Below are 56,194 nucleotides of genomic sequence, written 5' to 3' on the forward strand. Positions count from 1 at the left end.
AATGAAGCCTTGCATTGTACACAGAATTTTCGACCTGGCGCAACTCACATCCGGTTTTTTTGAGGGCAGTCCAATCCAACCGCCAAAAGACAAGAGGGAGCAGGCAAGCCTGCTCCCTCTTGTCTTCATCTTGCGATAGCGAAGGCTTCAGGCCCGGGCCGCCAGTTCCAGCGCATCGACAAACAGGGCAGCCACGTCACAGCCGGTCTGGTCGTGGATTTCCTGGAAGCAAGTCGGACTGGTCACGTTGATCTCAGTGACGTTGTGTCCGATCACATCCAGGCCGATCAGCAGCAGGCCGCGCTGCACCAGCTTGGCACCGATGGTTTCCGCAATCGCCTTGTCCTCGTTGCTCAGGGGCTGGGCCACGCCCTTGCCGCCGGCGGCCAGATTGCCGCGCACTTCATTGCCTTGCGGAATGCGGGCCAGGCAATAAGGCACCGGCTTGCCGCCGATGATGAGCACACGCTTGTCGCCCTGGACGATGTCGGGCAGGAACTTCTGCACCATGACGCTGGTGGCTCCGCCCCGGTTCAGGGTCTCGATGATGCTGCCGAGGTTGCGCCCGTCGGGACCCACGCGGAAGATGCCCATGCCGCCCATGCCATCCAGGGGTTTGAGAATGATGTCCTGGTGCTGGGCATGGAAGGCCCGGATATCCTGGGCCGTGCGCGTCACCAGCGTTGGCGAGATGAAGTGCGCGAACTCCATGATGGCGAGCTTTTCAGGGTGTTCGCGCAGTGCCTGGGGCTTGTTGAAAACCTTGGCGCCCTCACGCTCGGCCTGGCTCAGCAGGTGGGTGGCGTAGAAATACTCGGAATCGAAGGGCGGATCCTTGCGCATCACGACGGCATCGAATTCCGCCAGCGCCATGCTGCGGGCTTCGGTTTCGTCAAACCATTGCTTTTTGTCGCCCGTCAGCGTGATGAAGCGCACCCGGGCCGTGACCTTGCCTCCGCTTTCCCATGACATGCTGCCAGGCTCGCAAGCCACGATCTGGTGGCCTCGGCGCTGTGCCTCGCGCATCATGGCAAAGGTGGAGTCCTTGTAGATCACGAAGGACTCCAGTGGATCGGCAACAAACAGTATTTGCATGGTGGTGGTTCAGATAGGACAGATCTCGCCGGACATCATGCACGGCCTGAGAAGACATCACAGATTTTCCGTGAAGTTTCCGCCTTCCCCCTTCTAGCGGCGGCGAAAGTGCTGGATGCACAGCGCCACGCTGCCCGCCACCACGCCCCAGAAAGCCGATCCTATGCCGGCAATCACCACGCCGCTCAGAGTCACGAGAAATGTGATGAGCGCAGCCTCGCGGTGTTGCTCCTCCCTGAGCGCTGCAGCCAGGCCGCCGCCGATGGAGCCGAGCAGGGCCAGCCCCGCGATGCAAGCCACCAGCTCCTTGGGAAAGGCAGTCAGCAGCCCCGTGACCACGGCGCCGAAGATGCCCAGCACGATGTAGAACAGGCCGCAGACGGCCGCCGCCGTATAGCGCCTGGATTTGTCTTCATGCGCTTCGGGACCCATGCAGATGGCCGCGGTGATGGCGCTCAGATTCAAGGCATAGCCGCCGAACGGTGCCAGCACCAGGGTGGCCGCGCCCGTCATGCTGATGATGCGGGAGACGGGAATGTCATAGCCCGTGGCGCGGATCACGGCCACGCCCGGCAGGTTTTGCGAGGCCATGGTGACGACGAACAGCGGCAGGGCCAGGCTCACCAGGGCCTGAACAGAGAACTGCGGCATGGTGAACACCGGCATGGCCAAGCCCGCATGCACGGCGGACCACTGCATCTGCCCGCGCAGCGCCGCCCAGGCAATGCCGGCCATCAGGGTCACGATCACAGCGTAACGCGGAGCCAGACGCCGGGACAGCAGATAGGCAACCAGCATGACCAGCACCAGAGGCAGATTGCTCTCGGCCGCCGAGAAGGCCTGCATGCCGAACTTGGCCAGCACGCCGGCCAGCAGGGCCGAGGCGATCTCCATGGGGATGCGGTTCATGATGCGCTCGAACCAGCCCGTGGCGCCCGCCACAATGATGAGCACCGCGCTGGCGATGAAAGCACCCACGGCTTCCCCCATGGAAAATCCGCCGGCCAGCCCGGCCGTGGCCAGCACCGCGGCACCCGGCGTGGACCAGGCCACCATGACAGGCATGCGCAACAGCAACGAGGGTACAAGGGAGCACAGCCCCATGCCCAGGCCCAGGGCCCAGATCCAGGAGGTGATCTGGGCCGGCGTGGCCTGGAAGGCCTGGGCTGCCTGGAACACCAGGGCCACGGAGCTGGTGAAGCCCACCAGCACGGCCACGAAACCGGCCGCAAAGGCGGCGGGACTCAAGTCTCTGAAAAAGCGCATCTGCGCATTCTGGCATCAGGCCTGCGAAAAACACCGCATGGACGGTGCATGCGAATCGCGAAGGCGACCATCACTTCCACATTGATAGCTATCAGCGCTTTCTGGATAAGCGATACAGGCCTTTTTGACCCAAGCTACAGCTCGATCTTGGAGCCCAGTTCGACCACGGAGTTGCTGGGCAGGTGCAAGAAATCGGACACCCGGCTGGCGTTGCGGTGCATCTGGGCGAACAGCTTCTCGCGCCAGGGCGCCATGCGATGGCTCATGCGCGGAATGATGACATCGCGCGAGAGGAAGTAGCTGGTTTCCATGGATTCGAACATGCAGCCCTGTGTGCGCAGCTGGGCCAGCGCGGCCGGCACGTCGGGCTCGTTCTTGAAGCCGTAATGGATCAGCACCTCCCAGCAGTCGCCGCCCAGCGATTCGGCCTGCACGCGCTTGTCCAGCCCCACCCAGGGGACTTCGTGGTTGCGCACCGTCACGAAGATGTTGCGCTCGTGCAGCACCTTGTTGTGCTTGAGGTTGTGCAGCAGCGCATGGGGCACGGTACCGGGCTCGCCCGACAGGAACACGGCCGTGCCCGGCACTCGCGTGGGCGGATGGCGCCAGGCCGATTCGAGGAATTCACGCAGATTGAGCGCATCGGCATGCAGTCTTTCCTGCAGCAGGTCGCGCCCCTTGCGCCAGGTCATCATCAGCGTGAAGACCGTGCCGCCGATCAGCAGCGGGAACCAGCCACCCTCGAACAGCTTGAGCAGATTCGACGAGAAGAAGGCCAGATCCACGATGAAGAAAAAGCCCGTGGCCAGGATGCAGACCGCCAGAGGATAGTTCCAGCGGTAACGGACCACGAAGAAGGTCAGCGTGGTGGTGATCAGCATGTCCAGCGTCACGGCGATGCCGTAGGCCGCCGCCAGATTGCCGCTGTTTCGGAACAGCAGCACCGCCAGCGCGATCGCCACGAACAGCCCCCAGTTCACCAGCGGCATATAGATCTGGCCGGTTTCCTTCACGCTGGTGTGGCGCACCTCGAAGCGCGGCAGGTAGCCGAGCTGGATCACTTGGCGCGTCACGCTGAAGGCGCCGGTGATCAGCGCCTGCGAGGCGATCACCGTGGCCATGGTGGCCATGATCACCATGGGCAGCAAGGCCCAGCTCGGCGCCATCATGTAAAACGGGTTCTTGACCGCCTCCGGATTGGCCAGCAACAGCGCTCCCTGACCGAAGTAGTTGAGCGTCAGCGCCGGCATGGCAATGCTGAACCAGGCCAGGCGGATGGGCTTCTTGCCGAAATGGCCCAGGTCGGCATACAGGGCCTCGGCGCCCGTCACGCACAGCACGACCGAGCCCAGGATGATGAACGAGGTGCCGGGATTGTTCCAGATGAAGCCGACCGCATGGTGCGGGCTGAGGGCGGCCAGGATTTCCGGATGGCCGAGGATCTGGTGAATGCCCAGCAGGGCGATGCAGAAGAACCAGGTCAGCGTGATCGGGCCGAAGAACTTGCCGATGCCGGCGGTGCCTCTTTTCTGCACGAAGAACAGCAGAAACAGGATCACCAGGGTCAGCGGAATCACGGCGCGCGTGAAATGCGGGGAGATCACCTCCAGGCCTTCCACGGCCGACAGCACGGAGATGGCCGGCGTGATCACGCCGTCGCCGTAGAACAGCGAAGTGCCGAACATGCCGACCAGGAACAGCGTGCTGGACAGGCGTGGCTTGTCCTTCACGGTCTGCGAGGCCAGGGCCAGCATGGCCACCAGGCCGCCCTCGCCATTGTTGTCCGCGCGCAGCACCAGGACCACGTACTTGAGCGAGACGATGACCGTGAGCGTCCAGAACAGCACGGACAGCACGCCGTAGACGTTGGCCGGCGTGAAAGGCACATAGCCCGATCCGAAGACCTCCTTGACCGAGTACAGAACACTGGTGCCAATGTCTCCATAGACGACACCGATAGCGCCCAGCGTGAGGGCGGACAAAGAGGATTTGGAAGTTTGCACGGCTCAGGAAGCGACTCGTAAGGCAGTCACCGGGTCTCAAGGTTTCGGCATTGTGCTCGGTCCGGGCGGCCCGCTGCTTCAGTCGTAGATTTCCGCGTCAGGATTCGTCGCTTCCAGCTCGTAGCTGGCGGCCAGCATGGCCAGGCGCGCAATCACGCCATACATGTAGAAGCGGTTGGGAGCGCTGGCGCCCGGGCGTGCGCCCACCTGCGGCAGCTGGTTGCTGTTCGGGAAAGCCAGCGGCACATAGCCGGCGCCGGGCGTGTTGAGGTTCTCGTCCACGTCGCGCTCGGGGTGCATGCGGTAAAAGCCCCCGACCACATAGCGGTCCATCATGTAGACCACGGGCTCGGCCACCGCATTGTTCATGCGCTCATAGGTCAGCACGCCCTCCTGCACGATGACGTCGTGCACGGTCTGGCCATCCTTGATCACGCCCATCTTGTTGCGGCTCTTGCGGGGCAGGTCTGCCAGTTCCTTGGCATCGCGCACCATCATCACGCCCATGCCATAGGTGCCGTTGTCGGCCTTGACCACGGCGAACGGCTTTTCCTTGATGCCGTATTCCTTGTACTTGCGGCGCACCTTGGACAGGATGGTGTCCACCTGCTCGGCCAGCCGGTCCATGCCCACACCGTCGGCGAAGTCGATGTTTTCCACATGGCCGAACAGCGGATTGATCAGCCAGGGATCGATACCCAGCAGCTTGCCGAAGCGCTTGCCCACTTCCTCATAGCTCTGGAAGTGGCGGCTCTTGCGGCGCACGTTCCAGCCTGCATGCAGCGGCGGCAGCAGGTATTGCTCGTACAGCTCCTCGATGATGCCGGGCGTGCCGGTGGACAGGTCGTTGTTGAGCAGGATGGTGCAGGGGTCGAAGTCCTTGAGCCCCAGACGGCGCTTGGTGCGGATCACGGGCTCCAGCTTGATCTCGTCGCCATGGGGCAGCGTGATCGACAGCGTCTTCTTGATCTCCGGGCTGATGGAGCCGATGCGCACATTGAGCCCGGCCATGTTGAAGATGCGCTTGAGCTGCAGCACGCTGGCCAGGTAGTGGGTGTTGCGCGTGTGGTTCTCGGGGATGATGAGCAGATTGCGCGCTTCCGGACATATCTTTTCGATAGCAGCCATCGCAGCCTGCACGGCCAGCGGCAGCATTTCATCGGTCAGGTTGTTCCAACCGCCCGGAAAAAGGTTGGTATCCACCGGTGCCAGCTTGAAGCCCGCATTGCGAATGTCCACCGAGCAGTAGAAAGGCGGCGTGTGCTCCATCCACTCCAGGCGGAACCAACGCTCGATCGCAGGCATGGAGTCCAGGATGCGCTGCTCGAGTTCGTTGATGGGGCCGGTCAAAGCCGTGACGAGATGTGGAACCATAAAGACCCTTATGAACCGATGGTGGGTTGCAATTGTAGAGACCGCCGCACAAATTAAGCGTTTTCCCTAGATGCAAGGACTAGCGACGCCAGAAAGCGGGTGACAGCAAGGCCATGAAGCTCAGGATTTCAAGACGGCCCAGCAGCATGCCCAAAGTACACACCCAAGTCTGAAAATCGGTCAACACCGTGTAATTCGATGCAGGCCCGATGGCCCCGAGCCCCGGGCCCAGGCAGTGCACGCTGGCCAGCACGGCGGAAAAAGCCGTCACGGGATCCAGGTCGGTCAGCAGCATGACCATGCTCAGCACAATCACCGTGGCGCCGTAGACCAGCATATAGGCCAGCACCGAAAAGATCATGCGGTTCTCGACCACGGCGTTGCCCAGGCGCACGGGCTGCATGGCGCGCGGGTGGACCAGGCGCGTCATCTCGCGCCGCGCTTGTTTGACCAGAATCAGCATGCGCACCATTTTGATGCCGCCGCCCGTGGAGCCGGCACTGGTGGCAACCCCCGACAGCAACAGCAGCAGCACCGGGATGAAGACCGGCCACGCCAGATAGTCGGTGGTCGAAAAGCCCGTCGTCGTGGCGACCGAGACCGTGTGGAACATGCCGTAGCGCAAGGCGTCCAGCGGACCATAGACACCCTTGCCCCACAGCAACAGCGCGGCCAGCAGGCCGGCGCCCACGAGCACCGAAATCGTGGCCCGCATTTCCGGGTCCTGCAGAAAACTGTCCAGATGCCCCTTGCGCAGGGCCACGAAGTACAGCGCGAAATTGCAGCTCGCCAGCAGCATGAAGATCAGCGCAATGGACTCCAGCAGCGGCGAATTGAAATAGGCAAAGCTCGCATCGTGGGAGGACAGTCCGCCCAGGCTCACCGTGGCGAACATGTGCATGAGTGCATCCAGCGGCGTCATGCCGCCCGCCCAGAAGGCCAGCGCGCAGGCGATGGAAAACAGCGCATACACGCCCCACAGCCCCTTGGCCGTCTCGGTGATGCGCGGCGTGAGCTTGGTATCCTTCACGGGTCCCGCCGCCTCCGCACGGAACAGCTGCGCGCCACCCACGCCCAGCAGCGGCAGCACGGCCACGGCCAGGATCAGAATGCCCATGCCGCCCATCCACTGCAAAAAGGTGCGCCAGACATTGATGGACACCGGCAGCTTGTCCACGCCGCTGAGCACCGTGGCACCCGCCGTGGTCAGGCCCGACACCGCCTCGAAATAGGCATGCGTGAAGCTGATGTGCAGGCCCACGCGCTTCAGGCCCAGCATCAGCGGCAGCACGGCGCACAGCGGCAGCACCACCCACACCAGGGTCACGAGGATCACGCCATGGCGGGCCTGCAGGTCGCGCTTGTGGCGGTACAGCGCGCCCCACAGCAGCAGGCCCGCGCAGGCCGTGATGCCGATGGACCACGGATAGATGCGCCAGACACCGTCCTGCGTGAACCAGGACACGCCGAACGGCAGCAGCATGGCGCCGGCAAACATGACCATCAGCATGCCGAGCACGCGCAGTACGGGAAGCAGGTCTCGCATGGCCTGTGGCTTCAGAAAAAAGTGGCGCTGACGCGGAACAGGTTTTCCACGTTGCGCACCAGGCGCTTGTTGGGCAGGAAGAAGACCACATGGTCCCCGCTCTCGATCACCGTGTTGCTGCGCGGGATGATGACCTCGGTTTCCACTTCGCCACCCGTGTCGTCGGCGGACTGGCCCTCGGGAATGCCGCGCACGATGAGGCCGATATGCACTTCCTCGGGCAGGCGCAGCTCCTCGACCCTGCGGCCGACCACGCGCGAACTCTTCTTGTCCCCGCGCGCCACGATCTCCAGCGCCTCGGCCACGCCACGGCGCAGGCTGTGCACGGCCTGCACGTCGCCGCGGCGCACATAGGCCAGGAATTCGCCCAGCATGGCCTGGGCCGGCGACAGCGCGATGTCGATCTGCGTGCCGTGCATCAGGTCGGCATAGGCGCGGCGGTTGATCAGCGCCAGCACGCGGCGCGCCCCCATGCGCTTGGCCAGCAGGCTGGACATGATGTTGTCCTCGTCGTCATCGGTGAGCGCCAGGAACAGGTCGACTTCCTCGATGCCCTCCTCCGCCAGCACATCCTCGTCGGTGACATCGCCTTCCAGCACCAGCACCTCGGCCGGCAGCGCCGCCGACAGGTTCAGGCATTGCTGCTCGCTGTGCTCGATGATCTTGATGTGAAAGCGCCCCGGCGTCTGGGCCAGCTTCCTGGCCAGGCGCAGGCTGACCTGGCCCCCGCCCGCGATCATGATGCGGAACACCGGACGCGAGGGCCGGCCCTCGGGGCGGTTGATGGCGCGCAGGGCCTCGGACACATGCTCGGTCGCCGCCAGGATGAAGACCTCGTCGCCCGGCTCGATGCGCGTGGCCCCGTCGCAGCGCACAAAGCGGTCGGGTTCATCGAGAAAGCGGCGGTAGATGGCCACGATGCGCATCACCAGCTCGGGCATGCGCTCGCGGATCTCGGCGATCTGCAGGCCCACGGCCGGCGCCCCGGCACGCGCGCGCACCGAGGCCAGCGCCGCGCGCGCGCCCGCGAACGAGCGCACCTGCATGGCCTCGGGATATTCGATCAGCTTGCGGATGTAGTTGGTGATGGACTCTTCGGGGCAGATGATGCGGTCCACGCCGAAACCATCCTTGCCCAGCACCGATTCGTTGGCGGCAAAGCCCGAGGAGCGCACGCGCGCAATCCGCGTGGGGATGTCGAACATGGCCTGGGCCAGCTTGCAGCAGACCAGATTGGTCTCGTCCATGGAGGCGCAGGCGATCAGCAGGTCCGTGTCCCGGGCACCGGCCTCGGCCAGCACCTGCGGATCGATGCCGTTGCCGACCACGCCGCGCAGATCGAAGCGGGATTCCAGCTCGCGCAGCGCGCGCGCGTCGGTGTCGATGACGGTGATGCTGTTCTGCTCGGACACCAGGCTCTCGGCCACGCTGTGGCCTACACGCCCGGCACCCAGAATGATGATTTTCATGGTGTTGTATGCGGAACCGAAGCGGCTGGAGGATTCTAAAAGCCGCCGGCCCCTGAAACGTGCTCTCCAGGGGCCGGCGGCATGGCGTCAGGCGCGGACTTCGCCGTCGCCCAGGACCACGTACTTGAGCGAGGTCAGCCCCTCGATGCCCACGGGGCCGCGCGCATGGAACTTGTCGGTGCTGATGCCGATCTCGGCGCCCAGCCCGTATTCGAAGCCGTCGGCAAAGCGCGTGCTGGCATTGACCATGACGCTGGCCGAATCCACTTCGCGCAGGAATTTCTGGGCGTGCATGTGGTTCGTCGTCAGAATGGCGTCGGTATGGTGGCTCGAATACTTGTTGATGTGGGCAATGGCCTCCTCCACGCCCTCCACCAGCTTGATGCTGATGATGGGCGCAAGGTATTCCTCGCTCCAGTCCTGCTCGGTCGCGGCCACCAGCTTGGCGCCCTGCACGCCCTGCAGCATGGCCAGGGCTTCCGGGTCGCAGCGCATCTCCACGCCCTTGGCCGCATAGACGGCACCGATCAGCGGCAGGAACCCGGCCGCCACGCCGCGCGCCACCAGCAGGCCCTCGCTGGCATTGCAGGGGCTGTACTTCTGCGTCTTGGCGTTGTCGGCCACCTTCACGGCCATGGCGATGTCGCAGGGGTCGTCCACATAGGTGTGGCAGTTGCCATCCAGGTGCTTGATCACCGGCACCTTGGCCTCGCGGCTGATGCGCTCGATCAGACCCTTGCCGCCGCGCGGAATGATCACGTCCACATAGTCGGGCATGGCGATCAGCTGGCCCACGGCCTCGCGGTCGGTGGTCTGCACCAGCTGCACGCCGTGCTCGGGCAGGCCGGCCTCGGCCAGCGCCCGGGCCACCAGGCGTGCCAGCGCCTTGTTGGAGTCGATGGCCTCGGAGCCGCCGCGCAGGATGCAGGCATTGCCGCTCTTGATCGACAGGCTGGCCGCCTCGATGGTCACATTGGGACGGCTTTCGTAGATCATGCCGAACACGCCGATGGGCACGCGCATCTGGCCCACGCGGATACCGCTGGGCATCTGCTTCATGCCGATGATCTCGCCGATCACGTCGGCCATCGCCGCCAGCTGCTCGCAGCCCTGGGCACAGGTCTCCAGCACCTTGGGCGTCAGGCGCAGGCGGTCCACCATGGGCGCCGACAGGCCGTTGGCTACGGCACGCTCCAGATCCCTGGCGTTGTCGGCCTGCAGCGGTTCCACGTTTTCGCGCAGCAGGCGGGCCAGCGCCTTCAGTGCTTTGTTTTTGGTAGCTGCAGACGCACTGGCCATCAGCGCAGAGGCCATTTTTGCCTGCAAGCCGAGGTTGTGCATGTATTCGACGGTATTGAGCGCGTTCATACGCCGATTTTCCCCTATCTGGCCTGCCCGTGGGCCAACAAGCCCTCTACACTGCGGGCGATACGGAGAAAGAACCGCGATGACCCTCACCGCCTCCCCCTCGCTGGCCGCCCGGCAGCTGCAGCAGCTGCGCTCGGGCTTCGAACAGCTGGCCCGCCAGCAACTGGCGCCGGCCGCCCTGGGCCAGCAGGCCCGCGCCGCCACTGCGCTGCTGCAGGCCTTGCCTGCGCGCTATGGCGAAGTGCTGCTCAACCTGCTGGATCGGCTGGAATCCAGCGCGCTGTTCACCGAGGAAAGCTGCTCCTTCAGCCAGAAGGACCTGACGGACAACCTGCTGCTGTGGGCCGACAAGGCGCAGGCCCAGCTTGATAAAAGCTGAAAATCGCGGCCGCAGCAGGGTCTTGGGCCGCGTCAGGATTGCAAACAAATGCCACGGGCATGAAGCAATTTGTCCGCGTGTAAAAAGCCGCAACACTGCTGGCAGCGCCCCGCGCGCACCGCTACCTTGGAAGCCTCTTTATTTGCTTGGAGATTGCCATGGGACTGCTCAATCAGATCATCGGTGCTGTGGTTGCCGAAGAGGCCCTGGACAAGGTCGACCCCGAGGCGGGCCTGCTCAAGAAAGGCATGGCGGCCCTTGCCGGCTTTGAAGGCGAGAAAGTCATCGAGGAAAAGATCGACGAACACCTGCAGCAGGAGCAGCAGCCACCGGCCGACGGCGCGCCGCAGTGAGCTCCCTTCTCTTTTCCACGAAAAAGGATGCGCGCCGCATCCTTTTTCGCTTTTGCGCCGCGCTCAGGCCCTGCCCGCCTGGGCCAGCAGCATGGCCAGCTGGCGCAAGGCCTGCCAGCCGTCGCGGGGCCAGCCATCGGCGGGCAGGCCCTTGACGATGCCGTCCACCGTGTGGGCCGCCTGCAGCAGCTGCGCGGCCGTGGCGTCGCTCACGCGCGGCAGCAGGCGCTCGAGCAGGCGTTCCTTGGGACCCCAGATGCGGTTTTCGCGCAGCGCCATGGGCAGGGGCTTGCCCGCGGCCATGGCGTCCTTGATGCGCTTGATGTTGCGGATGTCCTCGGCCAGCGCCCAGTGCACCAGCACCTCGGCCTCGCCTTCGGCCTGCAGGCCGTCGAGCATGCGCATGGTGCGCGCCAGCTGGCCCGAGAGCACGGCCTCGGAGAGCTTGAACACGTCGTAGCGCGCCACGTTGAGCACGGCCTGCTCGACCTGTTCGAAACCCAGCTCGCCCTGCGGGTACAGCAGCGCCAGCTTCTGGATTTCCTGGTGGGCGGCCAGCAGATTGCCCTCCACGCGGTCGGCAAAGAACTGCAGCGTGCGCTGGCCTTCCTCGCCCGCGGCCACGCGCTGGCCCTGGGCGGCCAGGCGCTGGGCGATCCAGCCGGGCAGCGCGCCACGCTCGACCGGGTCGATCTGCAGCGAGACGCCGCCGGCATCGAGCGCGGCAAACCAGGCGCTGCTCCTGGTGGCCTTGTCCAGGCGCGGCAGGCTCACCAGCGTGAGCGTGCTGTCGTTGCCCTGGGCGCTTTCGGCCAGCTGCTGCAGCGCCGCGCTGCCGTCCTTGCCGGGCTTGCCGGAGGGAATGCGGATCTCCAGGATCTGCCGGTCGGCGAACAGGGACAGCGAGCCGCCTGCGGCCAGCACCGCGCTCCAGTCGAAGTGCGCGCCGGCCACGGTGTAGCTGCTGCGCTCGGTATAGCCGGCCGCCCGCGCCGCGGCGCGGATGGCATCGGCCGCCTCCTGCTGCTGCAGGGGCTCGTCCCCGTGCAGGACGTAGAGCGGACGCAGGCCCTTGGCCAGATGGGCTGCAAGCTGGTTCAGCGCAAGCTGCATGGATATATGTCAAAAATGCCTGCAGCGCTTGCCAGCCAAGCGTCAGCAGCTATCAAATCAGGAAGACTGCAAACTCTTTACGGCGGACAGGCGGCGGATCATCTGCTGCACGATGTCGTTGCGCATGTCCTTGTTGAGCATTTCTTCTTCCGCCGCCTTGGACAAGGCGTTGGTTTCGTTGTAGGTCACGTTGCGGATCTGGCGGATCTCGGTCGGCGGAATCACCTCGTCGCCGCCCGGCGTACGCAGCGAGAAGCTGACGATCAGGCGCAGTTCGATTTCACGCACCTGGCCGGCCACGTTCATGCCCACGATCACGCGCTGCTGCTGCTCGCTGATGACCTGGCAGATCACCTCGGCCTGGTCCGGCGGCGTCGGATCGCGCAGCACCGTGAGCTTGTCGCTGGACGACTCGAGGTTGCGGCGCAGCAGCGTGCCCACGGGCGAGCCCCGCCCCGCCTGGATGTAGATGGAGCGGAAGACGAAGTTGGGCACGCCGCGCAGGCGAAAGCCGCAGGCCCCCAGCAGAGGCGACAAAGCCATGGCGGCCAGCAGCGTACGTTTTTGCATGAACTGTCCTTGCATTCAAAGCGCCCTGCCGCGCCTTGCGGGCGGCGGCAGGGCCGGAGCCCCGATCAGATCACCACATTCACCAGGCGGCCCGGCACCACGATGATCTTCTTGGGCGTCTTGCCTTCGGCAAACTTCAGGAAATCCTCGTTGGCCAGGGCCGCGGCCTCGATGGCGGCCTTGTCGGCCGTGGCGGACACCAGGATGGCGCCGCGCAGCTTGCCGTTGACCTGCAGCACCAGCGAGATCTCGTCCTGCACCAGCGCCTTGGGGTCGACCTGGGGCCAGGCCGCATCGAGCAGGTCGCCCAGGTGGTTGGCATAGCCGAGTTCGCTCCACAGCACGTGGGCCAGGTGGGGCGTGGCGGGGTAGAGCACGCGCAGCAGGATGCCGAAGCCTTCGATCAGCGCCACCTTGGCGCCGGCGTCGTCCAGGGCCTTGAAGTCCTCCAGCGCGTTGATCATCTTCATCGCGCCCGAGACCACGGTGTTGTACTGCATGCGCTGGTAGTCGTATTCCACCTGCTTGAGCACGGTGTGGATTTCCAGGCGCAGCGCCTTGGCGGCCTTGCCGAACTCCACGTCGTCCAGCGAGCGGGCGCCGGCCACGCTGGCCACGGCCGGGGCCATGTCCATCTGCGACAGCTTGAGGCCGAAGTTGTAGACGCGGCGCAGGAAGCGGTAGCTGCCTTCCACGGCGGCATCGTTCCACTCCAGCGTCAGCTCGGGCGGCGCGGTGAACATGGTGTACAGGCGGGCCGTGTCGGCGCCGTACTTCTCGATCAGCTCCTGCGGATCGATGCCGTTGTTCTTGGACTTGGACATGGTGCCCACGCCCTCGTAGTCGATCTCGGTGCCCGCGGGCAGCAGGCCGTCGGCGCTGTCCACGGCGTTCCTGAGCCGGGCGCCCACGATCTTGCCGGTCTCGTCGAACACATGCTCCACATCCTTGGGCCAGAAATATTCCTTGGCGCCCTTGGAGGTGCGGCGGCTGTAGATGTGGTTGAGCACCATGCCCTGGGTGAGCAGCCTGGTGAAGGGCTCGTCGATCTTGAGCAGGCCCAGGTCGCGCATGACCTTGGTCCAGAAGCGCGCGTACAGCAGGTGCAGGATGGCGTGCTCCACGCCGCCGATGTACTGGTCCATCGGCATCCAGTAGTCGGCGCCGTCGGCCACCATCTGCTCGCCGTTCCTGGCGTCGCAGTAGCGCATGAAGTACCAGGACGAGTCCACGAAGGTGTCCATGGTGTCGGTCTCGCGGCGCGCGCTCTTGCCGCAGCAGGGGCAAACCACGCCGGCGTGGAAGGCCTCGCTCTTGACCAGCGGGTTGCCCGAGCCGTCGGGCACCAGGTCCTGCGGCAGCACCACGGGCAGGTCCTTCTCGGGCACGGGCTGCGGGCCGCAGTCCTCGCAGTGGATGATGGGGATGGGCGTGCCCCAGTAGCGCTGGCGGCTGATGCCCCAGTCGCGCAGGCGCCAGGTGGTCTTGAGCTCGCCCAGGCCCTTGTCGGCCAGCAGCTGCGCCACGGCGGCCACGGCATCCTTGTGGTTCAGGCCGTCGAACGCGCCGGAGTTGATCAGCACGCCGCGTTCCTTGTCGCCGTACCAGTCATGCCACTGCTTGTCGTCGTAGGCGTCCTGGCCTTCCACGGCCACGACCTGCCGGATGGGCAGGCCGTACTTGTTGGCAAACGCGAAGTCGCGCTCGTCGTGCGCGGGCACGCCCATCACGGCGCCGTCGCCGTAGCTCATCAGCACGTAGTTGCCGACCCAGACCTCGACCTGGGCGCCCGTGACCGGGTGCGTGACGAACAGGCCCGTGGGCAGGCCTTCCTTTTCCTTGAGTGCGAGTTCGGCCTCGGTGGTGCCGCCCTTCTTGCATTCCTCGATGAAGGCGGCGAGCTTGTCGTTGGTCGCGGCCGCATGCAGCGCCAGCGGGTGCTCAGGCGCCACGGCGCAGAAGGTCACGCCCATGATGGTGTCGGCGCGCGTGGTGAAGACGTAGAGCTTGCCGTCCTGGATCAGCTTGCCGTCGGCGCCCTGGATGCCGTGCGTGAACGCGAAGCGCACGCCCGCGCTCTTGCCGATCCAGTTTTCCTGCATCAGGCGCACCTTGTCGGGCCAGCCGGTCAGCGTGGCCTTCTCGCCGCCGAGCTGCACATGGTCGAGCAGCTCCTGCGCGTAGTCGGTGATCTTCAGGTAGTAGCCGGGGATCTCGCGCTTTTCCACCAGCGCGCCGGTGCGCCAGCCGCGGCCGTCGATGACCTGCTCGTTGGCCAGCACGGTCTGGTCCACCGGGTCCCAGTTCACGACCTGGGTCTTGCGGTAGGCGATGCCCTTTTCCAGCATCTTGAGGAACAGCCACTGGTTCCACTTGTAGTAGTCGGGATCGCAGGTGGCGACTTCGCGGCTCCAGTCGATGGCCAGGCCCATGGCCTGCATCTGCTTCTTCATGTACGCGATGTTCTCGTACGTCCACTTGGCCGGCGGCACCTTGTTCTTGAGCGCGGCATTCTCGGCCGGCAGGCCGAAGGCGTCCCAGCCCATGGGCATGAGGACGTTGTAGCCCTTCATGCGCAGCTGGCGCGTGAGCATGTCGTTGATGGTGTAGTTGCGCACGTGGCCCATGTGCAGCTTGCCGCTGGGGTAGGGCAGCATGGAGCAGGCGTAGAACTTGGGCTTGGTCTTGTCTTCGGTGACGCGGTAGGCGTCCTGGGCGGTCCAGCGGTCCTGCGCGGCGCGCTCGACCTCGATGTGGTTGTACTTTTCTTGCATGGTGCTTGGCAGTCGCCGGTGGCCTCGGGGGCTCCGACAAGGTGGTAATCCGGAATCAGCAGGGATTTTAGGCGCCCTGCCCGAACCCAGAGATTTGGGCTGCCATGCCCGCAGAAAGCGCTGCGCCTTCCGGCCGCGGGCCGGGCCGGGAACTTTGGCCAAGACCGGCTTTCCTACTGGGGCAGGCCGGCATGCGTATGCTTGCAGGCCTGCAGCAGCCTGGCTGCGATCTCCGGCCGGCAGGCCGCCCTTCAGCCACGGGCGCACGCCGGCCGCCATGCGCCCGGATCCCGAGCGCCCCGCCATCGCCCGCGTCCTGCGACGCCGCTTGCGCCGGGGCCGGTCCGCCGCCTGCCTTGCCGTACCGGCCGCCGCGCCGGCCGCGGCCTTTCCGTTTCCCTTCTTGTTCAAGGAGCTCTTGTTGCTTTCCCCATGGTCTTTGACATCCGAATGGAGCCCTTTCATGCAGACCGCGGCCGCCCTGGGCCTGCTGGCGCTGGCCGCACTGATGGCCGGCTGGCTGGCCCGCTGGGGTCTGCTGCGCGTGTTCCGCCGCCTGCGCGACGGCATTGCCGCGGACTGGGCCCAGGTCTTCATGCACGACAAGGTGCTGCGCCGCCTGGCCAGGGCCGTGCCCGCGCTGCTGGTGCAGCTGGGCATAGCGGCCGTGCCGCATCTGCAGCCGCGCCTGGCGCAGCTCATCGCCAACGTGGCGGCCTGCTTCACGGTCTACCACCTGGCGCGCGCGCTGTGCGACCTGCTCAACGCCATGAACGAGGCCCACGACCGCAACGAGGCGCGCAAGGCCACGCCGACCCATTCCATCAAAAGCTACACGCAGCTGGGCAAGCTGCTTGTGTGCATCTTTGCCGCCGTGCTCATCGTGGCCACGCTGCTGGACCGCTCGCCGCTGCTGCTGCTGTCGGGCCTGGGCGCGGCCTCGGCGGTGCTGATGCTGGTGTTCAAGGACACCATCCTGTCCTTTGTCGCCGGCGTGCAGCTGGGCAGCAACGACATGCTGCGCGTGGGCGACTGGATAGAGATGCCCCAGGTGGGGGCCGACGGCTTCGTGATCGACATCGCGCTCAACACCGTCAAGGTGCAGAACTGGGACAAGACCATCACCACCATCCCGACCTGGCGGCTGATGAGCGACAGCTTCAAGAACTGGCGCGGCATGTTCGAGTCGGGCGGGCGCCGCATCCGCCGCAGCCTGCACCTGGATGCGCACAGCATCCATCTGCTCACGCCGGCGGAGCGCGCGCGCCTGTCGGGCATTGCCCTGCTGCGGGATTACTGGAACGAAAAAAGCGGCCTGCGCGCCGTGGACGATGCCCGCCCCGGCTGCATCACGGCGCAAAGCGGCCACCTGATCGCGCCCGACCAGGTGAGCAACCTCGCGGCCTTCAAGGCCTACGCCTATGCCTACCTGCTGGACCATCCGCGCGTGCACAAAAGCCCCGGCATGTTTCTGCTGGCGCGCACGCTGGAGCCCTCGCCCCAGGGCGTGCCGCTGGAGCTGTACTGCTACACGAACACCACGGTCTGGGTGGAGTACGAGGCCGTCCAGGGCGAGATCTTCGACCACCTGATCGCCATGCTGCCGCACTTCGGCCTGTGCCTGTACCAGCGCTCCTCGGACTACGGCATGCACTATCCGGTGCCCGGCGCGCGCAAGGCGGCCGACGAGAGCCTCGCACCGGCCACCAGATAAGTGAGCTGGCAGCGCCTGCATTCAAAAGGTTTCAAGCACTTTTCCCTTTGAAACCATTGAATGGCAGGCGCAAGAAGCTATCCCATCAGAAGCACGCCCTGCACTACAGCGGCTTGCCGTCCTCGTCCGCCAGCCCCACCAGCAGGGCGCGGCCGTCGGGCAGCACGCGGAAGTCGCCAAAGCGCGCCCGGGCGAAATGCTCGCCCCGGCCTTCCGCGAAGAAGAAGGCATCGGTCACCAGAGTCCAGCGGCCCTTGAGCTGCCTGAGCGGCAGCAGCAGCTCGTCGGCGGCCAGCACTTCCTGCGGCCGGGCCAGGCGCTCGATACGCGCGCGGCCCTGCGCATCCCGGCGCGCCACCGCCTGCGCCGACACGGCCGCGCTGCCGTCCAGTGCGTCGCGGACCGCGGCCGGAATGTCGAAGTTCAGGCTCATGTAGTCGCCCTGCATCAGCGAGCGCGGATCGACCGGCGCCAGCGGCACCAGCAGCGGCTGACCGTTGGCCATCACGGCCTCCTTGCCGCGCACATCCCAGTTCACCAGGCCGAAGGCCAGCACGGCGCCCAGCGCCAGCCAGGCCAGCGGCATGCGCGCAGCCGCCGCGGAGCTTGCGGCCGTCCCGGCTGTCCGTGCTGCCGCACCCCGCCTCAGCCAGCGCTGCGCGAGCAGGCCCAGCAACAGCGCCGCGCCCAGCACGGCCAGTCCCAGGCCCTTGAGGGCCAGCGGCCACTGCAGGCTGTAATAGAAGCGGCCCAGCAGCCACAGCATGCCCAGCCCGCACAGGGCCAGAATGCGCCAACGCGCGCCCGCAGCGGCGGCAAAGCCGACCACCGCCGGTACGGCCAGCGCAGGCTGGTACCAGGATGCTGCGGCCAACAGCAGCACGATCAGCACCAGCGCCCCGCGCACGCCGGGCAGCAGCAGACCGTTGTGCTGCCAGCGCCTGGCCAGCACCGCGCCGGCCGCCAGCGTCAGCAGCACGGCCAGCGCATTCCAGCCGGGGCCGAACGGCAGCAGCTCCAGGCGGTCCCCGCCGGCCTGCAGCCAGAACGCAGGCGCCACATACTCGCTCAGCACCGTGCACAGCAGGCCCACGATGGCCGCATCGGCGCATGCGGCCCATGGCGCCATGCCGCGCCGCAGATGCTGCGGCTCCCGCCATATCCAGAAGCCCCAGGCCAGGGCTAGTAGCACGGCGGCCGGCTGCAAGGGCGCCAGCAGCAGGCTGCCGCCCAGCAGTGCGACGCCGAAGCCGTAGGCCGAGGCACCGAACGACACCGCCATGACCTGGCGCACCCACAGCGGCCCGGCCAGTGCCGCACCCGCTGCCTGCGCCAGCGCCAGGCAGCCGCTGAGCACGGTGAACAGCTGCCGCTCGCTGCCGTCCAGCGACAAGGCCAGCTGCAGCGCCAGCAGACCCTGGCCGCCGCTCCAGAGCACCAGGCCCATGCAGCTGGCAAACACATGCTGCGCCTTGCGCAGCATCAGCCCGCCGACACCCATGCCGATCAGGCCCAATACATAGGCACCGCCGCTTTCCCACCAGAAATCGATGCCGGTCACCAGCACCAGCCCGAGCAGCGGTATGGTGCACAGTGCGGCACCCAGCATGGCCAGGGCAACGATCCAGAACGAGGGCTGCTCCTGCCCCGTGGCCACGGTCTCGTCCTGCACCAGCCCCTGCTGGCGGGCCGCGGCCCACCATGCGGGCACGGAGGTCCCTGCGGAGTTCCGGAAATTCATGCCACCTGCTCCTTGTTTGCCGCCATGGCCTCGGCCGCCATGCGGCGCTGCACCGACAGCAGTCCGGCCACCGAACCGCCCAGGCCGCCCACGCCCACGATCAGGCCGATCAGCAGCAGCCCCACCAGATCAGAACCCGTCGCCACGCGCAGCGCCGCAGCCATTAGCAGCGCATTGGCCGCCACGGTGGCCAGGCACAGACTGGCAAAGTCCTGCCAGCGCCCTGCATTGCGGGACAGCAACCACACGGCCGCCACCAGCGCGCAGGCCACGGCAAACAGGCCCGCGCCTGACGGTGCATCAAACAGGCCGGTAGTGCCGTCAATGCACCAGGCCGCCAGCGCCAGGCCCAGCGCCAGCCGGTGCGACCCGCGGCCCAGGCCCTGCGCCAGGCGCAGGCCGGCGAGGCTCGCCACCAGGCCTGGCACCACGGCCAGCGCCAGCCACAGGCCCATGCGCAAGCCCTGGGCCGGAGCCGAAGACGGAAGCTGCAGCATGTCGAACCAGCCGCCCAGGCGGCCTTCCCAGCTGAGCAGCCCCGCGGCGCAGATGCCAATCCACAGGGTCCACAGGACGTCGCTGCGCGCCAGGCCCGTCCAGACCAGCGACAGCGCCGCCCAGGCGGCGAACAGCTGCCAAGCATCGGCGCCGGTCTGGTAGGTCTGGCCCACGAAGGCCAGCAGTCCACCCAGCACCAGATTGGCCGCCAGCAGGGCCGGCACCCGGGCGCGCGGCAAGGCTGCGGCCGCCATCACGCTCAGTGCCAGCGCGGCCTCGATCAGGCCCAGCTTGAACATGCGGGTCTGCTCCTGCCAGTTGGCCGCGATCCAGAAGATCAGCCCGCCGGCCAGGAGCAGGGCCGCGACGAGCAAAAGGCCCTGGTTCAAGCGCCGTGCCAGCAGCGCGGGTTCGGCCGGCGCCATGGCCAGGCGGTAGAGCTGCTGCCTTTGGCTGGCATCAAGCCGGGCATCACTGGCGGCCCGGTACAGGATTGGGTCCATGCAAGACTCCCTGGAGATAGGTATTCAGGAGCAAGAGCGCCCCCTTCATGGCGTGCAATGTAGCAAGCACCGGTACGGTCCGGGCACCATCGAAAGCCAAGTATCTTCAAGCGATACGCGCAGTAGCCCGCATGGGCCGCCTCAGCGCTTGTCCGGTTCCGCGACAAAGCCTATGCGCGTGAGCCCCGCAGCGTGGGCCCAGCCCATGAGCTCGACCACGCGCCCATAGGGAACCGAGGTATCCGCGCGCAGCTGGATTTCGGCATCGGGCCGGCTTGCGCCCAGGTTTTTGAGCTGCTGCTGCACGGCCTCGTCGCTGGCTTCCTTGCCCTGCACCCAGATCGCGCCGCCGGGGCTGATCTCCACCAGCAGCGTCTCGCTGCGCGCCACCGGTCCTTGCGGCACGGCGGACTGCGCCCTGGGCAGCTGCAGGCGCAGGCTGGCGGCCAGCATGGGCGCGGCCAGGATGAAGATCACCACCAGCACCAGCATCACATCCACCAGCGGCGTGACGTTGATGCTGCTGACCGGTGCGTCGCCGCCCTGGCGCGTGTTCATTCGTCCGAATGCCATGGCCGCTCACCCGGCCCTATCCGGCATCGCCGCCGAACTGGGCCTGCAGATCATGCGCAAACCCTTCGAGCAGGACCTGCAGCATGCCGGCCGCGCGGCCGAACAGGTTGTAGGCCAGCACGGCCGGCAAGGCCACGGCCAGGCCCGCAGCCGTCATCACCAGGGCCTCGCCCACCGGCCCGGCCAGTTGCTCTATGCCGACCTGGCCGCTGCCGGCCAGCACGCCCAGTGCATGGTGGATGCCCCAGACCGTGCCCAGCAGGCCGACGAAAGGCGCCGTGGCGCCTATGGTGGCCAGCAGCGTCTGGCCCCACTGCAGTTGCAGCGCAGCGGCATCCAGCCCGGCGCGCAGGCCGCGCATAAGCCGCTGGCCATGGCTGGCGCGCCCGGCCAGGTCCTGCGCAGCCACCGCCTGCGCCGGCTCCGGCAAAGCCTGGACCATGGGCCGCAGCAACCGGCGCGCATCCAGTCCATGCACTGCGGCCCGTGCCTGCGCCACATCCGGTGCCTGCCAGAAGGCAGCAATGGCCCGGGAGACGCTGCGCCGCGCCGAGGCCATGAACCGGAGCTTGTAGACGATGATCACCCAGCTGGCCACGGACATGGCCAGCATCACCACGGCCGTGCTGCGCGTCACCGCATCGCCCTGTTCCAGCCAGTGCCACAGTCCCGAAGACATTGTTCACCTCGCTCCAGATACGACAAGGGGCCGGCCGGCCCCTCCAGTCATGCGATCCATCAGCGCAGGTTCAGCACATCGAACATGTCGAACTGGCCGGCCGTCTTGCCCGCCAGATAGCCCACGGCCCGCAGGCTGCCTTGCGCATAGCCGGCGCGGCTGCTGGACTTGTGCGAAATCTCGATGCGCTCGCCCGTGCCCGCAAACAGCACGGTATGGTCGCCCACGATATCGCCGCCGCGCACGGTGGCAAAGCCGATGCTGTCCTCCTTGCGCTCGCCCGTGTGGCCGAAGCGCTCGTAGACGGCGCGATCGGCCAGCTTCGTGCCCTGGGCCTCTGCGATCACCTCGCCCATCTTGAGAGCCGTGCCCGAAGGCGCGTCCACCTTGTGCTTGTGGTGGGCCTCGACGATCTCGATGTCGTAGCCGGTGCGCAGCGCCTTGGCCGCCATCTCCAGCAGCTTGAGCGTCACGTTCACGCCCACGCTCATGTTGGGCGCCAGCACCAGTGCGGTCTTTTGGGCGTACTCGGCGATCTGCGCCTTCTGCGCCTCCGAAAAGCCCGTGGTGCCGATCACCACCTTCACGCCCAGCTCGGCCGCCACGGCCAGGTGCTCCATGGTGCCTTCGGGGCGCGTGAAGTCTATCAGGCAATCGGCCTTGGCCAGCGCGGCGCGGATATCGCTCTCGATCTTCAGGCCGCTGGGCTGGCCCAGGAAGGCCGAGGGATCGGTGCCGATGGAAGGGCTGTCGGCGCGGTCCAGCGCTGCGGCAAGCACGCAGTCGCTGCTGTTCAGGATGGCTTCGATCAGCATGCGGCCCATGCGGCCGGAGGCGCCCGCCACGGCAACGCGCTGGCGGACGGAAGAAGATGCGGTATTTGCGGTCATGCGCTATCGCTCACGGTGTTTCTGGCGCCTGCTGCGGCCCAAGGGCGCCGGTCAAGGGTCGAATCGGAATCAAAAGGGGACGGCCAAGTGCAGCCGGCCCGGCACGGCAGGCCGTCAATAGCGTGAAGCCGGCTCCAGTGGAGGATAGCTGGCAGCGGCGGGCGGCAGGCTGTCCTCGGGCTTGTCGGCGTCCGCCTCCTTGCGCGGCGGGTACTTGGCCAGCTGGGCTTCCGTGGCTTCGAGCTGCGGCACCTTGGGCTTGCCCTTCAGGCCCTTGAGGCTGGCCACGAATTCGGCCTCCGAAGGCATTTCGTCGCCTTCGGCGCGCACAAAGCGGTCGCCTTCGAAGAACACCGTCAGCTTGCGCACCTGGGGATCCACATCGGGACGCTTGATCGTGAACACATATTCCCAGCGGTCGGCATGGAACACGCTGGTGACCAGCGGCGTGCCCAGGATGTCGCGGATCTGCTGCCGGCTCATGCCGGGCTGCAGCGCCTGCACCTGTTCCTTGGAGACGAAATTGCCTTGCACCACCTCCACCTTGTAGGGCGTGATGGCATTGGCGACACGGTGAGCTGCTCCATCGAGACTGTTGCAGCCGGCCAATGCCGCTGCGACTGCCAGCGTCAGGGCCAGACCTGCGCGGCTACGGGCTTGAACATGCATGGATAATGGCATAGGGATATGATCAGGATCATTGTAGCGGCTGGTCCCGAAGGCGCCCGATGATTCCAACGGCCCCGGCGCCAGGGCCATCGACTGCTGTCCATGCTTGCATGGCAGTCCACCCAGAGACCCTGACATGAAGAACATCGACGAACTCAAGAGCACCGGCCTGAAAGCCACCCTGCCGCGCCTGAAGATCCTGGAGATCTTCCAGACCGGCGCCCAGCGCCACATGACGGCCGAAGACGTGTTCCGCGTGCTGCTGGACGAACGTTCGGACATCGGCCTGGCCACCGTCTACCGCGTGCTCACCCAGTTCGAACAGGCCGGCATCCTCATCCGCAGCAATTTCGAAAGCGGCAAGGCCGTTTACGAACTCAACGAAGGCCAGCACCACGACCACTTCGTCTGCACCAGCTGCGGCAAGGTCGAGGAGTTCTACGACGCCGAGATCGAAAAGCGCCAGAACCTGATCGCCAAGTCCAAGGGCTGGGTGATCCAGGACCATTCCATGGCGCTGTACGGCCAGTGCGCCGAATGCGCCAAGCGGGCTGCGCACAAATAACGGCAGTTCCCGGGCAAAACACTTGGGGCGAAGCATGCAAATGCTTCGCCCTTTTACTTTTTGTGGCGCAAACTTGTACGCGCAGAGGGACTCTCGGACAAGGGAGACGCCGCTTTCAAGCTGTTGTTCAGCTCGGCACACCTAATCTGCCTGCATTCCATGGCAACCCCAAGGAGGCTGCATGCGGCGGCCGCACTTCGCTCAGGAAAAATACTGGATCTGGATCGCAGCCGCCGCGCTGGCCGGCTGCACCGCATTGCCCCAGGGCACGGGCACGGGCACGGCCACGCCCTACCATGCCGATCCCCTGACCCGGCAGGCGCTGGCCAGCCCGCAGCTGGCGGCACCGCTGACCGCCGAACAGCGCCAGCAATGGCTGGACCGCATCACCTGGGGCGCCAGCGACAGCGACGACAGCCAGCTGCAGAAGCTCGGCCTGAAGGCATGGCTGGCGCAACAGCTCGCGCCCGGCCTGGCGCCCTTGCCCGCCGAAGCGCAGCAGCGTGTCGATGCCCTCGATATCAGCCAGCGCAGCATGGAGCAGATCCAGCAGGATGTCGCTGCCCAGCGCCAGGCGATCCGCAATGCCGCCGATCCCGAAGAAAAGTCGCGCCTGGGCCAGGCTTTGCAGCGCCAGCTCAACCAGTGGGCCCAGGAGGCGCAGAAGCGCCACCTGCTGCGCGCACTGTATTCCCCGCACCAGCTGCAGGAGCAGATGACCTGGTTCTGGATGAACCATTTCAACGTCAGCACGCGCAAGGGCGATGTCCGCCTGTGGGTGGGGGACTATGAGGAGCACGCCATCCGCCCCCATGCCCTGGGCAATTTCCGCCAGTTGCTGGAAGCCAGCATGCGCCATCCGGCCATGCTGGTGTACCTGGACAACGCGAGCAACGCCGCCGGCCATATCAACGAGAACTATGCGCGCGAGCTGCTGGAGCTGCACACCATGGGTGTGGGAAGCGGCTACACCCAGGCCGATGTTCAGGCCATGGCCCATGTGCTGACGGGCGTCGGCTTCACCACGCGCGAAGCCGGTGCGCCCGCTCCCAAGCTGCGCCCCGAGCGGCGCGGCGACTATGTGCGCCAGGGTTTCTTCGAATTCAACCCCAACCGCCACGATTACACGCCCCAGACATTCCTCGGCCGTCCGCTGCAGGGCCAGGGCATGGCCCAGGTGGAAGAAGCACTGGACCGCATCGTGGCGGCACCCGCCACCGCACGCTTCGTCGCCCGCAAGCTGGCGGTCTATTTCATCGACGACAACCCGCCTGCGCAACTGGTGGAACGTGCCGCACAGGCCTTCGAGCGCAGCCGGGGCGACATAGCCGCCACCCTGGCCACCCTGCTCGCGGCCCCTGAGGCAATGCAGCGCTTCGGCCAGCGCTTCAAGGACCCTGTGCACTATGTCGTCGGCGCCACGCGCCTGGCCTATGACCCGCGGGTCGCCACCGACATGGCGCCGCTGCTGGGCTGGCTCAGCCGCCTGGGCGAGCCGCTCTACGGCCACGAGACGCCCGACGGCTATCCGCTGGCGCAGTCTGACTGGTCGAGCTCCGGCCAGATGACCGCAAGATTCGAGGTGGCGCGCCAGATGGCCGCACGCGGGGCCGTGCTGTTTCGCACCGAGCCGCAGGCCGCGCTGGAAAAACCGCCCTACCCGGATCTGGCCAAGCGCGGCAGCGTGCAGGCGCGCCTGCCTTCCTGGAGCGCCCGTTCACGCCAAGCCCTGGCACAGGCGCGCAATCCCGTGGACTGGAATACCTATTTCCTCTCCGCCCCCGAGATGATGTTCCGCTGACACCGTGCCCTGGAGTTTTTCCATGCAAAGACGCCGATTCCTTTCCGCCGCCGCGGGCCTGCCCTTCGCCGCCTATCTGGGGCGCGGATGGACCGCCACGCCCCAGGCCGGCACCCCCCGCTTCCTGCTCGTATTCCTGCGCGGCGCCTATGACTGCAACAGCCTACTGGTCCCCACGCACAGCGAGTTCTACTACCGCGCCCGGCCCACGATCGCCATCGCCCGCCCCGGCCAGGCGCAGGGCGCCCTGGCGCTGAATGCCGACTGGGGCCTGCATCCCATGCTCGAAGACAGCATCCTGCCCCTGTTCCAGAGCCGGCAGGCCTGCTTTGTGCCGTTTGCCGGCACCAACGACCTGTCCCGCAGCCATTTCGAGACGCAGGACTCCATAGAACTCGGCCAGCCGCTGGAGGGGCACAAATCCTTCCAGTCCGGCTTTCTGAACCGGCTGGCCCAGGTGCTGCAGTCCGACCGGCAAAGCCGCCGCGGGCCGAGCACCATGGCCTTCACCGCCCAGCTGCCGCTGGCCCTGCGCGGCAGCGCCCAGGCGGCCAACATGGCGCTGGCCTCGGTGGGCAAGGCCGGCGTGGACGAGCGCCACAGCCAGGTCATTGCGTCCATGTACCAGGGCACGCCGCTGGGAGGCGCCGTGGCCGAAGGATTTTCCGTCCGGGATGCCGTGCAGCGCGGCGTACAGGAGGAAATGGACAGGGCCGGGCGCGATGCCATCAGCGCCAAGGGCTTCAGCCTCGTGGCGCAGCGCATGGCCGTCCTCATGCGCGAGCAGTTCGACCTGGGCTTCGTGGATGTCGGCGGCTGGGACACCCACGTGAACCAGGGCGGCGCCAGCGGCAACCTGGCCAACCGCCTGGCGGAACTGAGCCGCGGCCTGGCCACTTTCGCCCAGGAAATCGGCCCCGAGCCCTGGCGCAACACCGTGGTGGCCGTCATCAGCGAATTCGGCCGGACCTTCCGCGAAAACGGCAACAAGGGCACGGACCACGGCCACGGCACGGTGTACTGGTTCCTCGGCGGCGGCCTCTCGTCCCGAGCCGGCGGCTCCATTGCCGGCACGCAGGCCGAGGTGACCGAAAAAGCGCTGTTCCAGAACCGCGACTATCCGGTGCTCAACGAATACCGCGATGTGCTGGGCGGCTTGTTCGGCAGGATGTACGGCCTGAGTCCGGCCCAGGTACAGCAGGTTTTCCCGGCCTCGCAGGCCAGGGACCTGCACCTGGTCTGATACCGCAAACCGGCGGAGCTGCGCTACCCAGGCCAGGAAGAAGGCGCGTGGCGCCCCAACGGGATCAATCCAGTGAGCTGCCGCGCTCCATCGCGAGGCGATGGCGCTGCACGAATTCCTGATAGGTGTCGATGCCGCGCAACTGCAGGATGGCATTGCGCACGGCCGCCTCGACCAGCACGGCGATATTGCGGCCGGCCACCACCTGGATCACCACCTTGCGCACGGGCACGCCCAGCACGTCCTGCGTCAGCGGCTCGGCCGGCAGGCGCTCGTATTCGCGCTCCATGGTTTCCTTGCGCACCAGATGCACGATGAGCTTGAGCCGCATCTTGCGGCGCACCGCCGTCTCGCCGAAGATCGATCGGATGTCGAGCAGGCCGATGCCGCGCACTTCCAGCAGGTTCTGCAGCAGGTCCGGGCATTTGCCCTCGACCGTGGTCTGGTTGATGCGATACAGATCCACGGCATCGTCGGCCACCAGGCCGTTGCCCCGGGTCACCAGTTCCAGCCCCAGCTCGCTTTTGCCCAGGCCCGACTCGCCGGTGATCAGCACGCCCATGCCCAGAATGTCCATGAACACGCCGTGCATGGTGATGCGGTCGGCGAAGTGCTTGGACAGATAGGCGCGCAGCACGTCGATCACAAAGGCCGACTGCTCCTGGGTGGCGAACATGGGGATGTGCGCGCGCTCGCACATGGACAGCAGTTCGTCCGGCGCGTTCTGGCCGTCGGCCAGCACCAGCACCGGAGGCTCCAGCGTGACGATGCGGGCCACACGGCGCAGACAGTCCTGCGAAGTGGCATTGGTCAGGTAGGCGATCTCGCGCTCGCCCAGCACCTGCAGGCGGTAGGGATGGATGTAGTTGAGATAGCCGACCAGGTCGGCCCCCGAGCGCGCCGAGCGCACGGCCATCTCGTCGAAGCGGCGCTCGGAAGCGCCCAGGCCCGCCACCCACTGCCAGCGCAGGCTGGAGTTGCGGAAGGCCTCGAACAACACGTCGGCACTGATGGCACTGGGTCTCATGGCAAGGCCCTGCGAAAAAGGGAAAGGCTTAGACCAGCGGCGCGGCCGACGACTGCCAGCTGGCGATCATGCCGTGCAGCTGCTGGGCATCCGTGCAGGACTTCAGGCGCTCGCGCAGCTGGCTGTCGCTGAGCAGCTCGGCGATTTCCGAAAGGATTTCCAGGTGCTTCTGCGTGGCGGCCTCGGGCACCAGCAGGAAGATCAGCAGGCTGACCGCCTGCTCATCCGGCGCGTCGAAGCCGATGGGGTTGGCCAGCTGGAACACGGCGGCCATGGGTGCCGTCAAGCCCTTGATGCGGCCGTGCGGAATCGCGACCCCGTGGCCCAGGCCCGTGGAACCCAGGCGCTCGCGCGCGAACAGGCTGTCGGTGATCAGGGCACGGGACAAACCATGCAGACTCTCAAAGAGCAAACCCGCTTCTTCAAAAGCGCGTTTCTTGCTGGTGACATCAACGCTCACAAGCACTTGAGCGGCGGGAAGAATGGAGGCTAGGCGATTCATGGTTGGTCAACAATTATGCACCGCAGCGCTGAAAACCGTGGGGAAACCCTGATCGCCATCAAAAAAATGCCCCCACGCCTGTCCGCGTTATACCGCCGCGGCCCATGAAGATCCGCTTTGGGCTCCAGGGCATCCCGGCGGCAAAACACCGCCTCTGCAGGCGGTGTTCCATTCGTTGTGTCCCGGCCACAACCGCTGGCAAAAGGGCCGCAAACACCAGGCTTGCGGCCTTTATTCATCAAGCGGACATCTCCGCCAGCTGCAGTCCTGCGCCCGGCAGGCGCTTGGCCGTGCCGTAGCGGCTGGTGTGCTGGCGCGTCTTGTAGCGCACGACGGCACGGTCCAGCTTGTCGGCCAGGGCGTCCACGGCCGCATACAGATCGAAGTGGCGGGTCTCCACGAACAGGTCCTGGCCCTTGACGCGCACCGTACAGCCGGCACGCTGGCGCTTGTCCTTTTCCTTTTGCTTGTGCACGGTCAACAGGACCTTGACGTCCACGACCTGATCGAAGTGCCGCAGGATGCGTTCGAGCTTGGCCATCACGTAACTGCGCAACGAGGGAGTGACCTCCAGGTGATGTCCGCTAATCGTCAGATTCATAACAAAACACTCCTTTTTTTCCCGGTGAAAACAGCCTTGCCGCCACGCCAACACCGCGTGTTCCAAGGCCTGCAGATCGGAATGCGCATTCGTCTTGCTGCGCAACCACTATGCGCCCCGCAAGGGGCCAAGGCAACCGAAAAGCCGCGATAGCGCAGGCTCGCGCAGGGCCTTGCCGGCATATTTGGCGAGGGCCGGGTTTGGGCGCACAATGGCTGGCTTTGAGTGGCTCCTGCGTGTATTTCCTACATGGAGCAGTCAGATTTACGACACACCGGCAGCGCTGCCGCCGTCATGCACCTTCCCCGGGTCCTACGGGAGAGCGGAGGCCGGCTTGCGCTGCCGGGACCTTCGCAGAGCGCTCGGGGCAGGCATGACTGCACGGGCGGGCTGCGCCGGTAAAATCGCGCTTTTACGCAGCCGCCCTTGTTGACAACCAGCAGGCCTGCGGCGCCGGCAAGCCCCGCCACGGGATGGCAGGGCCGCCAGCGCCGGACGGCCGACCTGCCACCGCGTGCCTGATCCTTGCCCGATCACGCCAGCTTGCCCCACTTCTCGACCATGACCACCCAGCCTTCCGCCCTGCACACTTCCAACATTGCCTCGCTGCCCCTGCTGGCACGCGGCAAGGTCCGCGACAACTACGCCGTGGGCGACGACCGCATCCTGATGGTGGCCTCGGACCGCCTCTCGGCCTTTGACGTGATCATGGGCGAGCCCATTCCGGGCAAGGGCGTGCTGCTGACGCAGATGGCGCTGTTCTGGTTCGACAAGCTCGGCCATATCTGCCCCAACCACCTGACGGGCGAGGCGCCCGAGTCGGTGGTCCAGCCCGACGAGGTCAGGCAGGTCGAGGGCCGCTCCATGCTGGTCAAGCGCCTCAAGCCCGTGCTGATCGAAGCCGTGGTGCGCGGCTACCTGGCCGGCAGCGGCTGGAAGGAATACCAGGAGTCGCAATCGGTCTGCGGCGTGAAGCTGCCCGCCGGCCTGACCAACGCAGCCAAGCTGCCCGAGCCCATCTATACCCCGGCCGCCAAGGCCGAGATGGGCGACCATGACGAGAACATCACCTACGAGCGCACCGTGGAGATGGTGGGCGAGAAGCTGGCCGCCCAGATCCGCGACACCGCCATCCGCATCTACAAGGAAGCGGCCGAGATCGCGCTGCAAAAGGGCATGATCATTGCCGACACCAAGTTCGAATTCGGCCTGGCCGAAGACGGCACCCTGGTGCTGATGGACGAGGTGCTGACGCCCGACAGCTCGCGCTACTGGCCCGTGGAGGGCTATGCCGACGCGCTGGCCAAGGGCGAGAACCCGCCCAGCTACGACAAGCAGTTCGTGCGCGACTGGCTGGAGCAGGCCCAGGTCAACGGCAAGGCCTGGGACAAGAAGGCCCCGGCACCGCGCCTGCCCAAGGAAGTCATCGACAAGACCGCGGCCAAGTACCGCGAGGCGCTGGAGCGCCTGACGGCCTGATCCCCGGCCCTCGCAACGCTTCTGCGGCACCGGCGGCGCAATGCGCTGCCGGTGCCGTTGTTGTTTTCCGCGCTTTTGCTATCGATAGAGAAGCTGATAGCGCTTTCCAGTCATATGTTTCATAATCAAAATCATCTATATTTCAATGGAGACAGTCGCCAGCCGCTTCTCCATTGAGAGCAAGATCGGCGTGCCGCCACGTAGTAGCCGGCTAATACCCGCAGCCTCCGGCTCCTGTCCACAATGGGCTGATTCCATCACCCCAGAAGGAGACAACCATGGCAGGCAAGAAGATTCTGATGATTTGCGGCGACTACTGCGAGGACTACGAGACCATGGTGCCGTTCCAGGCGCTGCTGGCCGTGGGCCACACGGTGCACGCGGTCTGTCCCGACAAGAAGGCCGGCGAACAGATCAAGACCGCCATCCACGACTTCGAAGGCGCGCAGACCTATAGCGAAAAGCCCGGCCACAACTTCACGCTCAACGCCACGTTTGCCGAGGTGAAGCCCGAGCAGTACGACGCCCTGGTCATCCCCGGCGGCCGCGGCCCCGAATACCTGCGCGGCTACGAAAGCGTGCGCGCCGCCGTGCGCCATTTCTTCGACACCGACAAGCCTGTGGCCGCCGTCTGCCACGGCGCCCAGCTGCTGGCCGGCGCCGGCGTGCTCAAGGGCCGTACCTGCTCGGCCTACCCCGCCTGCCGCGCCGAGGTGGAACTGGCCGGCGGCACCTATGCCGACATCCCCGTGGACCAGGCCCATACCGAAGGCAATCTGGTCAGCGCGCCCGCCTGGCCCGCGCACCCGGCCTGGATCGCGCAGTTCCTGGAACTGCTGGGTACGCGCATCAGCCACTGATGCCACCGAGCGGCTCTGCCGCCGAACGGCCGGCTTGACGCCGCAAGCACCGGGCCTCACCATGGCCCGGTTTTGTTTTTCCGGAAACCCGCCATGTGCCAAGTCTTCATCAGCGCCGATCCGCAGCTCTGGGCGCACCGCGCGCGGTCCGTGCGCCTGCACGGCGTAGCGACCAGCATCCGGCTCGAAAACCTGTTCTGGCAGGTGCTCGAAGACATCGCCGCGCGCGACGGCTACAGCGTGCCCCAGCTGTGCACCCGGCTCTACGACGAGCTGCTGGCCGAGCGCGGCGCCGTGGACAATTTCGCGTCCTTTCTGCGCGTGTGCTGCACGCGCTATCTGGCGCTGCAGCTGTCGGGCGAGATCCCGCAGGACGCAGGCATCCCGATCCGCTCGCTGGCCCTGGCAGCCCGGGCCGGCGGCAGTCCTTCGCTGCGCCACTGAATCGGGACGCGCCCACGCTGCCCCCCGGCGCGGCTATAGTCGCTGCAGACTGCCACTGCCCATCATGAACCTTCCCTGCGGACTGCCCGACACCCGGGACGAAAGCCAGCACCTGCGCGAACTGCTGGACCACAACACGGACTGGATCTGGGAAGTGGACGCACAGGGGCGCTACACCTATGTTTCGCGCATGGTCACGGCCATGCTGGGCTATCCGCCCGAACAGGTGCTGGGCAAGACGCCCTTCGACTTCATGCCGCCGGCCGAAGCCCGGCGTGTGGGCCAGGCCTTCGGCGCCATCGTGGCGGAACAACGGCCGTTTGCCGGCCTGGTCAACCGCAACCAGCGGGCCGACGGCAGCATCGTGGTGCTGGAGACCAGCGGCGTGCCGCTGTTCGACACCCAAGGCCGGCTGGTCGGCTACCGCGGCATAGACCGGGACATTTCGTCGCTGGGCGAGCGCGTGCTGCAGCTCGAGGCCGTCTATGAAAGCTCGCCCGTGGCCCAGTGCACGGTCGATCGCGAAGGCCGCATGGTCATGTCCAACCGCGCCATGGCCCGGCTGCTCGGATGCGAGCCGGAGCAGCTGGCCCATGCGGGCCTGCAGCAGCTGATGCCCGAAGCCTGGCAGCAGGTGCAGGCCGACTTCGGCTGCCTGGATGCCGGCGGCGCGCTGCAGGAATATGAATTCGCCTGGCGGCAGCGCTGGTTCTATGTTTCGCCCCAGGCGCTGCGCGATGCGCGCGGCGATGTGGTGGGGCTTTCCATGGCCTGGCTGGACATCAGCGCACGCCGGCAGGCCGAACACCATCTGACCGAGGCCAACCGGCTGCTGGCCCAGTATGCGCGCCAGGACTACCTGACCGGCCTGTTCAACCGCCGCCATCTGGACGAGCAGCTGGGCGCCGAACTGGCGCGCGCGCGGCGCGAAGGCCAGCCGGTATCGCTGTGCATGGCCGATGTGGACTATTTCAAGCGCTACAACGACAACCTGGGCCATCTGGCCGGCGACGACTGCCTGCGCGCCGTGGCGCGCGCCCTCGACCGCAGCGCGATGCGCCCCACAGACATCGTCGGCCGCTATGGCGGCGAAGAGTTCGTCTTCATCCTGCCGGCCACGGATGCGGCAGGCGCCCTGTCCGTGGCCGAGCATCTGTGCCGCCAGGTGCAGGGCCTGGCGCTGCCTCATCCCGACAGCCCGCTGCGGCGGGTCAGCATCAGCGTGGGGGTCACGACCTGGATGCCCGGGCCTGCGGGCGGGCGGCATGCGCCGCACCAGGACGGATCGCTGGCCGGCGCACTGCTGCGCCAGGCCGACCAGGCGCTTTACCAGGCCAAGGAGCAGGGCCGCAACCGGGTCGCCTGTCTGCCCATGGAGCCCCAGGGCCCCACGGGCTAAGCCTGGAGAGCCACAGGCCTATCGCACGCTCAGTTCAGCGCCATGCTCAGCTTGCGGCGGTAGCTGTTGACCATGGCCGTGGCCTGGTCCTGCTCGGCGCTGTTCTTGCCCACCAGCTCGATGCCGCCGGCGCTCTTGCCGGGCACGGCGTCCTGCTTCTTGGGCTTGGGCGGGGTCAGCAGCTCCAGGATGGCGACGATGAGCTTGCGCGCGGCCTGGCCGTTCCACTCCTTGTCGCGCATGATGATCTCCAGCAGCTCGTCCATGGCGGCCGTCCACTGGCTGTGGGCCAGCAGCGCGCGGGCGCGGCCGAAGCGCGCGTCGAAGTCGCGGCGGTTGGCGGCGATCAGTGCATCGAACTTGGCCACGTCGGCGTTGTCGTCCGAGGTCGCGAACTGCAGGGCCTGCAGCCACTGGCTGAGCGCCTCGAAGCGCAGCGGCTGGGGAATGCGCTTGAGGGGCTCGGCCAGCAGGGCGCCGGCCTCCTCGAAGCTGCCCGTGGCGATCAGCAGGCGCACGTAGTCGAAGCGCGCATCGTCGTTGTGGGGGTCGGCGGCCAGCGCATCGGCCAGTTTCTGCAGCGCGGCCTGGGTGTCGCCGGACTCCAGCAGCGCATGGGCCTCGTCGGCCTCGGCTTCGGCGGCGAGTTCGCTTTCGGAGGGCAGATGCTTGTCGAGGAATTCGCGCAGCTTGCCTTCGGGCTGGGCGCCCATGAAGCCGTCCACGGGCCGGCCGCCGATCATCAGCACGCAGGTGGGGATGGAGCGGATGCCGAACATGCCGGCCAGTTGCTGCTCCTGGTCGGAGTCGATCTTGACCAGCTTGAAGCGGCCCTCATAGGCGGCTTCCAGCTTTTCCAGGATGGGCCCCAGCGTCTTGCAGGGACCGCACCAGGGCGCCCAGAAGTCCACCAGCACCGGCACCTCCATGGAGGCGGCGACGACTTCGGCTTCAAAATTCTCAATGGTGACGTCCATCATGTGATCAAACCCCGTGGCAAGGCGCGCCCCGGTGCGGGCGCGCGCAATGATTGTCGAAAGCCCGCCTGACCATCCAGGAGCGGCAGGGCGCATATGGGGCGATTCTCCAGCAAATCGGCAAGTCCCCGGCTGCAATCGAAATAAGAGCAGTCAGCGCCCCTTTCAAGCCGTTGCAGAACCGATCAATGCTCAAACCGAATACCGTCTGGCGCAAGCAGCTCCTTTTTCGGGAGTCAGACTGACGAGCCCATGCCCGGCCCTGGTCTATATTGCGGCCACCATGGGCTGCCCAGGAGCGCCGACTTGATCGAAATTTCACAACTGGTATTCGAATACCCGGGCCACCGGGCGCTGGACGGCGTCAGCCTGCGCATCGCCGCGGGCAGCGTCACGGCGCTGGTCGGTCCCAACGGGGCCGGCAAGTCCACGCTGATGCGCTGCATCGCGGGGCTGGAGCAGCCGCTGTCGGGCCAGATCCGCGTGCAGGGCATTGCGGTGCAGGAGCAGCCGCGCGAGGTGCACCGCCACCTGGGCTACCTGTCCGATTTCTACGGCCTGTACGACCGCCTGAGGGTGGAACGCTGCCTGCAGTATTCCGCCTTGGCCATGGGCGTGGCGGCGGACCGGGTCGACGCCCGCGTGCGGCAGGTGGCGGCCCAGCTGGGCCTGTCGGAGCTGCTGCAGCGCTACCCGACGGAACTGTCGCGCGGCCAGCGCCAGCGCGTGGCCATAGGCCAGGCCATCGTCCACCAGCCTGGCGTGCTGCTGCTGGACGAGCCTGCCAGCGGCCTGGACCCCGAGGCGCGCAGCAGCCTCTCGCAGCTGTTCAGGCAGCTGCAGGCCCAGGGCATGACGCTGGTGGTCTCCAGCCACATCCTCAGCGAACTCGACGAATACTGCACGCACATCCTGGCCATACGCGGCGGCCGCATCGAAAGCCACGAGGCCCTGCATGCCGCAGCGCCCGTGGATTCGGCGAGCGCCTCCGCGCAGGCGCTGTATGCGCTGGAGATCGCGCCTTCCGGCGCCGACGCCGAGCCGCGGCTGCGCCAGGCGCTGCAGGACAGCGGCGTGCAGGTGCAGGAACAAGTGCAGGAGCTGGATGCCACCGGCATGCGCCCCACCCTGCTGTGGCTGCCGGCATCGCCCGCGGCGCGCGCGCAATGGCTGGCCCGCATGGTGCAGTCCGGCGTGGCCGTGGCCGGGCTGGCCCCGGTGCGCGAGCGCCTGCAGGACCGCTATGCGCGTACTGCAGGTACTGCAGGCAGCAGCGGTGGCCATGGCGCACCGCAAACCGCCCCCAGCCACGCACAGGAGCAGGCATGACGCGCAATCCCGAATTCCAGCGCCAGCTCTGGCTCAACTGGAGCCCTTCGCTGCTGGCCTGGAGCCTGGGCCTAAGCGCCCTCGTCCTGGCCCTGCCGCTGGTGCTCGCCCCTGGCAGCGAACGTGCTTCCTACCTGGGCGTCACGGCCACGGCCGGCCTGTGGATGGCCTCGGCCGTCTACGGCAGCGTGCTGGCCGGCAGAAGCCTGGCGGAGGAGGCAGGCCAGAACACCTGGGACTGGCAGCGCCTGTCGGCCCTGTCGCCCTGGCAGATGGCCTGGGGCAAGCTGCTGGGCTCGGCCGTCCCGGCCTGGATGTACACGCTGTGGTTCGCCCTGGCCGTGCTCTTCGTCTCGGCCACCTGGGCCGGCCAGGCCGCGCTGGGGCTGCATTCGGTGGCGCTGGCCGTGCTGTGGGGCCTGGGCCTGCAGGCCTGGGCCATGAATTCCGTGCTCATCGGCTGGGGCCAGCGGGAGATTCCCGCCAACCGCCGCCGCGCGGCGCTGCTGCCGCTGCTGTTCCTGTTCTTCATTCCCGGCCCCTATCTCGGCCGCATCTACGGCAGCCTGCTCAACGGCAGCGAGCGGGCCGTGCTCTGGTGGGGCCTCGACATCGGCAGCAAGGGCATGGCCTATCTGTTCGGTGCGCTGCTGCTGGCGCTGGGCCTGTTGACGCTGTGGCGCCAGCTGTGCGCACGGCTGGACGTGCGCACCCTGCCCTGGGCCTGGCCGCTGGGGCTGGCCGCCAGCGGCTTCTTCGTGGCCGGCACGCTCGATGCCGGACTGCCCGCGCTCTGGAAGGCCACGGCCTGGATCGCCCTGGCCGCCACGGCCTATGCAGCCCTGCAGCATGTGCACAGCCACCTGCGCAGCTGGCGCCAGGTGCAGTGGTCGGCCAGCCGCGGCCGCTGGCGCGAAATGCTGCAGGCGCTGCCGCTGTGGCCCGTGAGCTGGCTGCTGGCCCTGGCCGCATCCCTCCTGCTGCCGTTCCAGCCGGACGCCCACGAGGCCGGCCACGGCGCCGGCATGGTGGCGCTGCTGGCCTGCCTGCAGCTGCTGCGCGACGGCCTGATCCTGACCGGCTTTGCCCTGCTGGCCGGCCGGCTGCGCTCGCCGCTGGCGGCCTTCTGCATGGCCTGGGTCGTCATCAACATCGTGCTGCCGCTGCTGGCGCTGGGCCTGGCCGGCCCGGGGGGCGCGGCCGCCGTGCAGCCCGCCATGGCGCTGATGTTCGGCGACTCCGGGATACCGGCCATCCGCGATGCCACGGCCTGGGTTTCGCTGGGCCTGCAGCTGCTGCTGGCCGCGGGCTGGGCGGCATGGATCTTCCGCGAGCGGGTGCTGGGCTTTGCGCACGAGAACGGCTGAACGGCCGGCCCGGGCAGCCCGATCAAACCCGTGGCCGCCCGGACGCATGCCAAAAAAGTAAAATCGGGGGTTCCACTAGGCCGGGCGGCAGGCGCCCCACACGACATGAACCCCATCCAAGTTGGCGTGGTCATGGGTTCCAGCAGCGACTGGGACACCATGCAGCACGCAGTTGCCATCCTCCAGCAATTCGGTATCGCCTTCGAGGCCCAGGTGGTCTCCGCCCACCGCATGCCGGACGATATGTTCCGCTTTGCCGAAGCCGCCGCCGACCGGGGCCTCAAGGCCATCATCGCCGGTGCCGGCGGTGCCGCCCACCTGCCCGGCATGATTGCCGCCAAGACCACCGTGCCCGTGCTGGGCGTGCCCGTGGCCAGCCGCCACCTGCAGGGCGTGGACTCGCTGCACTCCATCGTGCAGATGCCCAAGGGCGTGCCCGTGGCGACCTTCGCCATCGGCAATGCCGGCGCAGCCAATGCGGCCCTGTTCGCCGTGGCCCTGCTGGCCAACGAGGATGCCGGGCTGCGCAAGAAGCTCGAAGCCTTCCGCGCCGAGCAGACCGAAGCCGCCCGCAACATGACGCTGCCGGTGAACGCATGAGCAAAGACACCGACGTGATCCTGCCGGGTGCGACGCTCGGCGTGCTCGGCGGCGGACAGCTGGGCCGCATGTTCGTGCATGCCGCCCAGGCCATGGGCTACTTCACGGCCGTGCTGGACCAGGACGCAACCAGCCCCGCCGGCCTGGTCAGCCACCACCACATCCGCACCGGCTATGAAGACCCGCAAGGCCTGGCCGAGCTGGCCAGGCTCTGCGCGGCCGTGACCACCGAATTCGAGAACGTGCCCGCCGGCGCACTGAACCAGCTGGCGACGAGCCTGCCCGTCTCGCCCGCCGGTTCCGCCGTGGCCATCGCCCAGGACCGCGCCGCCGAGAAGGCGCACTTCGTGAAGTGCGGCGTGCCCTGCGCGCCCTACGCCGTGATAGCCACGCCCGAGCAGCTGGCCGCCGTCAACGATGCGCTGCTGCCGGGCATCCTCAAGACCGCCCGCATGGGCTACGACGGCAAGGGCCAGGTGCGCGTGAAGACGCGCGCCGAGCTCGCCGCCGCCTGGGAGCAGCTGGGCCGCGTGGCCTGCGTGCTGGAGAAGATGCTGCCGCTGGCGCACGAATGCTCGGTCATCGTGGCCCGCGGCCGCAACGGCGACATCGTCAACCTGCCCGTGCAGCGCAATCTGCACCGCGAGGGCATTCTGGCCGTGACCGAGGTCTATGCAGGCAACCTGCCCGCAGCCCAGGCAGAGCAAGCGCTGGCAGCTGCGAAATCCGTAGCCGACGGCCTGGACTACGTGGGCGTGCTGTGCGTGGAGTTCTTCGTGCTGCAGGACGGCAAGCTGGTCGTCAACGAGATCGCCCCGCGCCCGCACAACAGCGGCCACTACAGCCAGAACGCCTGCGATGTCTCGCAGTTCGAGCTGCAGGTGCGCTGCATGACCGGCCTGCCGCTGACCCAGCCGCGCCAGCACAGCCCCTCCATCATGCTCAATCTGCTGGGCGATCTGTGGTTCAGGCAGGGCGGCGATACGCCGGCGACGCCGGCCTGGGACAAGGTGCTGCAGCTTCCCGGCTGCCACCTGCATCTGTACGGCAAGGCCGATGCCAAGCGCGGCCGCAAGATGGGCCACCTGAACATCACGGCGGCCACGCCGGAAGTCGTGCGCGCGACGGCGCTGAAGGCGGCAGAAATCCTCGGCATCGCGCCGTTCTGAGAGGCTGCAACGTGATACTGGATGGAAACCTGGACGCCTCGGTGCAGGCCGCGGCGCGGGCCCTGCAGCGCGGCGAACTTCTGGGCCTGCCCACCGAGACGGTGTACGGCCTGGCGGCCGACAGCGACAACGATGCCGCCGTGGCGCAGATCTTCGCGGCCAAGGGGCGCCCGGCCAACCATCCATTGATCGTGCACGTGGCCGACAGCGCGGCCATCACGCGCTATGCCAAGGAGGTGCCGGTCTTCGCCCAGCAGCTGATCGACGCCTTCTGGCCCGGCCCGCTCACCCTCATCCTGCCGCGCCTGCCCCATGCAGCCAGGGCTTCGACGGGCGGCCAGGACAGCGTGGGCCTGCGCTGCCCTTCGCATCCCGTGGCCCGTGCCGTGCTCGCGGCCTGCCAGCGGCTGGAACCGCCGGTCTGGGGCGTGTCCGCGCCCAGCGCCAACAAGTTCGGCCGCGTCAGCCCCACCACGGCCCGCCATGTGGCCGATGAGTTCGGCGATGCGCTGCTGGTGCTGGACGGCGGCGCCTGCGAGGTGGGCATCGAATCCACCATCGTGGACTGCACGCGCGGCGTGCCCGTGCTGCTGCGCCCCGGCGCCGTCACGCGCGACGACATCGAGCGCGCCTGCGGCCTGCGCCCGCTCTCCAAGGAAGAGCTGCCCGCGCATACGCCACGGGCCTCCGGCACGCTTTTGGCCCACTATGCGCCCAATGCCAAGGTGCGGCTCATGGACGCCCGGCAGCTGCAGTCGGCGCTGGACATCCTGGGCTCGGAAGGCCGGCACATCGCCGTCTACCACCGCAGCCCGCTGCGCTCGACGGCCCAGGGCATCACCCTGCGCGCCATGCCGGCGCAGGCCCTGGACGCCGCCCGAGAATTGTTCGGCACGCTGCGCGACTTCGACGAGATCGGCGCCCGCCTGATCTGGATCGAAACCCCGCCCGACACGGCGGACTGGGAAGGCGTGCGCGACCGCCTGCAGCGCGCGGCGGCGGCGGGCTGAGCGCCGGGGCCCTGGGTCAGGGCCCGAAGCCTTTGGCAAAGGACTCGCGCAGAAACTCCACGAACACCGCCACGGCGCGCGGCACGTGGCTGGCGTAGGGGCGGATGGCGAACAGCTGTTCGCCGAAGGCATCCACCGATTTCCAGTCCGTCAGCACCTGCTGCAGCTGGCCCGAGGCCAGCCCCGACTGGGCACTGAAATCGGGCACCAGCGCAATGCCCAGGCCCGCCAGCGCCGCATCGCGCAGCATCTCGCTGTTGTTGGCGGCAAAACCGCCCGCTACAGGCACGACGATGCGCTCGCCCTCTTTTCCACCCCTCTTCCGCCGCACGAAATGCCAGGCCGGCTGGCCCTGGCTGCGCGGATAGTGCAGGCAGTTGTGCCCCACCAGGGCCTGCGGCGTGGCTGGCGCTCCATGCGCGGCCAGATAGTCGCGGCTGGCCACGAGCAGCGCGCGCGTGGGCGCCAGCGCCCAGGCCACATGGGTTTCGGGCGGCGCCGAGACATGGCGCACGGCCAGATCAAACCCTTCCAGCGCCAGCGAGCGCATGCGGTCGGACAGGTCCAGTTCCAGCCGGATCTCGGGATAGGCGCGCACGAAGCGCGGCAGCCGCGGCATGAGCTGCTGGCGCGTGAAGGCCACGGGCGCCGTCACGCGCAGCAGCCCGCGCGGCTCGGCCGCCAGGTCCTTGACGCTGGCAAAGCCGTGGGCGATGTGCTCGAAGGCGCCGCGCGTATGGTCCACCAACCGCTCGCCGGCCTCGGTCAGGCGCACGCTGCGCGTGGTGCGCCGCACCAGGGCCACGCCGGCGGCGCGCTCCAGCTCGGCAATGCGCTGGCTCATCGCCGCCTTGCTCACACCCAGCCGCGCCGCCGCCGCCGTGAAGCTGCCTTGCTGCGACAACACCACCAGCCAGTGCAGATGGCTCCACAGCGCCTCGGCGCCCATGCCGATGCCCGTCCCCGCCACCGGCCCCGGTCCGCCCAGCTGCGCGTTCATATTTTTGCTTTCCATACATGGATTGTTCACCACAATGAACAATCAATTCAAGCCAGCCTATCTAGGCAAGCCCGCCCAGGCTTTCTAGACTGGCCTTCATGAGCACCAACACACCCCAATCCGCACCGACTCCCATCGTCCACTTCATCAACGGCCAGCGCACCGAAGGCGCCGGCGGCCACACGCAAGACGTGACCAATCCGGCCACGGGCCGCGTCACGGGCCGCGTGGCCCTGGCCGCGCGTACCGATGTGGACGCCGCCGTGGCTGCGGCCCAGGCCGCCTTTCCCAAGTGGGCCGACACGCCGCCCATTCGCCGCGCCCGCGTACTGTTCCACTTCCTGGAGCTGCTCAACCAGCACAAGGATGCGCTGGCCCACGCCATCACGGCCGAGCACGGCAAGGTCTTTACCGATGCCCAGGGCGAGGTCACGCGCGGCATCGAGATCGTGGAGTTCGCCTGCGGCATTCCGCAGCTGCTCAAGGGCGACTTCACGGACCAGGTCTCCACCGGTATCGACAACTGGACGCTGCGCCAGCCCCTGGGCGTGGTGGCCGGCATCACGCCGTTCAACTTCCCCGTCATGGTGCCTTGCTGGATGTTCCCCGTGGCCATTGCCGCGGGCAATACCTTCGTGCTCAAGCCCAGCCCCATCGACCCTACGCCCTCGCTGATGATTGCCGATCTGCTCCGGCAGGCCGGCCTGCCCGACGGCGTGTTCAACGTGGTCCAGGGCGACAAGGAGGCCGTGGACGCGCTGCTCGAACACCCCGCCGTGCAGGCCGTGAGCTTCGTGGGCTCCACGCCCATCGCCAACCACATCTACGAGGCTGGTGCGCGCCACGGCAAGCGCGTGCAGGCCCTGGGCGGTGCCAAGAACCACATGGTGGTCATGCCCGACGCCGACATGGAGCAGGCCGTGGACGCGCTGATCGGCGCGGGCTACGGCTCGGCCGGCGAACGCTGCATGGCCATCAGCGTGGCCGTGCTGGTGGGCGATGCGGCCGACCAGTTGGTGCCGCGCCTCGTCGAGCGCGCCCGGACGCTCAAGGTGCTGGACGGCGAGGACCTGGCCGCCGAGATGGGCCCCATCGTGACGCGCGCCGCGCATGAGCGCATCTGCAGCTACATCGCGCTGGGCGTGCAGGAGGGCGCGCAGCTGCTGGTGGACGGCCGGGGCTTTGACGCCCGCGCGGCGGGCGCCGGCACGGGCACCGACACCTCGGACGGCTTCTGGCTGGGCGGCACGCTGTTCGACCATGTGACGCCCGAGATGCGCATCTACAAGGAAGAGATCTTCGGCCCGGTGCTGGCCATCGTGCGCGCCAAGGACTTCGCCGAGGCCGTCGAGCTGGTCAACCGCCACGAGTTCGGCAACGGCGTGGCCTGCTTCACGCGCGACGGCCACGTGGCCCGCGAGTTCGGCCGCCGCATTCAGGTCGGCATGGTGGGCATCAACGTGCCGATTCCCGTGCCCATGGCCTGGCAGGGCTTCGGCGGCTGGAAGCGCAGCCTGTTCGGCGACATGCACGCCTACGGCGAGGAAGGCGTGCGCTTCTACACACGCCAGAAGAGCATCATGCAGCGCTGGCCCGAGAGCACGCCCAAGGGCGCGGAATTCGCGATGCCGACGGCAAAGTAATCCCCTGGGCCGCCGCGCGGTATCTTCCGTGGAGAGCAGACGCCTTCACCGCCGGACGCCCCCCCCTGACCGGTACCTCGGGCCGTGGAACACGGCAGCTTGAAAGCCTGCCCGCTGCCGGAGCGGCCACCCCTAAAAAAAAGTCCGGGTCAGGCCCGGACTTTTTTTTATCGGCCTTGCGGCATCAGAACCGGTAGCCGATACCGATGGCGAAGACATCGGGGTTGAACTTGACCTTGATGCTCTGGCCCGTCGACAGGTGGATGGTGCTCTTCAGGAAGCTCTTGTAGTAGGCCGCATCGATGAACCAGCGGTCGTTCAGGTTGTAGACAAAGCCGATCTGCGGCGTGATGCCGAACTTGTTGTCCAGCTTGGCCGTGGTCGGGTTGGCCTGCGTGCCGCCGGACAGGCCGTTGAGCGTGGCCGTGGTCTTCTCGTCGAAGAACCAGGCATAGGTCACGCCCAGGCCCACGTAGGGGCGGAAGGCGGCATTGGCCGCGTTGAAGCGGTACTGGGCGAACACCGTGGCCGCGAGCACCTTGGTGCTGCCCAGCTTGCCCACGCCGGCCAGCGCGCCGTCGCCCACCAGGTCATTCTTGAACGGCAGGCCGAGCGGCACGTCCAGCGCGAAGTTGTCGGTCACCATGTAGGTGAGGCCACCGGTCAGCTGGGTATCGCTCTTGGCATCCACCTTGGTGTTGGGAAACGACGGCGCCGACAGATTGCCGCTCGATACGTCGGGCGACAGATGGGTGGCGCCGATGCGCGCCGACCAGGTGCCCGCCGATTGCGCACCCGCCAGGCCGCAGGCGGTCAGGGCCGCGGCCCCGGCGGCGATCCGCAAAAACTTCTTCATGTTTGTCTCCTTGTCTTTCGCGGAACGGATTACAGCCAGCCCTTCTGGGCCAGGGCGCGCGATACCAGCTGGCTCATCTGCTGATGGCCGTAGGGCGTGGGGTGGAAGCTGTCGGCAAACACATGGTGCTGCCACCAGTCGGGGCTGGTCTTGCCGGGCGTGGCGCTCAGGGCGGCGGCCGTGCAGGTCGGGAAGGTATAGGTGGGCAGGCCGCTGCCGTCCACGCCGGTGACCGGACACACCGGATCCTTCACGTTGTCGAAGTCGTACTGGGCGGGATTGCTGATCTGGTTCTTGAACTCGGTGTAGAAGTCGACCACGGCCACCTGCGACTGGCCGGCCAGGCTGGCGGCCAGCTGCGCATTGAAGGCCTGTACCAGCGCGTCGAACGAGGCTTCCTGCTTGGCGGCCACGGCAGCGCCCTGGTCTCCGCCACCGGCGGCCTGGGCAATGCTGGCCAGGACCATCTGGAAGCGCGGCGTCTTGGTGATGGCCGGCACATTGAGCACCGCCACGCGCGTGGCGCCCTTGGCGACCACATTCTGCGCAATGGAGCCGGCCAGGGCCTTGGCCAGGGTCTGCAGATAGGCGCCTGCAGCCAGGCCGGCAAACTTGGAGGCATCGCCGCCGGCCTGGGTCATCAGGGCTGCGAACGTGCCCGGCGCCTTGGACTCCAGCCAGGCCACCATGGCATTCAGCGGCTGCGAATTGCCCTTGGCGGCGGCAATCAGGGCTCCGATCACGTCGGCCGCGTCGTTGGCGCCGCCGTCGATGATCACCAGGTCATCCGCGCTGAAACCGGCCTTGGAGGCGGCCTGGATCTGCACCAGCACCGACAGCGGCGATGTGGCGGGTGCCCCCAGCGGATTCACGCGGCCGCCGCCCACCGCATAGTTGGTGCAGCTGGCAACTTCCTGGTAGGAGGTCAGGTTCTCGTCGCCCGCACGGTAATGGGCGCACAGGCTCTGGCTGTACTGGTCGGCAATGCGCTCGGGCCAGATCATGGTGGAGCCCGCGCCGGTGGGCGCCGATCCCTGCACCGTGAACTTGAAGCCGAAGGTGCCGCTGTCCGACAGGCTGTCGCCCATGACCTTGACCGAAGTCACCTTGGCCTTGGGAGTGGTGTCGGCGCCGCCGCCACCGCCGCAGGCGGCCAGCAGGCCGGCGGTCGCCAAAGCGGCGGCCAGGAGTTTGAATTGGTTTGCCAAGATGATGACCTCCATCACGTTATGAATAGCACGGGCGTGCTTTTTTTCAGAACGTCATCCTAGCGATAGTCACCTTGGCGCCATACCGGGCAATTACCGATAGCGGAGGATGAAACACCCCCTGAGCCGCTGCGCGGCTTCCCCCTCAAGGGGGACGACGGCCTTTGCTGCGGGGCGGCCCTTGCTGGCCGTCCCGCGCTTAGAGTGCGCCAGTTTCAGGAGCGCTTGGCATAGACAAGCAGCCCGGGCGCGCTACTGCGCGCCGACCCAGTCGATCAGGGCCTCCCAGGCCTGGCGCGCGGCGCCGGCATTGGGGTGGTTGGCCATGGCCACCAGCACGTAGCGGCGGCCGCTGGCGCCATCCACATAACCGGCCAGCGCCGAGGCGTCGCGCAGCGTGCCGGTCTTGAGGTGGGCCGCGCCCGCATGGCGGCTCTGGCTGCGGCGCAGCGTGCCGTCCACGCCGACGATGGGCATGGAGGCCACGAACTCGGGCATGACGGGCGAATTCCAGGCCTGCTGCAGCATCCGGCCCAGGCCGCCGGCCGTCACCCAGGCATTGCGGCTCAAGCCCGCGCCGTTGTCCACGGCGGGCTGGTCGCTGCCGAACCGCGCCTGCCACCACTGCGCCAGCACCTGGCGCGAGGCCTCGAAGCTGGCCACGCCGGTGCGCTGCATGCCCAGCGTCAGGAATACCTGCTGGGCCATGATGTTGTTGCTGTACTTGTTCACGTCGCGCACCACTTCGGCCAGCGACGGCGACTCGATCTGCAGCGCGGGCTGCAGGCCCGCAGGCACCCTGCCGTCGTGCACGCTGCCGGTGAGCTTGCCGCCGAGTTCGCGCCACATGCCTTCGATGGCGCGGGCCGCGAACAGCTCGGGCTGGGCAGGCGCCACGGACCAGCTTTTCTCTCCGCACTGGGCCGCGTACTGGCCCTGGAAGGCGATGCGCTGCGGGTCGCTCATGTCCAGCTGCAGCTTGCTGCGCCAGTCGCCGCAATCTGAATTCATAGCAGCCAGCGGCACCGTGGCCTGAGTTTCCATGCCCGACATCGGCGGATCGTATTGGATGCGAGCGACACCCGCTCCTATATCGGGAGCAAAACCCAGGCCCACGGCCTTGTAGTTGACCAGCAGCGCATCGGGCGCGGCGTTGTAGGGCCGCCAGGGCTCGTTGTCGAAGCTGGCCGCATCATGCGCAGGCAGCTGGAAGGCCGAGCGGTCCAGCACGATATCGCCCACGATGACCTTGACGCCCATGCCCTGCAGGCGGCGCAGCATCAGCCACAGGCGCTCCAGCACCAGCTTGGGGTCCCCCTGGCCCTGGATGTAGAGATTGCCGCGCAGCGCGCCGTCGGCCACGGGCCCGCCGAAATACACGGGCGTGCGCCAGACATAGGCCGGACCCAGCTGGTCCAGGGCCGCGTAGGTGGTGACCAGCTTCATGACCGAGGCCGGATTCATGGGCACCTGCGTGCGCCAGGCCAGGCGCGGCGCGCTCTTGCCGTCCACGTCCAGGACCAGCAGCGAGACCGCGTCGCGCGGTATCCTGGCACGGGCCAGGGCCGCATCCACGCTGGCGGGCAGGCGGGTATCGGCAACGGCCTGGGCGGTGGCGCCCATCGGGGACGGTGCCTGCGCCTGTGCGGCCGGCAGGGCGACGGCGGCCAGCAGCGCGGCCGCGAGAGGGGAAATCCAGGACGAGATCAATGACATGGGCAGCGAGTCTACGCCGGGCGTCGCCACGCCGGACGCCGCACCTGCGGGCATTGCCGGCCCGCCGGGCAAGGCTGCGGCAGCCGGCCGATAATAGGCAGCCTGCTGCGGCGCCACCTGCCAGCATTTTTCCCTAGGACTTCCGCAAGCGAGGATGCGCCAGGACGGCTTCCTTGAAGCCAAGCGCCTGCCTGATCCTGATTTGCGTCAGTCGTGTTTCCGTTCCCTTGCGCGGCTCCGCCATGAATCTTCTTGCCCTGGACACCAGTACCGACACCTTCTTCGTCGCCGTGCAGCGCGGCGATGCCATCTGGCAGCACAGCGGCCCGGGTGCGGCACAGTCCTCGGCCCGGCTGCTGCCCGCCATCCGCACCCTGATGGCCGATGCCGGCCTGCAGTTCAAGGAGCTGGATGCCATCGTCTTCGGCCGCGGCCCGGGCTCGTTCACCGGCCTGCGCACGGCCTGCTCCATTACCCAGGGCCTGGCATTCGCGGCCCGGGTGCCGGTGCTGCCCGTGGACACGCTGCTGGCCGTGGCCGAGGAAGCCCGCGCGCTGCACGGCTGCACCGAGCTGGTGGCCGTGCTGGATGCGCGCATGCACGAGGTCTACCACGCGCGCTTTGCCTGGTCCGACGGCCGCTGGCAGGGCCCCGAGGATTTCGGCGAGGACTTCGGCCTGTGCGCGCCCGGCGCGCTGCAGCTGCCTGCCGGCAGCACGGTCGCAGGCAATGCCCGGGCAGTCTATGGCGAGCAGCTGGCGCCGCAGGCACGCCATGTGGCGGCCATGCCCACGGCCACCGCCCTGCTGCGCCTGGCTCCCGCGCTGCTGGCCGCCGGCAGGGCCGTGCCCGCCGATCAGGCCCTGCCGCGCTATATCCGCGATAAAGTGGCGCAGACCACGGCCGAGCGCGAAGCCGCCCGTGCCGCACAGCCACCCGCCACGCCATGAATTCCAGCGCCAGCCATTCCCGCTCCGACTTGCCCGATCGTGCCGCAGAGCCCGAGGCCCTGGTGCATTTCGAGCCGCTGAGCGCGCTGTGGCTGGACACGCTGCTGCCCATCGAGGCCCAGGCCTATACCCATCCCTGGTCGCGCGGCAACTTCCAGGACGCCATGGCCGCCGGCTACGAGGCGCAGCTGCTGGTCAACCAGCACCACGAACTGCTCGGCTATTTCGTGGCCATGACGGTGCTGGACGAGGTGCATCTGCTCAACATCACCGTCAACCCCGCGTTCCAGCGCCAGGGCTGGGCCCGCGTGCTGCTCGATGCGCTGTCGCTGTCGGCGCGGCAGAAAAATGCGCAGTGGATCTGGCTGGAAGTGCGCGAAAGCAATGCCCGTGCCCGCGAAATCTATGCCCGGCACGGCTTTGCCGAAGTGGGCCAGCGCAAGAACTACTACCCCACACCCGAAGGACCGCGTGAGCACGCGGTGCTGATGAGCCTGAAACTATGGTCCTGAACCTGGATGCCCGCCAGCGGGCCATGCTGGAAGCCATGGGCATCACCGTCTGGCTGCCCGCCCCCCCAATGCCTGCGCCGGACGTGCCCCAAGCCCCCGAAACGCCCGTGGCCAGCGCTGCGCCCGCCCCGTTGCGCGAAGCCGTGGCGCGGGCGCCCGGGATTCCCGAGCCGCCCGTCGAGGCACCCGCGGCCCCGGTGCCCTCCGCGCCCGCCATGCAGCAGCGTGCCCCTGCACCGGCTCCCGTTCCGGCTCCGGATCCCGCCCCTTCCGCCGTCCGCCAGGACAGCGCCGCGCGCGCGCCCCGCAGCTATGTGCAGCATCCCGCCGCCGGCCCGGCCGGCGAACCCGGCGTGGGCTGGCGCCTGGGCCGGCCGCAGAAGGTCTATCCCGATGCCGGAGGCAGCGAGCCGATGCCGGCGCAGGGTGGCTGGCTGATCCTGCTGGAGCCGCCGGCCAATCCGCTGCCGCTGAGCCCGGCGCAAAAGCCCGGCCCCGGCTGCGCCCAAACCGCACTCGAAGGCGATGCGGCCAGGCTGCTGGACAACATGCTGCGCGCGCTGCAGCTGCAAAAGCATCCGCGTGTCTTCAGTGCCGCACTGCACCGCGCCCCGGCCGATGCCGCCCAGCCGGCCGAGCCCCTGCAGCCCGCGCTCGAGGCATTGCTGCACGAACTGCGGCCCGACTGCGTGCTGGTGCTGGGCCTGGCCAGCGCGCGCGCCGTGCTGGGCCGGCACGAGGCCCTGGGCCGCCTGCGCGCCGAGCCGCACCGCATTGCCGGCGTGCCCACGGTGGTGACCTACGACCCGAACTACCTGCTGCGCGCACCCCAGGCCAAGGCCGGCGCCTGGGCCGATCTGTGCCACGCCCTGGCGTTCACCCAGGCCGTGTGACGCCTGGCACGCTCGGAACGGAACAATTCCCCGGCCTGCACTACCCCATCGGTGCCGCTGGCCGTTTGATGCAGTGCAACGTTGCATAATTGCCAGCTTTCAGACAGCCAACCGTCACTCGTCCCCAGCCCTTGGCCCGGGACGCATATTCAGCGAAAGAAAACCGTGGAACCCTACCCCAGTTGGTAGCTTTCAACTCCCGGCCGACAGGACTAGCGGGGTTGAAAGCGCACCCCATCACCGCCAAAAGCCTTGAGAACACACCGGGAGTGAGCTGATGCTCAACATCTTTACGCTGGCCAACGGCCGCCTTGTCCAGGAAGAAATCGAGTCCCTTGAAGACCTGTCGCGCTTTCGTCCCATCTGGGTGGACCTGGAATCGCCCACGCCCGAGGAAAAGCGCTGGATCAAGCAGCACTACGAGCTGTCGATTCCCGAGGACGCCATGGACGACGACATCGAGGAGTCGGCCCGCTTCTACGAGGAAGACAACGGCGAGTTGCACATCCGCAGCGACTTTCTGATCGACGATGTCGAGGACTCGCGCTCGGTGCGCGTGGCCTTCATCCTCAACGAGCACAACCAGAACCTGCGCAGCTGCGGCGTGCTGTTCTCCATCCACGACGAGGACGTGCCCGTGTTCCGGCTGCTGCGCATGCGCGCGCGCCGCGCGCCAGGCCTCATCGACGAGGCCAAGGACGTGCTGCTCAAGCTCTTCGACGCCGATGCCGAATACTCGGCCGACACGCTGGAGCGCATCTACGACGACCTCGAGAAGGCCAGCAAGATGGTGCTGTCGGGCGACGTGACCGACGACGTGGCGCGCGACGTGCTGGGCGCCATCGCGCGCCAGGAAGACCTGAACGGCCGCATCCGCCGCAACGTCATGGACACGCGCCGCGCCGTGAGCTTCATGATGCGCTCCAAGATGCTCAACGCCGAGCAGTTCGAGGAAGCGCGCCAGATCCTGCGCGACATCGAGTCGCTGGACAGCCACACGGCCTTCCTGTTCGACAAGATCAACTTCCTGATGGACGCCACGGTCGGCTTCATCAACATCAACCAGAACAAGATCATCAAGATCTTCTCGGTGGCCAGCGTGGCGCTGCTGCCGCCCACGCTGATCGCCAGCGTCTACGGCATGAACTTCAAGTTCATGCCCGAGCTGGAATGGGAATTCGGCTACGGCTATGTGGTGCTGCTGATGATCGCCAGCGCCGTGGGCCCCATGCTGTACTTCAGGAAGCGCGGCTGGCTCAAGTAGGAGGCCGGTACGGCGCATCGGCCTGCTCCTACCGGCAGGCACGCACTGCGCCCACTCCCCGGGGATTCATGCGCGTTCAGGCTAATGCCATGCAATGCATGGCCCTGGGGCCATGCCGCAACCGGAGAACGCCATGCGCATACCGAACAGCACACCCAAGCCCGATCCCAGGGAGCCGCGTATCGACCGCAGCGATGATCCCACGGCCGACCTGCCCGAGGGCGACGATATCAACGAGCATTTGAGCGCCGAGGAGGATGTGTCCGATTCCATCGAGGACATGACCGCCCACCGCTTCGACGCCCTGCCGCAGGACGGGCCGCTCGATTTCGACGACGGCACGGATATGGGCCATCCGCGCGGCCATACCGGGCGCAGCGGGGGCACCTGGCAGGCCGAAGGCGGCGACAGCGGCGAGATCAAGCCGCCGACCGAGGTGCTGTCCGACCGCAATGGCCCCAGCGACCACAGGAACCGGCGTTGAGGGAGGCTCGCGCGGCCGGGCGGCTTGCTATCAAAAAAGAAGCTTTTCGCGCCTCTCCCATGCCTTGTGCATGGCAGAACATGCAGGAGATGCACAGAGATAAGGCGCCACCCGCTCTCTTTTGAGGAGCAGATTCAGGCCGCAGCGGCCTGGCCGCGCTCGCGCACCCACAACACGATGCCGCACAGCATCACGATCACCTGCGTGCCGATCAGCGCCGCGAAGCCGGCGAAAAAGCCCGCGCTCACGCCCCCATGGCGCGACAGCGCGCCGATCACCGCGCCCATGACGGCCGGCATGAAGCCCGCCACCAGGCTGCCCGCGCCGTTGACCACGCCATAGGCGCTGGCCACGTGCTCGGGCCGTGCGCAGTGCTGCACGGTGCTCGGGATGGCCGGGCTCATCAGGCCCCAGCAGAAGTTGGCCGCAATCAGGCAGTAGGCCGCGGCATAGCGGTCCTCCATGTGGATGGCCAGCCACACGGCAGCGGCCACGCCGATGCTGCCGAAGACGAAGATCAGCGGCACCTGGCGGCGCGCGATGCGGTCGATGATCATGCCGCCCACGAACACCGCCGCCACGCTCGCGTACTGCGGCAGCGAAGCCAGCCAGCCCATCTCTCGCATCGAGAAGCCGCGCGACTCCTTGAGGTAGGCGGGCAGCCAGTTGCTGCTACCCCAGAGATAGGACAGAAAGGCCGCCGTGAGAATGGTGATCAGCCACAGATAGCGCGTGTGCATGGCGCCGCGCACGATCCTGCCGACCTGGCCCATGGCTTCGCCCAGCGAGCGGGGCTTTGGCATGCCGGTCTCCACCTTGGGCATGCGGATGAAGGCCCAGACCAGCGGCAGGCCTAGCAGCACATTGATCAGGCCCAGCACATGGAAGGAGGTATCCCAGTTGTGGCCCACGACCAGATAGCCGACAAAGGGATAGCCTACGGCCAGACCCAGACCCGTGCCCATATTGACCAGCGAATTGGGCTTGCCGTTCTCGCGGCTCTCGAAATGCGCCTTGATGTAGCTGCCGGCCAGCGAAAACAGCGGCCCTTCGGACACGCCCAGCAGGATGCGCGAGGCCAGCAGCAACCCGTAGCTGCTCATGGCCGGCGAGAGAAAGGTCACCACGCCCCACAGCAGCAGCCCGCCGAACAGGCTGCGGCGCACGCCGAACAGCGCCGCGCAGAATGGCGTGAGCACGAAGGACGAGACGCCGTAGCCCACCATGAAGGCCGTGGCCAGCAGGCCCTGGCGCGTGCGATCGTCGGGCGTCAGGCCGATGTGCGACAGAAAGTCGCGGTCGGTGATCAGGACCGAGATGTTGATCCGATCCACGTAGGAGATGGCGACGATCACGAACAGCGTGACCACGCCCCACCAGCGCAACGAGCGTGAGTCTTTCATGATGTGGGTCCGGCTAGCATTGTCAAAGGGAAAAGCCGGGACCGGCACCCGCCGGCCCCGCCAGGGCGCACGTCCGGGGGGGCGCGCGGTGCGGCGGCCGGTGGGCCGCCGAAACCCCGGTCCGGCGGCTGCCGGACCGATGGGGCAGGATCAGAAGAAGTGGCGGATGCCGAACTCCAGGCCGTTGGAGTTGCCACCCGGCGTGGTGCCCGGAGCGCTCAGCCCCTGCACGCCGATGGACCGGGCCGCCGAGCCCTTGTTCTTCAGGAAGGCGTAGGTGCCGTAGACCTGGGTGCGCTTGGAGAAGTTGTAGCCATAGCCCACGCTGATCTTGTTCCAGTCGGCATTGCTGCCCGACGTGTTGTAGTGGCCGAAGGAGGCGCGCGCCTCGCCATTGCCCACGGGCGCGGTCACGCCCAGCTGCACGGCCGTGATCTTGGTGCCGCCGCGCTTTTCCGTGGCCCACAGCAGCATGGGCTTGGCCACGCCGAAGTCATAGGACAGGCCCAGGTTGCTCGCGGTCAGGTTGGTGTCGCTGGTATTGCCATAGAGCCGGCCCGTGGCCAGCGCGCCGTTGAACGCGCCCTGGCGGTAGCCCAGGCGCAGGCCGCGGTAGTCGCCCTCGCGCTTGTTGGGCGCGTTGCTGGACTGCTCGCCGAATGCCACCTGCGCCTGGCCGTAGAAGCCGCCCAGGTTCTGGGGCAGGAAGTAGCTCACCGCATTGCTGATCTGGATGGGTGCGCCGCCGGTCGAGGGCACGCCCGGAACGCCCAGCATGGTGAACGCGCCCGTGCCGCCGACGCCGTTGGTCAGGAAGGGGTCGAAGATCAGCGTGTTCAGAAAGGTGGCCGAGTCGTCGCGCCCCAGGCGGATCTCGCCCCAGCTGTCCATCAGGCTCACGGTGGAGCGGCGGTTGAAGCTCAGGCTGCCGCCGGCAGCCTTGCCGTTGCCACTGTCCACGTCCAGGCCGGCCTCGAGCCAGAAGCCCGCCTTCAGGCCGCCGCCCAGGTCCTCGGTGCCGCGAAAGCCCAGGCGGCTGATGTTGGCGCCGCCTGTGGACAGGCCGGTCTTGGACGCGCCCGAACCGCCCAGGTGGGCCACGCCCACGTCGACGACGCCGAACAGTTCGACCTTGGACTGCGCGAAGGCAGTGCCGCCGAGGCCCGCAACCGCCGCGCCGAGCACGGGTATAAGCAATGATTTCATGGGGATGTCTCCTCTGTGTGGTTTTGGTGTGGAATCAGATGTCGAGAACCAGCTTGTCGCTCTTGCAGCCCGAGACGCAGACCATCATGACCTTGTTGCTGGCCTTCTCCTTGGGGCTGAGCACCGAGTCGCGGTGGTCCGGTATGCCTTCGAGCACGCGCGTCTCGCAGGAGCCGCAGACGCCTTCGCAGCAGCTGTGGTCCACGGCTATGCCGGCTTCCAGCAGCGTGTCCAGCAGCGACTTGTCGGGCGTGATCTCGATGAAGCGGCCGCTTTTTTTCAGCTCCACCGTGTAGTTGGTGCGCGCGTCGGAAGCGGCCTTGACCTCCACCGGCGTGAAGCGCTCGATGTGGGCGTTGGCATGGCCCAGCTCGGCACAGAACTTCTCGAAGGCGTCGAGCATGGGCGTGGGGCCGCAGGCGTAGTGGTGCAGGCCGGCCTGGGGCGCACGCTGGGCCAGCAGGCCGCGCAGATCGGGCGGGCCGCCGGCCTCGGCATCGAAATGCAGATGCAGCGGCATGCCCAGGGCCTGCAGCTCGGCCAGGAAGGCCGCGCTCTTGCGTTCGCGCGCAAAGTACAGCATCTCGAACGACTGCCCCAGGGCCTTGAGGCGGCGCGCCATGCACAGCATGGGCGTGATGCCGATGCCGCCGGCCACCAGCACCGAGTGCGTGGCGCTCTCGTCGAGCGCGAAATGGTTGCGCGGCTCGGAGATGGTGATGGGCATGCCCACGCGCAGCGATTCGTGCACGCAGCGCGAGCCGCCGCGGCTGGCGCGGTCGCGCAGCACGCCGACCACGTAGCGGTGGCGCTCGCTGCTGTCGTTGGACAGCGAATAGCTGCGCACCAGCCCGTTGGGCAGGTGCAAGTCAATGTGCGAGCCGGCCGTGAAGGCAGGGAACTCGCCGCCGTCCAGCGGGCGCAGCTCCACGCTGATGGTGTCCTGGGCCTCGTAGCGCAGCGTGTGCACGAAGGCCTGCAAGGTGTTGCTCATGATGCGATGCCTTCGTCGATCTGTTCCTGGGCCAGGCGGCGCAGGTGGCGGCGCAGGCGCACCAGGCCGATATCGTGCTGGTAGAGGTTCTCGCGCTCGTTGGCGTCGTGCTCCATCTGCTCCATCATGATGCGGTCCTGCTCCAGCACGGCCCAGTGGCGCGCCTCGAGGCGGTTGCGGTACAGGAAGCGCCAGGTGTCGCGCATCCAGCCGTCCACCTTGCGGCAGCGCCAGAAGAACACGGAGCACAGCTCGGCGCTGATGGGCGTGACGCAGGCGACGATGGCGAAGTTGCCGCCAGGGCCACCAGTCTTGGGGTACGGAATTTCCAGGCGCATCCACTGCACGCCGGTTTCTCCGTATTCGGTCCAGTCGAAGTTCACGCCACGCTGGCCGACCTTCTCGAACACAAAGCCGTGCTCGGTATCACGTACCTGAAAAGTGGCCTTGCTGTCGCCCTCGGCCATGGAGTGCGACTGCTTGTGCAGGAAGGTGCCGTGCATGGGGTCCATGACGTTGTCCAGCGCGTAGCGGTAGTCGCTGCGCCACTCGGCATAGCACAGGAAGTTCGAGTACGCGGGCGAGGTCAGCTCCTCGGGCAGGGTGAACTCGGGCGCCTCGTCCACATGCTTGTCGCTGTTGTAGAGGAAGATGGCGCCATGCGCCTCGCGCACATGGAAGTCCAGCGCGGCGCGCGAGCCCTCGAGCTTGCAGCCGGGGCTGCCGGGCACCTTGGTCACGGTGCCGTCGCAGCGCACTTCCACGCCGTGGTAGGGGCAGGCCAGGCGGTCGCCCAGGTTCACGCCCTGGGACAGCGGCGCGCCGCGGTGCGGGCAGTGGTCTTCCAGCGCATGGACCTGCCCGGCGGCATCGCGCCACAGCGCGATCTTGCGGCCGAAGCGGCGCAGCGAGATGGGTTCGGTCTTGACGAAGCTGGAAGGGCAGACGGCGTACCAGAGGTTCTTCAGGCCCTGGTTGAGCAGACGGTCCACCGGATCGATGGTGATGGTTTGTACGTTCATGGGGCGCTCCTGTCTCGCTCGCGGGTTCACTGTCCCAGGCGCGCCATCAGCGCCTGGAAGCTCTGTTCGGTCCAGGCCTCGCCGTTCTCGCCGGCGGGGCCGCTGCGGTTGATGTAGGCCACCAGCTCGGGCAGCGTCTGCACGCCTTCGCCAAAGGCGCGCTCGATGGCATCGCCCAGCAGGTCTTCGAACAGCGTGCCGGGACGCTGGCGGGCCTGGTGGGGTTCGAGATATCGATCTACAGCCATGGTTCTCTCCTTCGAAAACTGTCTTGAATCGTGGTTCGATTTCGTTGTCCGGGGCGCGCTGCGCATGGAACTGGCGCAGTCCAAGCTCAGGGACACCGAGAAAGGGCCGCCCCGCACCGAAGGTGTCGTCCCAGGCGCGAAGCGACTCAGGGGGTCATATCAATCAGCCTGGATGCCGAGGTCCTTGATCAGCTTGCCGAAGCGGTTGTAATCGGCGGCGTTGGTCCTGGCCAGGCGCGCCGGCTCGCCGCCCGCAGGCAGGGCGCCGAAGGTGGCCATCTTGGAGACCACGTCCGGCATCTTGAGGATTTCGTTGAGGTGGGTGTTCAGCAGCTTGACGGTCTCGGGCGACATGCCCTTGGGGCCGAACAGGCCCTGCCAGGCCGACACTTCCACGTCCTTGATGCCCAGCTCGCCCAGCGTGGGCACGTTGGGCGCCAGCGTGCTGCGCTGGGCATCGGCCACGGCCAGCACGTTGACCTTGGTACCCGAATAAGGCGCGATGGGACCCCAGGTCATGAAGGTCGTGGGCACGTGGCCGCCGATCAGGTCGTTGACGGCCGGCGCCACGCCTTTGTAGGGGATGTGGCCCAGCTTGGTGCCGGCGGCCTTGTTGAACATCTCGCCCAGGATGTGCATGGGCGAGCCGCTGCCGGGGCTGGCATAGGTCAGGTTGCCGCTCTTGCCCTGGCTCACCAGGGTCTTGATGTCCTTGATGCCCGAGCCCTGGCTGGTGGCCACGAACATGGGCTGCACGCTGGTCTGCACGATGGGCGTGAAGCCGTTGAGTACGTCGTAGCTCGAGCCCGAGGCGGTCTTGAGCACGAACTGCGCGATCGCAAAGGTGTTGGGCGCCAGCAGCAGCGTGTAGCCATCGGGCGCGGCCTTGGCCACATGCACGGTGCCGATGGTGCCGCTGGCGCCGGGCCGGTTGTCCACCACCACGGGCTGGCCCAGGCGCTGGGACAGCTTGTCGGCATACAGGCGCGCCATGGCGTCGGTATCGCCGCCCGCCGGATAGGCCACGACGAGGGTGATGGGCTTGGCCGGATAGGCTTGCGCCAGCGCGGAACCGGACATCTGGGCTGCAGCCAGCAATGCAGCAGCGATAACTACCTGGCGACGAATGTTTTTCATGGAATAGCCCGTGGGTTGTGGAATCGTGGAGGGTGGGATACCGGCCGGTGCCGTCAATGCCTCTTAATGCTTTTTATCGGTCAGGAACTTGCCGTCGGCGGCGCCCGCGCCCTTCTGGCGGCGGGTGTTGCCGTCCAGGCCGCCGTCGATCGCCCATTCGGCGAACACCGTCGGGCCGGGCTCGAACTCGCGGGGCTGCCAGTCGGCCGTGAGCTGGTCCTCGTCGGCGTAGTACTCGACCAGCGCGCCGGCCGGGTTCTTGAAGTACCAGAAGTAGGCCGACGACACGGGGTGGCGGCCCGGGCCGAGCTGGGTGTCCCAGCCGCAGCGCGAGATGTGCATGCCGCCGCCGAAGACCTCGTGGATGTCGCGCACGGTGAAGGCCACGTGGTTCAGGCCGGCATGCTTGTCGGGGCGCTGCAGCAGGAAGATGTCGTGGTGGCCGCCATCGGGCGCGGTGCGCAGGAAGGCGCCGCGCTCGGGGTAGCGGTCCGAGGCCGCGAAGCCGAAGTTGTCCACATAGAAGCGCTCGCAGGCCTGCACGTCCTTGACGAAGAAGACCACGTGGCCGACCTCGATGGGCTGGGCGCGCTCGTAGGCCGGGCTGGCCTGGTTGATGCGGCCCTTGCGGCTCCAGGTGTTGTACTCGGCGCTGGGCACCTCGACGTCGCGCTTTTGCGTGACCTGCAGGCGCACGGCCAGGCCGTT

At 67.3% G+C, this 56,194-nt stretch carries 52 protein-coding genes (1 of these 52 cut by a window edge); 21 read left to right on the plus strand and 31 right to left on the minus strand.

Annotated elements, in window-relative coordinates; all coding sequences use genetic code 11:
* Positions 1-147: 147 nt before the first annotated feature.
* The 7 genes from gshB to Cte04_RS16735 form a co-directional block, all read right to left on the minus strand.
* Entirely contained in the window at positions 148-1,095 is a 948-nt protein-coding gene (gshB, locus tag Cte04_RS16705; protein ID WP_066480835.1) for a glutathione synthase, read from the minus strand.
* Between the two features lie 93 nt (positions 1,096-1,188).
* Positions 1,189-2,361 carry a benzoate/H(+) symporter BenE family transporter gene (locus tag Cte04_RS16710; protein ID WP_066480844.1) on the minus strand — a complete coding sequence of 391 codons (1,173 nt, stop codon included), beginning with the start codon at positions 2,359-2,361 and terminating at the stop codon, positions 1,189-1,191.
* A gap of 134 nt (positions 2,362-2,495) precedes the next feature.
* Positions 2,496-4,364 (minus strand): potassium transporter Kup, encoded by a 1,869-nt coding sequence (locus Cte04_RS16715; RefSeq protein ID WP_066480847.1) that lies wholly within the window; start codon positions 4,362-4,364, stop codon positions 2,496-2,498.
* A 78-nt stretch (positions 4,365-4,442) separates the two neighbouring features.
* The gene (gshA, locus tag Cte04_RS16720; RefSeq protein WP_066480849.1) at positions 4,443-5,738 is read right to left on the minus strand and encodes a glutamate--cysteine ligase; all 1,296 of its coding nucleotides are present in this window, start codon (positions 5,736-5,738) and stop codon (positions 4,443-4,445) included.
* 79 nt (positions 5,739-5,817) lie between these two features.
* Complete coding sequence (locus Cte04_RS16725; RefSeq protein ID WP_066480851.1) at positions 5,818-7,284, minus strand: TrkH family potassium uptake protein; 1,467 nt, start codon at positions 7,282-7,284, stop codon at positions 5,818-5,820.
* A gap of 11 nt (positions 7,285-7,295) precedes the next feature.
* Positions 7,296-8,753 carry a Trk system potassium transporter TrkA gene (gene trkA / locus Cte04_RS16730; protein ID WP_066480852.1) on the minus strand — a complete coding sequence of 486 codons (1,458 nt, stop codon included), beginning with the start codon at positions 8,751-8,753 and terminating at the stop codon, positions 7,296-7,298.
* A gap of 87 nt (positions 8,754-8,840) precedes the next feature.
* Positions 8,841-10,121: a glutamate-5-semialdehyde dehydrogenase gene (locus Cte04_RS16735; protein WP_066480855.1), complete on the minus strand. Its 1,281-nt coding sequence runs from the start codon at positions 10,119-10,121 to the stop codon at positions 8,841-8,843.
* Between the two features lie 79 nt (positions 10,122-10,200).
* Between Cte04_RS16735 and Cte04_RS16740 the strand changes: the two genes are divergently transcribed.
* Both Cte04_RS16740 and Cte04_RS16745 read left to right on the plus strand, forming a co-directional pair.
* A complete protein-coding gene (locus Cte04_RS16740) occupies positions 10,201-10,500 on the plus strand; it encodes a hypothetical protein (protein ID WP_066480863.1) in 300 nt (99 codons plus the stop codon).
* 158 nt (positions 10,501-10,658) lie between these two features.
* Positions 10,659-10,853: a hypothetical protein gene (locus Cte04_RS16745; protein WP_066481024.1), complete on the plus strand. Its 195-nt coding sequence runs from the start codon at positions 10,659-10,661 to the stop codon at positions 10,851-10,853.
* A gap of 63 nt (positions 10,854-10,916) precedes the next feature.
* Here Cte04_RS16745 and holA read toward each other — a convergent pair whose 3' ends face one another.
* The 3 genes from holA to leuS all read right to left on the minus strand — a co-directional run bounded on the left by holA (position 10,917) and on the right by leuS (position 15,310).
* Positions 10,917-11,966, minus strand: a complete 1,050-nt coding sequence (holA, locus tag Cte04_RS16750; RefSeq protein ID WP_066480865.1) for a DNA polymerase III subunit delta — start codon at positions 11,964-11,966, stop codon at positions 10,917-10,919.
* 57 nt (positions 11,967-12,023) lie between these two features.
* Positions 12,024-12,536 (minus strand): LPS-assembly lipoprotein LptE, encoded by a 513-nt coding sequence (locus Cte04_RS16755; RefSeq protein WP_066481026.1) that lies wholly within the window; start codon positions 12,534-12,536, stop codon positions 12,024-12,026.
* Positions 12,537-12,601: 65 nt separating this feature from the next.
* Positions 12,602-15,310: a leucine--tRNA ligase gene (gene leuS / locus Cte04_RS16760; RefSeq protein ID WP_066480866.1), complete on the minus strand. Its 2,709-nt coding sequence runs from the start codon at positions 15,308-15,310 to the stop codon at positions 12,602-12,604.
* A gap of 463 nt (positions 15,311-15,773) precedes the next feature.
* Between leuS and Cte04_RS16765 the strand changes: the two genes are divergently transcribed.
* Entirely contained in the window at positions 15,774-17,024 is a 1,251-nt protein-coding gene (locus Cte04_RS16765) for a mechanosensitive ion channel family protein (protein WP_066480867.1), read from the plus strand.
* 103 nt (positions 17,025-17,127) lie between these two features.
* On the opposite strand, the gene Cte04_RS16770 is transcribed toward Cte04_RS16765, so the two are convergent.
* The 6 genes from Cte04_RS16770 to Cte04_RS16795 all read right to left on the minus strand — a co-directional run bounded on the left by Cte04_RS16770 (position 17,128) and on the right by Cte04_RS16795 (position 22,577).
* Positions 17,128-18,765 (minus strand): GDYXXLXY domain-containing protein, encoded by a 1,638-nt coding sequence (locus tag Cte04_RS16770; RefSeq protein WP_083526710.1) that lies wholly within the window; start codon positions 18,763-18,765, stop codon positions 17,128-17,130.
* Positions 18,762-19,766: a DUF2157 domain-containing protein gene (locus Cte04_RS16775; protein ID WP_066480869.1), complete on the minus strand. Its 1,005-nt coding sequence runs from the start codon at positions 19,764-19,766 to the stop codon at positions 18,762-18,764. Before Cte04_RS16775 ends, Cte04_RS16770 begins: the two co-directional genes overlap by 4 nt.
* 141 nt (positions 19,767-19,907) lie before the next feature.
* Positions 19,908-20,339, minus strand: coding sequence for an ExbD/TolR family protein (locus Cte04_RS16780; protein ID WP_066480871.1), 432 nt, complete (start codon positions 20,337-20,339; stop codon positions 19,908-19,910).
* 16 nt (positions 20,340-20,355) lie between these two features.
* Positions 20,356-21,018 (minus strand): MotA/TolQ/ExbB proton channel family protein, encoded by a 663-nt coding sequence (locus Cte04_RS16785; RefSeq protein ID WP_066480874.1) that lies wholly within the window; start codon positions 21,016-21,018, stop codon positions 20,356-20,358.
* Positions 21,019-21,077: 59 nt separating this feature from the next.
* Positions 21,078-21,908: a 4-hydroxy-tetrahydrodipicolinate reductase gene (gene dapB, locus Cte04_RS16790; RefSeq protein WP_066480875.1), complete on the minus strand. Its 831-nt coding sequence runs from the start codon at positions 21,906-21,908 to the stop codon at positions 21,078-21,080.
* Positions 21,909-22,022: 114 nt separating this feature from the next.
* Entirely contained in the window at positions 22,023-22,577 is a 555-nt protein-coding gene (locus Cte04_RS16795; RefSeq protein ID WP_066480876.1) for an outer membrane protein assembly factor BamE, read from the minus strand.
* A gap of 136 nt (positions 22,578-22,713) precedes the next feature.
* Here Cte04_RS16795 and fur point away from each other — a divergent pair, with 136 nt between their 5' ends.
* The 3 genes from fur to Cte04_RS16810 all read left to right on the plus strand — a co-directional run bounded on the left by fur (position 22,714) and on the right by Cte04_RS16810 (position 26,186).
* Positions 22,714-23,142 (plus strand): ferric iron uptake transcriptional regulator, encoded by a 429-nt coding sequence (gene fur / locus Cte04_RS16800; RefSeq protein WP_066480879.1) that lies wholly within the window; start codon positions 22,714-22,716, stop codon positions 23,140-23,142.
* A 181-nt stretch (positions 23,143-23,323) separates the two neighbouring features.
* Positions 23,324-24,943 carry a DUF1800 domain-containing protein gene (locus Cte04_RS16805; RefSeq protein WP_066480885.1) on the plus strand — a complete coding sequence of 540 codons (1,620 nt, stop codon included), beginning with the start codon at positions 23,324-23,326 and terminating at the stop codon, positions 24,941-24,943.
* A 22-nt stretch (positions 24,944-24,965) separates the two neighbouring features.
* The gene (locus Cte04_RS16810) at positions 24,966-26,186 is read left to right on the plus strand and encodes a DUF1501 domain-containing protein (RefSeq protein ID WP_066480887.1); all 1,221 of its coding nucleotides are present in this window, start codon (positions 24,966-24,968) and stop codon (positions 26,184-26,186) included.
* 64 nt (positions 26,187-26,250) lie between these two features.
* Here the strand turns inward: Cte04_RS16810 and hprK are convergent, their stop codons facing one another.
* The 3 genes from hprK to hpf all read right to left on the minus strand — a co-directional run bounded on the left by hprK (position 26,251) and on the right by hpf (position 28,316).
* A complete protein-coding gene (gene hprK, locus Cte04_RS16815) occupies positions 26,251-27,213 on the minus strand; it encodes an HPr(Ser) kinase/phosphatase (protein ID WP_066480888.1) in 963 nt (320 codons plus the stop codon).
* A gap of 28 nt (positions 27,214-27,241) precedes the next feature.
* Complete coding sequence (locus Cte04_RS16820) at positions 27,242-27,715, minus strand: PTS sugar transporter subunit IIA (protein WP_066480889.1); 474 nt, start codon at positions 27,713-27,715, stop codon at positions 27,242-27,244.
* Between the two features lie 238 nt (positions 27,716-27,953).
* Entirely contained in the window at positions 27,954-28,316 is a 363-nt protein-coding gene (gene hpf / locus Cte04_RS16825) for a ribosome hibernation-promoting factor, HPF/YfiA family (protein WP_066480892.1), read from the minus strand.
* 561 nt (positions 28,317-28,877) lie between these two features.
* Between hpf and Cte04_RS16830 the strand changes: the two genes are divergently transcribed.
* The 4 genes from Cte04_RS16830 (at position 28,878) to Cte04_RS16845 (ending at position 32,498) form a co-directional block, all read left to right on the plus strand.
* A complete protein-coding gene (locus tag Cte04_RS16830; RefSeq protein WP_066480898.1) occupies positions 28,878-29,795 on the plus strand; it encodes a phosphoribosylaminoimidazolesuccinocarboxamide synthase in 918 nt (305 codons plus the stop codon).
* 278 nt (positions 29,796-30,073) lie between these two features.
* Entirely contained in the window at positions 30,074-30,655 is a 582-nt protein-coding gene (locus tag Cte04_RS16835) for a DJ-1/PfpI family protein (protein WP_066480901.1), read from the plus strand.
* Between the two features lie 93 nt (positions 30,656-30,748).
* A complete protein-coding gene (locus tag Cte04_RS16840; RefSeq protein WP_066480903.1) occupies positions 30,749-31,099 on the plus strand; it encodes a ribbon-helix-helix domain-containing protein in 351 nt (116 codons plus the stop codon).
* Between the two features lie 64 nt (positions 31,100-31,163).
* Positions 31,164-32,498 carry a sensor domain-containing diguanylate cyclase gene (locus Cte04_RS16845; RefSeq protein ID WP_066480904.1) on the plus strand — a complete coding sequence of 445 codons (1,335 nt, stop codon included), beginning with the start codon at positions 31,164-31,166 and terminating at the stop codon, positions 32,496-32,498.
* A gap of 29 nt (positions 32,499-32,527) precedes the next feature.
* Here the strand turns inward: Cte04_RS16845 and trxA are convergent, their stop codons facing one another.
* Positions 32,528-33,478: a thioredoxin gene (gene trxA, locus Cte04_RS16850; RefSeq protein ID WP_066480906.1), complete on the minus strand. Its 951-nt coding sequence runs from the start codon at positions 33,476-33,478 to the stop codon at positions 32,528-32,530.
* A gap of 303 nt (positions 33,479-33,781) precedes the next feature.
* On the opposite strand from trxA, the gene Cte04_RS16855 reads away from it, so the two are divergent.
* The 5 genes from Cte04_RS16855 to Cte04_RS16875 all read left to right on the plus strand — a co-directional run bounded on the left by Cte04_RS16855 (position 33,782) and on the right by Cte04_RS16875 (position 38,950).
* Positions 33,782-34,804, plus strand: coding sequence for an ABC transporter ATP-binding protein (locus Cte04_RS16855; protein ID WP_083526711.1), 1,023 nt, complete (start codon positions 33,782-33,784; stop codon positions 34,802-34,804).
* Positions 34,801-36,171, plus strand: coding sequence for a hypothetical protein (locus Cte04_RS16860; RefSeq protein WP_066480909.1), 1,371 nt, complete (start codon positions 34,801-34,803; stop codon positions 36,169-36,171). Before Cte04_RS16855 ends, Cte04_RS16860 begins: the two co-directional genes overlap by 4 nt.
* A 105-nt stretch (positions 36,172-36,276) precedes the next feature.
* On the plus strand, positions 36,277-36,771 hold the full coding sequence (gene purE / locus Cte04_RS16865; RefSeq protein WP_066480911.1) for a 5-(carboxyamino)imidazole ribonucleotide mutase: 495 nt from the start codon (positions 36,277-36,279) through the stop codon (positions 36,769-36,771).
* Positions 36,768-37,940, plus strand: coding sequence for a 5-(carboxyamino)imidazole ribonucleotide synthase (locus Cte04_RS16870; protein ID WP_066480913.1), 1,173 nt, complete (start codon positions 36,768-36,770; stop codon positions 37,938-37,940). Before purE ends, Cte04_RS16870 begins: the two co-directional genes overlap by 4 nt.
* Before the next feature lie 11 nt (positions 37,941-37,951).
* The gene (locus Cte04_RS16875) at positions 37,952-38,950 is read left to right on the plus strand and encodes an L-threonylcarbamoyladenylate synthase (RefSeq protein ID WP_066480914.1); all 999 of its coding nucleotides are present in this window, start codon (positions 37,952-37,954) and stop codon (positions 38,948-38,950) included.
* Positions 38,951-38,966: 16 nt separating this feature from the next.
* Here Cte04_RS16875 and Cte04_RS16880 read toward each other — a convergent pair whose 3' ends face one another.
* Entirely contained in the window at positions 38,967-39,950 is a 984-nt protein-coding gene (locus tag Cte04_RS16880; protein WP_174522942.1) for a LysR family transcriptional regulator, read from the minus strand.
* A gap of 98 nt (positions 39,951-40,048) precedes the next feature.
* On the opposite strand from Cte04_RS16880, the gene Cte04_RS16885 reads away from it, so the two are divergent.
* Positions 40,049-41,593, plus strand: coding sequence for a CoA-acylating methylmalonate-semialdehyde dehydrogenase (locus Cte04_RS16885; RefSeq protein ID WP_066480915.1), 1,545 nt, complete (start codon positions 40,049-40,051; stop codon positions 41,591-41,593).
* A gap of 184 nt (positions 41,594-41,777) precedes the next feature.
* Here Cte04_RS16885 and Cte04_RS16890 read toward each other — a convergent pair whose 3' ends face one another.
* The 3 genes from Cte04_RS16890 to dacB form a co-directional block, all read right to left on the minus strand.
* On the minus strand, positions 41,778-42,449 hold the full coding sequence (locus Cte04_RS16890) for an OmpW/AlkL family protein (protein WP_066480916.1): 672 nt from the start codon (positions 42,447-42,449) through the stop codon (positions 41,778-41,780).
* A 29-nt stretch (positions 42,450-42,478) separates the two neighbouring features.
* Positions 42,479-43,657: an SGNH/GDSL hydrolase family protein gene (locus Cte04_RS16895; protein WP_066481031.1), complete on the minus strand. Its 1,179-nt coding sequence runs from the start codon at positions 43,655-43,657 to the stop codon at positions 42,479-42,481.
* 252 nt (positions 43,658-43,909) lie between these two features.
* Positions 43,910-45,373 carry a D-alanyl-D-alanine carboxypeptidase/D-alanyl-D-alanine endopeptidase gene (dacB, locus tag Cte04_RS16900; protein ID WP_066481032.1) on the minus strand — a complete coding sequence of 488 codons (1,464 nt, stop codon included), beginning with the start codon at positions 45,371-45,373 and terminating at the stop codon, positions 43,910-43,912.
* Between the two features lie 242 nt (positions 45,374-45,615).
* Here dacB and tsaB point away from each other — a divergent pair, with 242 nt between their 5' ends.
* The 5 genes from tsaB to Cte04_RS16925 all read left to right on the plus strand — a co-directional run bounded on the left by tsaB (position 45,616) and on the right by Cte04_RS16925 (position 49,476).
* Positions 45,616-46,323, plus strand: coding sequence for a tRNA (adenosine(37)-N6)-threonylcarbamoyltransferase complex dimerization subunit type 1 TsaB (tsaB, locus tag Cte04_RS16905; RefSeq protein WP_066480917.1), 708 nt, complete (start codon positions 45,616-45,618; stop codon positions 46,321-46,323).
* A complete protein-coding gene (gene rimI / locus Cte04_RS16910) occupies positions 46,320-46,835 on the plus strand; it encodes a ribosomal protein S18-alanine N-acetyltransferase (RefSeq protein WP_083526712.1) in 516 nt (171 codons plus the stop codon). Before tsaB ends, rimI begins: the two co-directional genes overlap by 4 nt.
* Positions 46,826-47,728 carry a uracil-DNA glycosylase family protein gene (locus tag Cte04_RS16915; protein ID WP_066480918.1) on the plus strand — a complete coding sequence of 301 codons (903 nt, stop codon included), beginning with the start codon at positions 46,826-46,828 and terminating at the stop codon, positions 47,726-47,728. The genes rimI and Cte04_RS16915 overlap by 10 nt, the downstream gene beginning before the upstream one ends.
* A 277-nt stretch (positions 47,729-48,005) precedes the next feature.
* Positions 48,006-48,992: a magnesium/cobalt transporter CorA gene (gene corA / locus Cte04_RS16920; protein WP_066480920.1), complete on the plus strand. Its 987-nt coding sequence runs from the start codon at positions 48,006-48,008 to the stop codon at positions 48,990-48,992.
* 133 nt (positions 48,993-49,125) lie between these two features.
* Positions 49,126-49,476 carry a serine/threonine protein kinase gene (locus Cte04_RS16925; protein ID WP_066481036.1) on the plus strand — a complete coding sequence of 117 codons (351 nt, stop codon included), beginning with the start codon at positions 49,126-49,128 and terminating at the stop codon, positions 49,474-49,476.
* Between the two features lie 134 nt (positions 49,477-49,610).
* On the opposite strand, the gene Cte04_RS16930 is transcribed toward Cte04_RS16925, so the two are convergent.
* The 7 genes from Cte04_RS16930 to Cte04_RS16960 form a co-directional block, all read right to left on the minus strand.
* The gene (locus Cte04_RS16930; RefSeq protein WP_066480921.1) at positions 49,611-50,879 is read right to left on the minus strand and encodes an MFS transporter; all 1,269 of its coding nucleotides are present in this window, start codon (positions 50,877-50,879) and stop codon (positions 49,611-49,613) included.
* Between the two features lie 150 nt (positions 50,880-51,029).
* Positions 51,030-52,085 (minus strand): porin, encoded by a 1,056-nt coding sequence (locus tag Cte04_RS16935; protein ID WP_066480923.1) that lies wholly within the window; start codon positions 52,083-52,085, stop codon positions 51,030-51,032.
* 34 nt (positions 52,086-52,119) lie between these two features.
* A complete protein-coding gene (locus tag Cte04_RS16940; RefSeq protein ID WP_066480925.1) occupies positions 52,120-53,079 on the minus strand; it encodes a PDR/VanB family oxidoreductase in 960 nt (319 codons plus the stop codon).
* A complete protein-coding gene (locus tag Cte04_RS16945; RefSeq protein WP_066480927.1) occupies positions 53,076-54,101 on the minus strand; it encodes a Rieske 2Fe-2S domain-containing protein in 1,026 nt (341 codons plus the stop codon). Before Cte04_RS16945 ends, Cte04_RS16940 begins: the two co-directional genes overlap by 4 nt.
* A 26-nt stretch (positions 54,102-54,127) precedes the next feature.
* A complete protein-coding gene (locus Cte04_RS16950; protein ID WP_066480929.1) occupies positions 54,128-54,349 on the minus strand; it encodes a recombinase-like helix-turn-helix domain-containing protein in 222 nt (73 codons plus the stop codon).
* A 159-nt stretch (positions 54,350-54,508) separates the two neighbouring features.
* Positions 54,509-55,486: a Bug family tripartite tricarboxylate transporter substrate binding protein gene (locus Cte04_RS16955; protein WP_066480930.1), complete on the minus strand. Its 978-nt coding sequence runs from the start codon at positions 55,484-55,486 to the stop codon at positions 54,509-54,511.
* Between the two features lie 63 nt (positions 55,487-55,549).
* A protein-coding gene (locus tag Cte04_RS16960) for a VOC family protein (RefSeq protein ID WP_066480935.1) crosses the window boundary here: on the minus strand, positions 55,550-56,194 show its 3' portion. Its footprint extends 330 nt past the window's final position; the window shows 645 of its 975 coding nt (coding positions 331-975); its start codon lies beyond the right edge, outside the window — the gene reads right to left on this strand; the stop codon is at positions 55,550-55,552.

Origin of the sequence: Comamonas terrae (genome assembly GCF_001544075.1) — a bacterium.
In the GTDB taxonomy this organism is placed as follows: domain Bacteria; phylum Pseudomonadota; class Gammaproteobacteria; order Burkholderiales; family Burkholderiaceae_C; genus Comamonas; species Comamonas terrae.

Coding starts and splice junctions, on each gene's coding strand:
- gshB (WP_066480835.1), bottom strand. CDS start 1,095: ATGCAAATACTGTTTGTTGCCGATCCACTGGAGTCCTTCGTGATCTAC.
- Cte04_RS16710 (WP_066480844.1), bottom strand. CDS start 2,361: ATGCGCTTTTTCAGAGACTTGAGTCCCGCCGCCTTTGCGGCCGGTTTC.
- gshA (WP_066480849.1), bottom strand. CDS start 5,738: ATGGTTCCACATCTCGTCACGGCTTTGACCGGCCCCATCAACGAACTC.
- Cte04_RS16725 (WP_066480851.1), bottom strand. CDS start 7,284: ATGCGAGACCTGCTTCCCGTACTGCGCGTGCTCGGCATGCTGATGGTC.
- trkA (WP_066480852.1), bottom strand. CDS start 8,753: ATGAAAATCATCATTCTGGGTGCCGGGCGTGTAGGCCACAGCGTGGCC.
- Cte04_RS16735 (WP_066480855.1), bottom strand. CDS start 10,121: ATGAACGCGCTCAATACCGTCGAATACATGCACAACCTCGGCTTGCAG.
- Cte04_RS16740 (WP_066480863.1), top strand. CDS start 10,201: ATGACCCTCACCGCCTCCCCCTCGCTGGCCGCCCGGCAGCTGCAGCAG.
- Cte04_RS16745 (WP_066481024.1), top strand. CDS start 10,659: ATGGGACTGCTCAATCAGATCATCGGTGCTGTGGTTGCCGAAGAGGCC.
- holA (WP_066480865.1), bottom strand. CDS start 11,966: ATGCAGCTTGCGCTGAACCAGCTTGCAGCCCATCTGGCCAAGGGCCTG.
- Cte04_RS16755 (WP_066481026.1), bottom strand. CDS start 12,536: ATGCAAAAACGTACGCTGCTGGCCGCCATGGCTTTGTCGCCTCTGCTG.
- leuS (WP_066480866.1), bottom strand. CDS start 15,310: ATGCAAGAAAAGTACAACCACATCGAGGTCGAGCGCGCCGCGCAGGAC.
- Cte04_RS16765 (WP_066480867.1), top strand. CDS start 15,774: ATGCAGACCGCGGCCGCCCTGGGCCTGCTGGCGCTGGCCGCACTGATG.
- Cte04_RS16770 (WP_083526710.1), bottom strand. CDS start 18,765: ATGAATTTCCGGAACTCCGCAGGGACCTCCGTGCCCGCATGGTGGGCC.
- Cte04_RS16775 (WP_066480869.1), bottom strand. CDS start 19,766: ATGGACCCAATCCTGTACCGGGCCGCCAGTGATGCCCGGCTTGATGCC.
- Cte04_RS16780 (WP_066480871.1), bottom strand. CDS start 20,339: ATGGCATTCGGACGAATGAACACGCGCCAGGGCGGCGACGCACCGGTC.
- Cte04_RS16785 (WP_066480874.1), bottom strand. CDS start 21,018: ATGTCTTCGGGACTGTGGCACTGGCTGGAACAGGGCGATGCGGTGACG.
- dapB (WP_066480875.1), bottom strand. CDS start 21,908: ATGACCGCAAATACCGCATCTTCTTCCGTCCGCCAGCGCGTTGCCGTG.
- Cte04_RS16795 (WP_066480876.1), bottom strand. CDS start 22,577: ATGCATGTTCAAGCCCGTAGCCGCGCAGGTCTGGCCCTGACGCTGGCA.
- fur (WP_066480879.1), top strand. CDS start 22,714: ATGAAGAACATCGACGAACTCAAGAGCACCGGCCTGAAAGCCACCCTG.
- Cte04_RS16805 (WP_066480885.1), top strand. CDS start 23,324: ATGCGGCGGCCGCACTTCGCTCAGGAAAAATACTGGATCTGGATCGCA.
- Cte04_RS16810 (WP_066480887.1), top strand. CDS start 24,966: ATGCAAAGACGCCGATTCCTTTCCGCCGCCGCGGGCCTGCCCTTCGCC.
- hprK (WP_066480888.1), bottom strand. CDS start 27,213: ATGAGACCCAGTGCCATCAGTGCCGACGTGTTGTTCGAGGCCTTCCGC.
- Cte04_RS16820 (WP_066480889.1), bottom strand. CDS start 27,715: ATGAATCGCCTAGCCTCCATTCTTCCCGCCGCTCAAGTGCTTGTGAGC.
- hpf (WP_066480892.1), bottom strand. CDS start 28,316: ATGAATCTGACGATTAGCGGACATCACCTGGAGGTCACTCCCTCGTTG.
- Cte04_RS16830 (WP_066480898.1), top strand. CDS start 28,878: ATGACCACCCAGCCTTCCGCCCTGCACACTTCCAACATTGCCTCGCTG.
- Cte04_RS16835 (WP_066480901.1), top strand. CDS start 30,074: ATGGCAGGCAAGAAGATTCTGATGATTTGCGGCGACTACTGCGAGGAC.
- Cte04_RS16840 (WP_066480903.1), top strand. CDS start 30,749: ATGTGCCAAGTCTTCATCAGCGCCGATCCGCAGCTCTGGGCGCACCGC.
- Cte04_RS16845 (WP_066480904.1), top strand. CDS start 31,164: ATGAACCTTCCCTGCGGACTGCCCGACACCCGGGACGAAAGCCAGCAC.
- trxA (WP_066480906.1), bottom strand. CDS start 33,478: ATGATGGACGTCACCATTGAGAATTTTGAAGCCGAAGTCGTCGCCGCC.
- Cte04_RS16860 (WP_066480909.1), top strand. CDS start 34,801: ATGACGCGCAATCCCGAATTCCAGCGCCAGCTCTGGCTCAACTGGAGC.
- purE (WP_066480911.1), top strand. CDS start 36,277: ATGAACCCCATCCAAGTTGGCGTGGTCATGGGTTCCAGCAGCGACTGG.
- Cte04_RS16870 (WP_066480913.1), top strand. CDS start 36,768: ATGAGCAAAGACACCGACGTGATCCTGCCGGGTGCGACGCTCGGCGTG.
- Cte04_RS16880 (WP_174522942.1), bottom strand. CDS start 39,950: ATGAACGCGCAGCTGGGCGGACCGGGGCCGGTGGCGGGGACGGGCATC.
- Cte04_RS16885 (WP_066480915.1), top strand. CDS start 40,049: ATGAGCACCAACACACCCCAATCCGCACCGACTCCCATCGTCCACTTC.
- Cte04_RS16890 (WP_066480916.1), bottom strand. CDS start 42,449: ATGAAGAAGTTTTTGCGGATCGCCGCCGGGGCCGCGGCCCTGACCGCC.
- dacB (WP_066481032.1), bottom strand. CDS start 45,373: ATGTCATTGATCTCGTCCTGGATTTCCCCTCTCGCGGCCGCGCTGCTG.
- tsaB (WP_066480917.1), top strand. CDS start 45,616: ATGAATCTTCTTGCCCTGGACACCAGTACCGACACCTTCTTCGTCGCC.
- rimI (WP_083526712.1), top strand. CDS start 46,320: ATGAATTCCAGCGCCAGCCATTCCCGCTCCGACTTGCCCGATCGTGCC.
- Cte04_RS16915 (WP_066480918.1), top strand. CDS start 46,826: ATGGTCCTGAACCTGGATGCCCGCCAGCGGGCCATGCTGGAAGCCATG.
- corA (WP_066480920.1), top strand. CDS start 48,006: ATGCTCAACATCTTTACGCTGGCCAACGGCCGCCTTGTCCAGGAAGAA.
- Cte04_RS16925 (WP_066481036.1), top strand. CDS start 49,126: ATGCGCATACCGAACAGCACACCCAAGCCCGATCCCAGGGAGCCGCGT.
- Cte04_RS16930 (WP_066480921.1), bottom strand. CDS start 50,879: ATGAAAGACTCACGCTCGTTGCGCTGGTGGGGCGTGGTCACGCTGTTC.
- Cte04_RS16935 (WP_066480923.1), bottom strand. CDS start 52,085: ATGAAATCATTGCTTATACCCGTGCTCGGCGCGGCGGTTGCGGGCCTC.
- Cte04_RS16940 (WP_066480925.1), bottom strand. CDS start 53,079: ATGAGCAACACCTTGCAGGCCTTCGTGCACACGCTGCGCTACGAGGCC.
- Cte04_RS16945 (WP_066480927.1), bottom strand. CDS start 54,101: ATGAACGTACAAACCATCACCATCGATCCGGTGGACCGTCTGCTCAAC.
- Cte04_RS16950 (WP_066480929.1), bottom strand. CDS start 54,349: ATGGCTGTAGATCGATATCTCGAACCCCACCAGGCCCGCCAGCGTCCC.
- Cte04_RS16955 (WP_066480930.1), bottom strand. CDS start 55,486: ATGAAAAACATTCGTCGCCAGGTAGTTATCGCTGCTGCATTGCTGGCT.